Source organism: Pseudomonas sp. Irchel s3h17 (assembly GCF_900187505.1).
GTDB lineage: Bacteria > Pseudomonadota > Gammaproteobacteria > Pseudomonadales > Pseudomonadaceae > Aquipseudomonas.
The window spans coordinates 100,880-150,994 of the sequence record NZ_FYDL01000009.1; the positions used below are offsets into that span (position 1 = coordinate 100,880).

The window sequence follows — 50,115 nt, forward strand, 5'->3', positions numbered from 1 at the left end:
CAGCCCCGCCAACAGGCGATCGGCCAGTTTGGGTGGCAAGGCCAGGCGACGCTGGTTGAGCAGCGCCATGTCATTCGCATGGGCGCCCTCGCCCGCACCTTGCGGCGGGCTGACCGCGCGCGAAGCCCACAACGGACGCTGGCCGTTGAGCCGGGACAGTGGCCCGTTGGTCGCTGTGGTGCCGGCGGCGACCGGTGTCTGCACGGCCGCTTTCGCCGCTTCCTGCTTGGCGGCGGACAAGGCCGCCGCCTCACCGGGCGCCAGCGGTTTGTTTTTTGACATCTGCCGCATCAGCACATCGGCCAGGCCGATACCGCCGCCCTCGCGGGACATGGAAACCGCCAACTGCTGGTCGTACATTTCCTGGTACTGCTTGGCCGCCGCCGTATTCAGCGGATTGTCCTGGCCCAGGGCGTCGGTGGCCGAGCGCATGGACTTGAGCATTTCATTGAGGAACAGCGACTCGAACTCCTGCGCCACCTTGCGCATGTTGCTGTCGCTGTTCTTGTCGCCGACCTTGAGCTGGTTAAGCCGGTTGAGGTCCGAGTAGGAACCCGAATCGCTGCTGCTGACCAGGCCGCTCTTGTGAATATCCATGCCCGCCACCTCAAATCACGATCAGGTCGGCTTGCAAGGCGCCGGCCTGCTTCAAGGCTTCGAGGATCGCCATCAAGTCACCCGGCGCCGCCCCCACCTGGTTCACCGCCCGTACGATCTCGTCCAGCGTGGTGCCCGGGCCGAACTTGAACATCGGCTTGGCTTCCTGCTGGGCATTGACGTTCGAGCGTGGGACCACCGCTGTCTGGCCATTGGAAAAGGCACCTGGCTGGCTGACGATCGGGTCTTCGGTGATGGTCACGGTCAGGCTGCCGTGGGTCACGGCGGCCGGCGAAACCTTGACGTTCTGGCCGATCACGATGGTGCCGGTACGCGAATTGATGATGACCTTGGCCACTGCCTGCCCCGGATCGACTTCGAGGTTTTCCAGGATCGACAGATAGTCGACGCGCTGGCTCGGATCGAGCGGCGCGGTGACGCGAATCGAACCGCCATCGATGGCCTGGGCGACGCCAGGGCCCAGCATGTCGTTGATCTTGTCGACGATGCGCTTGGCGGTGGTGAAGTCCGAGCGGTTGAGGTTCAGGGTCAGGCTGTTGCCCTGGTTGAAGCCACTGGGCACTGCTCGCTCCACCGAGGCACCGCCGGGAATACGACCGGCCGACGGAACGTTGACGGTGATCTTCGAACCATCACGCCCCTCGGCATCAAAACCGCCCACCACCAGGTTGCCTTGGGCGACCGCATAGACGTTGCCGTCGATACCCTTGAGCGGCGTCAGTAACAAGGTGCCGCCACGCAGGCTCTTGGAGTTGCCGATCGACGAGACCGTGATGTCGACCTGCTGACCCGGCTTGGCGAAGGGTGGCAGGTCGGCACTGATCGACACCGCCGCGACGTTCTTCAACTGCACGTTCCCCGAACCCGGCGGTACCTTGATGCCGAACTGCGACAGCATGTTGTTGAAGGTCTGCAGGGTGAACGGGGTCTGCGTGGTCTGGTCGCCCGTGCCGTTGAGCCCGACCACCAGGCCATAGCCGATCAGCTGGTTGGAACGCACGCCCGAAATACTGGCGATGTCCTTCAACCGCTCGGCCTGGACGCCGAGGGAAGTGGACAGCAACAACGCGGCCGCCATCAGGTGCTTGAAGTTCAACATGGAAATAGTCATCACCTAGAAAGGGAACAGCGGGCTTAAGAAGAAACGGTCGAACCAGCCTGGCTGACTCGCATCGGCAAACGAACCGGTGCCCGAATAGGTGATGCGCGCATCGGCGATACGGGTCGAGGGCACGGTGTTGTCGGTGGCGATATCGTCTGCCCGCACCAGACCGGCAATGCGCACCAGCTCGTCGCCAGTGTTGAGGGTCATCCACTTCTCGCCGCGCACGGAGATGATGCCATTGGGCAGGACGTCCGCCACCGTCACGGTGATCGAACCGGTCAGGCTGTTGCCCTGCCCCGCCTTGCTGTCGCCCTTGGTCGCGCGCTCACCGCTGTAGCCGGCCTCCAGGCTCAGGTCGCCACTGCCAAACGGGTTGTTGGTGTTGGGCACACTGCCGAACAACGAGGTCAGGCCGATGTCGGCCTTGCTGGTCTTGCCCACCTGGGAGTTGGCGTTTTTGCTGGCCTGGGTTTTTTCGTTCAGGGTGATGGTGATGATGTCACCGACCCGGAACGCCTTGCGGTCGCTGTACAGGTTCTGCTCGAACCCGGCCTGATAGATCGAGCCGTTGTTGGCTGCCGCCGGCAGTGGCGTGCGTGGCAACACCGGTGCGTAGTAAGGGTCATTGGGTTTCGGCGTCGGCCCGACGCAGCCCGCCAGCACGGCGATCCCACTCAGTGCGAGAACAGATACAAAGCGATTCATGACCCTAACCTCACGGTGTTGCAGGCGGCCTCACGCCGCCCCATAGACTGGATTACAGATTCTGCGTTACGAACGAGAGCATCTGGTCGGCGGTGGAGATCACCTTGGAGTTCATCTCGTAGGCGCGCTGGGTGGTGATCATGTTGACCATCTCCTCGACCGTGCTGACGTTGGAGGTTTCCAGGGTGTTCTGCAGCGTGGAACCGAAACCGTTCAGGCCCGGGGTGCCGACCTGCGGCGCACCGCTGGCGGCGGTTTCCAGGAACAGGTTGTTGCCCGTTGCCTGCAAGCCGGCCGGGTTGATGAAGTCGGCGGTTTGCAGGTTGCCGATCACCTGGGCCGCCGGGTTGCCGGCGATGGTGATCGAAACGGTGCCGTCACGGCCCACGGTGAAGGTCTGGGCTTCGTTGGGGATAACGATGGCCGGTTCCAGGGTAAACCCGGCGGAGGTCACGATCTGGCCATTGGAGTCCAGGTGAAAGGTACCGTCGCGGGTGTAGGACGTGGTGCCATCCGGTTGCAGGATCTGGAAGAAACCACGGCCATCGATGGCCATGTCCAGCGGCTGCTCGGTGGTCTGCAGGCTACCGGCGCTGAAGTTCTTCTGGGTGCCGACGATGCGCACACCGGTACCCAGTTGCAGGCCCGACGGCAGTTCGCTGTCCTGGGTCGACTGGGCGCCAGGCTGACGCTTGATCTGGTACAGCAAGTCCTGGAACTCGGCACGGTCACGCTTGAAACCCGTGGTCGAGACGTTTGCCAGGTTGTTGGAAATAGTCGTCAGGTTGGTGTCCTGGGCGGACAGGCCTGTCTTGGCAACCCATAGAGCCGGAAGCATTCGATTCTCCTCGTGCGCCTGTTTTACGGCGCGACGTTCTGATAATTAGCTGATCTGCAAGACCCGAGCCATGGCCTGGTCGTCTTCTTTGGCGGTGTTCATCATCTTGATGTGCAGCTCGAACTGCTTGGCCAGCGCCAGCACCGACGTCATCTCTTCCACCGCGTTGACGTTGCTCGACTCAAGGAACCCCGACACCAGTTGCACGTTGGCATCGGCGGGCGCCGGCTGGCCGTCCTTGGTGTGGATCGAACCGTCCAGGCCCTTGGTCATGTTCTTCAGGTCCGGGTTGACCAACTTGATGCGGTCGACTTCAGCCATCACGCTCGGGCCTTCGCCCAGGGCACGGATGCTGATGGTGCCGTCCTGGCCGACTTCGATTTTCTGCTCGGGTGGCACGGCGATCGGCCCGCCATTGCCCATGACCGGCATGCCGTTGCCGGCGCGCAACACGCCCAGGGCATCGACATTCAGGCTGCCGGTGCGCACATAGCTTTCAGCGCCATCGGGGTTCTGCACGGCAATCCAGCCGTTGCCGCTGACCGCCACGTCGAGGTCACGACCGGTTTCCACCAGCGAGCCGGGGCTGAAGTCGGTGGCAGGACGTTCGCTCATGGCGAAGGCGCGCGCCGGAAAGCTGTCGCCAAACACCGGCATCGACCGCGCCTGCTCCAGGTCTTTCTGAAAACCGTTGGTGGAGATGTTCGCCAGGTTGTTGGCATGGGCCTTCTGCGCCAGTGCGTTCTGGCTGGCGCCGGTCATTGCCACATAAAGGTACTTGTCCACAATCGTTCCTCTGCATGCCGGACGTTTGCCGCCCACTGCTGTACTGCGCAGGTTGTAGCAATTTGCAGACCAACTTGCGCACAGAGGTTCGAAGTCCTTTAAACACAGGACATGAGGACAATCAGAGGGGAATGGTGGCGTGGGTCAAAGACGAAAAACCGGCGCACTTATGCCGTTTGACGGCAATGCGCCGAAGCGCACCTGCTCAATCGCTACCAGCCTTTGACCCCGCTCATGTCCGGTAGCTTGTGGGCGATGCCCTTGTGGCAGTCGATGCAGGTCGCCTGTCCTGTCGCCAGTGACGTGGAATGCATGCTGACCGCGCGCTTGCCCTGGCGGGTGAAATCCATGAACTCGAAGTTGTGGCAATTGCGGCATTCCCTGGAGTCGTTGGCCTTGAGCCTGGCCCACTCGTGCTCCGCCAGTTCGCGGCGCATACCGAGGAATTTCTCACGGGTACTGATGGTCCCGAACACCTTGCCCCAGACCTCTTTCGACGCCTGCATCTTGCGCGCAATCTTGTGGGTCCATTCGTGTGGCACGTGGCAGTCCGGGCAGGTCGCACGCACGCCCGAGCGATTGGTGTAGTGGATGGTCTCCTGCAGTTCGACGTAGACGTTGTCGCGCATCTCATGGCACGAGATGCAGAACTTCTCGGTATTGGTCGCTTCCAGCGCCGTGTTGAATCCGCCCCAGAAGATCACCCCGGCAATGAACCCCCCAAGTGTCAGAAAGCCCAGGCTGTAATGGACGCTGGGTCGACGCAGAATGGCCCAATAGTCTTTGAGCAGGACAAGCAATGACTTCATGACCGCTCCTCAAGGCTTCTGCGTGTTGTTGATTTCATCTTGCAGTACCTGGTCAATATTCTTGAAGCTGTTGTTCACCAGCGGCTTCACGTCTTTCTGCGGCACGTGACACTGGTTACAGAAATATCGACGGGGGGAAACCGCCGCCAGCGCCTGGCCATCCCGGTCCATGTAATGGGTGATGCTGATCATCGGTGCCTGGGTGCGCGCGCTGTTGGCCCGGCTATGACAGGACAGGCACTTGTTGCTGTTCTTATCGACGTGATAACCGCGAATGCTGTGGGGAATGGTCGGCGGTTGCTCGGGATAATTGCGCTCACGCTTGAGGTCCTTGTTCTCGTCTTCGGCAATCGGCGGGGCCGGCAACTCCTGGGTCAGGGTGCCACCCGCCCGCCGACCATCCGGCGCGGGTGCATCGAGCGGATAACCCGGCTGCGCGGCGAATGCCACCGGCAACCAGAGCAGCAGCGCGACAAGCAAGGACAGCGAACGACCATTCATCAAAGCTCTCCTTACGCTGTCTTGATCAGCTCAATCCTGACGGCGCACTTTTTGTAATCCGTCTGCTTGGAGATCGGGTCCGTCGCATCGAGCGTGACCTTGTTGATCAACCTGTTGGCATCGAAGAACGGCACGAACACCAAGCCCGGTGGCGGCTTGTTACGGCCTCGGGTTTCGATGCGCCCGCGCATTTCACCGCGACGACTGATCACTTTGACTTCACTGCCGCGACGGGCATTCAAGGCCTTGGCATCGTCCGGGTGCATGTACACCAACGCGTCGGGCACCGCCTTGTGGAGCTCTTCCACGCGCTGGGTCATGGACCCGGTATGCCAATGCTCCAGGACCCGCCCGGTGCTCAGCCAGAACGGGAAGTCCGCATCCGGGGCTTCCGCCGGCGGCTCGTAGGGCAGCGCAAAGATGATCGCTTTCTTGTCGGGGTAGCCATAGAACTGCACACCGCTGCCCTTTTCCACGTAAGGGTCATAGCCTTCACGAAAACGCCAGCGGGTTTCCTTGCCGTCGACAACCGGCCAGCGCAACCCCCGCTCGGTGTGATAGAGATCAAAGGGTGCAAGGTCATGGCCATGTCCCCGGCCGAACTGGGCGTACTCTTCGAACAGGCCTTTTTGCAGGTAGAAACCAAAGTCCTTGGCCTCTGCATTCTGATAGGCGGCGTCCAGTTGCTCGTTCGGAAACTGGTCGACCTGGCCGTTCTTGAACAGCACCTCAAACAGGGTCTTGCCCTTGTATTGTGGTGAGGTTGCCAGCAACTCCGCCGGCCAGACTTCGTCGGTGGTGAATCGCTTGGAAAACTCGACCAGTTGCCAGAGATCGGACCTGGCATCACCCGGCGCCGTCACCAACTGATGCCAGAACTGAGTGCGCCGTTCCGCATTGCCGTAAGCCCCCTCTTTTTCGACCCACATCGCTGTCGGCAGAATCAGATCGGCCGCTTGCGCGGAAACCGTCGGGTACACGTCGGACACAATCACGAAGTTCTGGGGATTGCGCCAGCCAGGCAGTACTTCCTGCATGATATTGGGACCGGCCTGCATGTTGTTGCTGGCCATGGTCCAGTAGACATTGATCACACCGTCCTTGAGCATGCGGCTCTGCTGCACCGCGTGGAACCCGATCTTTTCATTGACGGTGCCTGGCGGCACCTTCCAGATTTTTTCCGCCTTCGCACGGTGCGCCGGGTTGGTGACCACCAGGTCCGCGGGCAGGCGATGGGAGAACGTCCCCACTTCCCGCGCCGTGCCACAGGCCGATGGCTGGCCGGTCAGGGAGAAGGGACTGTTGCCCGGCTCGCTGATCTTGCCGGTCAGCAGATGGATGTTGTAGATCAGGTTATTGGCCCACACCCCACGCGTGTGCTGGTTGAAGCCCATGGTCCAGAATGAAACCACTTTGCGCTTCGGGTCCGCGTACAGTTGCGCCAGGGCCTCGAGGCGCTCGGCCGGCACCCCGGTTTCCCTGGCGGTGCGCTCCAGGGTGTAGGGTTTTACAAAGGCGGCGAACTGCTCGAAGTCGATATCGCTCCAGGTGTTCGCCTTGGCCGCATTCTTGGCCTTCATCTCCAGTGGATCATCGCTGCGCAGACCGTAGCCGATGTCATCGACTCCCTTGGCGAATTTGGTGTGCTTGCTGACAAACTCCGTGTTCACCGAGCCACTTTCAATGATGTAGTTGGCGATGTAATTGAGGATCAGCAGGTCGGTCTGTGGCTTGAACACCATCGGGATGTCGGCCAGCTCAAAACTGCGGTGCTCGAAGGTGGACAGTACCGCGACCTTGACGTCGGGCTGGCTCAACCGGCGATCCGTCACCCGACTCCAGAGAACCGGGTGCATCTCCGCCATGTTCGATCCCCACAAGACGAACGCATCGGTGACTTCGATATCGTCATAACAGCCCATGGGTTCGTCGATGCCGAACGTACGCATGAACCCCATGACCGCGGAGGCCATGCAATGACGTGCATTGGGATCGATGTTGTTGGTGCGAAATCCCGCCTTCATGAGTTTGTTGGCGGCATAACCTTCCCAGACGGTCCACTGCCCGGAGCCGAACATCGCGATCGACTCGGCGCCCTTGTTTTTCAGCGCCTCCTTGAACTTCAACTCCATCACATCGAAGGCCTGTTCCCAGGAAACCGGCTGGAACTCGCCTTGCTTGTCATAGCGCCCGTCCGTCATGCGCAGCAGGGGCTGGGTCAGACGATCCACCCCGTACATGATCTTGGACAGAAAGTAGCCCTTGACGCAGTTCAGGCCACGGTTGACCTCGGCTTTCACATCACCATGGGTCGCCACCACCCGGTTGTCCTTGGTCGCGACCATCACACTGCAACCGGTGCCGCAAAAGCGGCAAGGGGCCTTGTTCCAGTTCAAGGCGACCATGTCCTGTTCAGTAATCAGGTTGCTGGCCGAAGTGAACACCGGAAGCCCGGCAGCGGCCGCAGCGATCCCGGCAGCCTGGGCCTTGACGAATTCGCGCCGAGTCATAGGCATGCGTTTTCTCCCGTTACATCGAGTATCTCGTGATAGACGAGGGAGGCATTGAGCACACCCGGCAGGCGACCGATCTGCTCGATCCGCTGAAACATCTGGTGTTCGCCGTGCATTTCCAGCACGACCACCAGTTTTCCGTCAGGACTTTCCTGGTGCAGCTCGACGCCTTTGAGCAGGCGCAGATTAGCCTTCACCGCGTCAAACAAAGCAGGACGGGCGAGCACCACCAGACTGGCGATATGGAGGGTTTCTTTCATGGCCAGCACACTCCTTGCCTTAGTACTGAACAGGACAAGCAATCAGTGAGGTGGCCCTGGGGGACCGAGCAACATCTGCAGGAACCAGACGAAAAACCCGTAGCCACCGACGATGGCGACCGATAGCAGCGGAAACAGAAAAACAATCAGGAACAGGAACAGTCGAGTTTCTTTGCGTACTCGTTGAGCGGGCTCATCTGCCGAAGGCATGGTTAACGCTCCTGCCAAATAGTGCACTGAGCCTAGATGGCCTGCGGGGCAATTTCCATGATTTGGATCAGCGGCAGATCAATCAGGCCCAACCACCACCCGATAAGGATTGGCCGTGAGTCACCACGGCCCGGCTTTACAAGCACCGCCCCTGAGCACGGCATGGACCATCAACGCTCGAGCTTGCCTATTTCATACTCGCGCAACTTGTTGGCAATCGTGGTGTGGGAAACCCCCAGGCGCTTACCCAGCAACCGGCTGCTCGAATGCTCGGAATACAGTCGCTCCAGCACGGCTTTTTCAAAACGCCCGACGATCTCATCCAGCCCGCCCTCCAGCGAAAAATCCCCCAGCGGCTGGCGCACACCATAATCCGGCAGGCGTATGTGTTCGGCCTTGACCGTGCCACCGTCGCACAAGGACACCGCCTGAAACAGCACGTTCTCCAGTTGCCGGACATTGCCGGGCCAGTGGTAGTGGCTGAGCCGCTCCATGGCCGCCGGCGCCAGCTTCGGCAACGGGCAGCCGATCTGCCGGCTGGCCTGATCTAGGAAGTGTTCCACAAGCGGTGTCAGCCCATCCAGGCATTCGCGCAGCGGCGGGATGTGCAGCGACAGCACATTCAAGCGATGGTAAAGGTCCTGGCGGAACTCGCCCCGGGCGCACAGTTCCGACAAGTCGACCTGTGTAGCGCAGATCACACGCACGTCCAGGTACACCTCTTCATCGCTGCCGACTCTGCGGAAGCAACCGTCCTGCAAGAACCGCAGCAACTTGACCTGCAAGCGCGGACTCATTTCGCCGACGCCGTCGAGAAACAGCGTACCGCCCGCCGTCAGCTCCAGCAGCCCGAGCTTGCCTTCGGCCCGCGCCCCTGCGAACGCGCCGGGGCCATAACCAAACAGCTCGGTCTCGGCCATCGACTCCGGCAATCCGGCGCAGTTGAGCGCCATCAGTGGCGACTGCCCGCGCGGGCTGGCCAGGTGACAGGCGCGCGCCAGCAGCTCCTTGCCGGTACCGGTTTCACCTTCGATCAACAGCGGCGCATCCAGGGGCGCCATGCGCCGTGCCTCACGGACCACCGCTGCCATGACCCGGGAGCTTTGGAAAATGCTGTCGAAGCCACGCAGTTCCTGCTTGCGCACGTTGTAGATACGCTCGCCGACCCGGTCCGCCCGATGCAAGGTCAACACCGCGCCGGCCATGGCTTCGCTGTCGTCATGCTCCGACTGCAAGGGGGCGATATCGGCCAGGAACACGTCGCCCTTGACCTTGACCCGCAAGCCATTGATCCGCGACTTGTTGGCGCGCACAAGTTCCGGTAGATCGAAGTCCTCGGCGTAACGCGACAAGGGAATGCCCGGCACTTCGTCGACCCGCACACCGAGCAACTGCGCCGCCGCGCGGTTGGCCGCGACAATCGAACCGCCCATGTCGATCGACAACACCGGAAACTCCAGGGCGCCGAGCAAGGCATTGAGCTCCATGTGCCGACGCTCGCTGGGCATCAGCCCTACGCGCTTGACGCCGAACACCCCGGCGATCGCCTCGAATTTCGGACGCAAGGCCTGGAACTGCAGGTTGATCAGGTTCGGGCAATGCAGGTAGATCGCGTTGCCATGCTCACCGCCGACTTCGCCGCGAGCGACGTTGATCCCGTACTCCACCAGCAGGTTGAGGATGTCACGCAGAATGCCGATGCGGTTCTGGCAATGGACTTTGATACGCATATAAAGGCCCGAACGAGGAAAAATACGGCGTGCGGTGTGGATTTTTCTGCCGACGCACGAAGTTTGTCGTCAAGATTATGTGACAGGTGCACGGCTTTTCAAACCATGAAATCTCAGCAGTTACGTGACACAGGTCAATCCGTAACGAAAAGTTTACGAATTATCGGATTTTTTCCTACGCTCACCTCTCACACCCTGCTGCAAGGTCGCGTACTTCGGGTTATCACTAGATCCATCAGCACGTCATAACAAGAATGTATCCCTTTGCAGGAGAGCAGCATGAAGCAGACGCAATACGTGGCCCGTGAGCCCGATGCGCAAGGTTTTATCCACTACACCGCTGAAGAACACGCGGTGTGGAATACGCTGATCACTCGCCAGCTGAAAGTGCTCGAAGGTCGTGCGTGCCCGGAATACATGGAAGGCATCGAGAAGCTCGGCCTGCCCCATGACCGCATCCCGCAACTCGACGAAATCAACAAAGTCCTCGGCGAAACCACCGGCTGGCAAGTGGCCCGGGTACCGGCACTGATTCCATTCCAGACCTTTTTCGAATTGCTGGCCAGCAAGCAGTTTCCGGTCGCGACCTTTATTCGTACCCGCGAAGAACTGGATTACCTGCAAGAGCCGGACATTTTCCACGAGATCTTTGGCCACTGCCCGCTGCTGACCAACCCCTGGTTTGCGGAGTTCACCCACACCTACGGCAAGCTCGGCCTGCAGGCCACCAAGGAAGAGCGTGTCTACCTGGCGCGCCTGTACTGGATGACCATCGAGTTCGGCCTGGTCGAAACCCCCGAAGGCCAACGCATCTACGGCGGCGGCATTCTCTCTTCACCGAAAGAGACCGTGTACAGCCTGTCCGGCGAGCCCGAGCATCAAGCCTTCGATCCGCTGGAAGCCATGCGCACGCCGTACCGCATCGACATCCTGCAGCCGCTGTACTTTGTCCTGCCGAACCTCAAGCGCCTGTTCGACCTGGCCCACGAAGACATCATGGGCATGGTCCACCAAGGCATGAAGCTGGGTCTGCACGCACCGAAATTCCCGCCAAAACCCAAGGCGGCCTGAGGCTCGCCGCAGTCGCGGCGAGCCCGAAAAAATAGTAACGTCTAACAAGAACCACATTCAGGAACACACCATGACCGCTCTGAACCAAGCCCATTGCGAAGCCTGCCGTGCCGATGCCCCACAAGTCAGCGATGAAGAACTGCCGGTACTGATCAAGCAGATCCCTGACTGGAACATCGAAGTTCGCGACGGCGTGATGCAGTTGGAAAAAGTCTTCCTGTTCAAGAACTTCAAGTTCGCCCTGGCCTTTACCAACACCATGGGTGAAATCTCCGAGGCCGAAGGCCACCACCCTGGCCTGCTCACCGAGTGGGGCAAAGTGACCGTGACCTGGTGGAGCCACTCGATCAAAGGCCTGCACCGCAACGACTTCATCATGGCCGCGCGCACTGACGAAGTGGCCAAGGATGCCGAGGGCCGCAAGTAATGCATTTCGACGCCATCGGCCGAGTACCCGGCGACCCGATCCTCGGCCTGATGGAGGCCTATGCCCAGGACAGCAACCCGTGCAAGTTCGACCTGGGCGTGGGGGTCTACAAGGATGCCCAGGGCCTGACGCCGATTCCGCAGTCGGTGAAACAAGCCGAACTGCGCCTGGTGGATCGCCAGACCACCAAGACCTATATCGGTGGTCACGGTGACGCTGCGTTCGGCAAGGTGATCAACGAGCTGGTGCTGGGCGCCGACTCCGCGTTGATCGCCGAGCAGCGCGCCGGCGCCACCCAGACACCGGGCGGTACCGGCGCCTTGCGCTTGAGCGCTGATTTCATCGCTCAGTGCCTGCCGGGCCGCGGCATCTGGTTGAGCAACCCGACCTGGCCGATTCACGAAACCATCTACGCCACCGCCGGCCTCAAGGTCAGCCATTACCCGTACGTGGGCAGCGACAACCGCCTCGACGTCGAGGCGATGCTGGCCACCCTGAACCTGATTCCCAAGGGCGACGTGGTACTGCTGCACGCCTGCTGTCATAACCCGACCGGTTTCGACCTGTCGCACGACGACTGGCACCGGGTACTGGACGTGGTTCGTAGCCGCGAACTGCTGCCCTTGATCGACTTTGCCTACCAGGGCTTTGGCGATGGCCTGGAACAGGATGCCTGGGCTGTCCGGCTGTTTGCCGCCGAACTGCCTGAGTTGCTGATCACCAGTTCCTGCTCGAAGAACTTCGGCCTGTACCGCGACCGCACGGGGGCGCTGATCGTCTGCACCCGGGATGCCGAGAAGCTGGTGGATGTCCGCAGCCAATTGGCGCATATCGCCCGTAACCTGTGGTCGACACCACCGGATCACGGTGCGGCCGTGGTGGCAACCATCCTCGGCGACCCAGAGCTGAAACAACGCTGGGCCGACGAAGTGGAAGCCATGCGCCTGCGCATCGCGCAGCTGCGTTCGGGTCTGGTGGAGGCACTGGAGCCGCACGGTTTGCGCGAACGCTTTGCCCATATCGGTGTGCAACGCGGGATGTTCTCCTACACCGGCCTGTCGCCGGCACAGGTGAAAGACCTGCGGGACCACCACAGCGTGTACATGGTCAGCTCCGGCCGGGCCAACGTGGCGGGGATTGATGCAACGCGGCTGGACTTGCTCGCGCAAGCCATCGCCGACGTCTGCAAGTAACTCCCGGCAAGGCAGGTTCCCTGTGGCGAGGGAGCTTGCTCCCGCTGGGCTGTGCAGCAGCCCCAAAAGCCAGGCAATGAGTTCGTTCAGTTAGAACTCATTGCCTGGCTTTGCGACCACTGCGTGCTCGAACGGGAGCAAGCTCCCTCGCCACGACAGCCGTTCACAGCCTTGCCTCTGCGGCCATCTGTCGCAGAAAATCGAGATAAAAGTCTGATTGTCATCTCCCCTGCTGTATCCTGCCGAGGCTTTTTAAAAGCGTGGTTCTACACAGCGATTTAAAAACAGACTTTGCGAGGAGCAATCACCATGCACGAGATTCCCAATCTCCCCTTCCCAAGCCTGCACGAAACTGAGCAGACAACCCCGCAACAAGCCGGCGCCCAACAGCCCGAGCGCAAAGAAGCCACTGGCAGCCGCAAGGCCGACAGCGAAGACTGAGCGTTAGACCCAGACCGTGTGGAAAGCGCTCTCTCATGCGCTTTCCACACCGCCTGAAACCCGAGACCCGCTCCATGACCGACACCTTCGACGAACACCAGGCCAGCGCACTGATCAACGCGGCGGAAAAAATGATCGACGTCTGGAGTCGCCTGACACCCGAGAAACAAGCCCTGCTACTGGCCCGTTTTGGCAGCCAGGAGAAAGCCCTCGCGGCCCTGGTCACCACCCAGATGCTGGCCCCCGCCAAACCCTGATCACCCGGCAACACCTGACGCCCGACACCTAGCGTCAATTTCTCCCCCTTCGCGCATCCAACCACCGGTATCATAAGCAGCCTATCTATCCTGCTGTCCCGTGGACGTCCCCATGCCAGATACCCAGCGCCCCTTGGCGGTCACGCTGCAAGTCGTTTCTATCGTCCTGTTTACCTTCATCGGTTACCTGAACATCGGCATTCCATTGGCCGTACTGCCGGGTTATGTCCACAGCGACCTGGGCTTTGGTGCGGTGATCGCTGGCCTGGTGATCAGCGTGCAGTACCTGGCCACCCTGCTCAGCCGCCCGTACGCAGGACGGATCATCGACAACAAAGGCAGCAAACTGGCAGTGATGTATGGCCTGGCCGGGTGCGGACTGAGCGGTGTATTCATGCTGTTGTCCGCCTGGACGCAACACCTGCCGACGCTGAGCCTGACCTGCCTGCTGGTGGGTCGCCTGGTGCTCGGCAGCGCGGAAAGCCTGGTAGGTTCAGGTTCCATCGGCTGGGGTATTGGCCGGGTCGGCGCACCGAACACCGCCAAGGTCATTTCCTGGAACGGCATCGCCAGTTATGGCGCGTTGGCGGTCGGCGCCCCGCTGGGCGTGCTGCTGGTCCAGCGGTTCGGGCTGTGGAGCATGGGCGCGAGCATTGTGTTGCTGGCAATCATCGGCCTGCTGCTGGCCTGGCCGAAGACCGCCGCCCCCATCGTTGCCGGCGAGCGCCTGCCGTTCATGCATGTGCTGGGACGGGTCCTGCCCCATGGCTGTGGCCTGGCGCTGGGCTCGATCGGCTTCGGCACCATTGCCACCTTCATCACCCTGTATTACGCCACCCGACACTGGGACAACGCCGTGCTGTGCCTGAGCCTGTTCGGCGCCTGCTTCATCGGCGCGCGCCTGCTGTTCGGCAACCTGATCAATCGTCTGGGCGGCTTTCGGGTGGCCATTGCCTGCCTGTCGGTCGAAAGCCTCGGCCTGTTGCTGCTCTGGCTGGCACCGGACGCCCATTGGGCGTTGGCAGGCGCGGCGTTGAGCGGGTTCGGCTTCTCGCTGGTGTTCCCGGCATTGGGCGTGGAAGCGGTGAACCTGGTGCCGGCGTCCAGCCGGGGTGCGGCCGTTGGCGCTTACTCGCTGTTCATCGACCTGTCCCTGGGGATCACCGGACCGCTGGCCGGGGCAATAGCCGCCGGCTTCGGCTTCGCCTCGATCTTCCTGTTTGCGTCCCTCGCCGCCTGCTGCGGCCTGATGCTCAGCGTCTACCTGTACCGCCAGGCACCGAAACATCGGGAACTGCGCTAGGGTCTGTTGACGTTTGGTGGCGGCCGCGACGGATGCCACCAAACATCAACAGACCCTAGTAGTCGACTTTGCCGCGTCCGACCTTGATCGAGCCGCGCTTGGTCTTGGACTCCAGCCGACGTTTCTTCGAGCCCAGCGTCGGCTTGGTGGGACGGCGCTTCTTTTCTACCTTGGTGGCGGCCAGGATCAATTCGGTCAAACGCTCCAGGGCGTCGGCACGATTCTGTTCCTGGGTCCGGTATTGCTGGGCCTTGATGATGATCACCCCGTCACTGGTGATCCGACTGTCGCGCAACGCCAACAGCCGCTCCTTGTAGAATTCGGGCAACGACGATGCCGGAATGTCGAAGCGCAGGTGCACGGCACTGGAGACCTTGTTGACGTTCTGCCCACCCGCACCTTGCGCGCGAATCGCCGTCAGTTCGATCTCGGTATCGGGCAGGTGCACATTGTTGGAAATCACCAGCATGGAAAAGCGTCCGTGTTCAGAGCGCGCAGGATACCGCATATGCGGGAGCGGGCTTGCTCGCTCCCACAGGGAAATGTGTGAACCCTGAAAACAACACACCCGGCACAGGGCCGGGTGTGTTGTTGAAGCCAGAGGTGCTTACTTCACGGCAGGCGCCGCATTCAACACCGATTGCGCACTGCGCTTGTTCTTGAGTGTGTAGCAGACCCACATGAACACGAGCCATACCGGAATCGCGTACACCGAGACCTGGATCCCCGGGATCATCAGCATGACGCCGAGAATGAACACCACGAACGCCAGGCAGACGTAGTTGCCATACGGGTACCACAGCGCCTTGAACAGCGGTGTTTGCTTGGTGCGATTCATGTACTGGCGGAACTTGAAGTGCGAGTAGCTGATCATCGCCCAGTTGATCACCAGGGTCGCGACCACCAGCGACATCAACAGCTCCAGCGCGTGTTGCGGGATCAGGTAGTTCAACAGCACCGCCACCAGGGTCACCGCCGCCGAGGCCAGGATCGAACGCACCGGTACACCGCGCTTGTCGATCTTCGCCAGTGCTTTCGGCGCATCGCCCTGCTCGGCCATGCCCAGCAGCATGCGGCTGTTGCAGTAGGTGCCGCTGTTATACACCGACAACGCCGCGGTCAGGACCACAAAGTTGAGGATGTGTGCCGCGGTGTTGCTGCCCAGCATCGAGAACACCTGGACGAACGGGCTGCCGCTGTAGGCATCGCCGGACGCGTTAATGGTGTTCAGCAGGCTGTCCCACGGGGTCAGCGACAACAGAATGACCAGGGCGCCGATGTAGAAAATCAGGATCCGGTAGATCACCTGGTTGATGGCTTTCGGGATCACGGTTTTCGGCTTGTCGGCTTCTGCAGCGGTAAAACCGAGCATTTCCAGGCCGCCGAAGGAAAACATGATGATCGCCATGGCCATCACCAGGCCACTGACGCCGTTAGGGAAGAAACCACCGTGTTCCCACAGGTTGCTCACCGCGGCTTGCGGGCCACCGTTGCCGCTGACCAGCAGGTAGCTGCCCAGGCCAATCATGCCGACGATCGCCACGACCTTGATGATCGCAAACCAGAATTCGGCTTCACCAAAGACCTTGACGTTGGCCAGGTTGATCACGTTAATCAGCACGAAGAACGCTGCCGCCGAAGCCCAGGTCGGGATTTCCGGCCACCAGTAGTGCACGTACTTGCCAACGGCCGTCAGCTCCGACATGCCCACCAGGATGTACAGGATCCAGCAGTTCCAGCCCGACAGGAAGCCCGCGAAGCCGCCCCAGTACTTGTGGGCAAAGTGACTGAACGAACCGGCCACCGGCTCTTCAACGATCATTTCACCCAGTTGGCGCATGATCATGAAGGCGATGAAGCCACAGATGGCGTAGCCGAGGATCATCGACGGGCCGGCCGACTTCAATACGCCGGCAGAGCCCAGGAACAATCCGGTACCAATCGCGCCACCGAGGGCGATCAGTTGAATATGGCGATTTTTCAGGCCGCGTTTAAGCTCGCCTGAATGCGAGTTTTGTCCACTCATGAAAAGGGTCTCACGCAAGGTTTGATGATGTTCGTTAAGACGTTGCTGCTCGAATCGGGATTAAGCAGCGCCGATCAAACCCCAGCGCAGGCACCAGGAGTTCAGCGTATTTACAACGGTCATGCGTCACCTGTTTGTTCTTATCTGTGACGAAATCGAACCCGTCGCGCTCGTGACGCGGCGGAGTGAACAAGGCGGATAGCCTTGAGGTTTGCGTGGTTACGCAAGGAGGTCACAGGTAAAACGCGGCGCATTGTACACCTGTAACCCCCTGCCGCCAGACCTCGCAGGAATCAGCGTGTCGGTTGCCGGGATTGCCTGTGTCCGCCACGACAGGGTCGGGCGACTGCAAAAATGGGGTCAGACCTTTGCGGGTCAGTGACGGGGGTGACGGAAAAATCGCCCCACGAAGAGAGATGAAGATGACTCACGGCGTACATTGCGCCTCCTTCTTGTTATCCACCTGCACGACAGGCATGGGGCGCATGACACCCTGCATGGGCCAGTGAAACAAGCGGGCTAGAGCCCTGGTAAACGACCCGGAAGACAACCGGCGGCAGGATTTCCTTACAGCGTCCGAAAGATGACGATTCCACAGGCTTAAGCCGGGGTTTTCGTCAGGTTTTCGTTACAGGCCGTAACATCAATTTTCCAGATTGGAGATCACATGGCTTGCTCTCACCACGCAGTTGAACGCCGAACACATACCCGTGGCGAGCGAGCTTGCTCGCGCTGGGGCGCGAAGCGGCCCCGGCAAGACTATCGCAGTCTTGCAGACAGACCTCGGTGACCGGTCTTGGGGCTGCTGCGCAGCCCAGCGCGAGCAAGCTCGCTCGCCACGAGGACAGCGGACGGTGTTCTGCTTGCCCGCGAAATCAGCACAAAAAAAACGCCAACCCGAGGGTTGGCGTTTTCATCTGCAGCTTATCGCTTGAAGCTTATGGCTTGAAGCTTACAACTGCTTCACTCCGGCTTGCGACGGCCAAAGCCTGGGCGCTGACCGGAACCGGCCGGTGCGCCACGACGCTTGCCTGACGGCGCGTCACGGTCGACCAGCACGATGCCTGGGCGCTTCTTCGGCGCTGGCTTGGCCGGGCGCTTGGTGTCGGCCGGACGATCTGCCACTGGCGTGCCGCGACCGGCTGGAGCACCACGGCCTTCGCCACGCTCAGTGCGACCGTTGGCCGGACGCGGCGTGCGTGGACCGCGCTCGCCATCCTGGCGTGGCGCTGGCTTGCGGCCTGGACGCTCGCCTTCGATCTGCGGCTCACGCGCCGGACGCGGGACGGAAGCCGGCGCACCAGCGGCTGGACGCAACGTGCGCACGCGCTCGGTCTTGGCCATTGGACGCGACGATTTACGCTGCATGCGATCAAGCTTGTCTTTGCTCTTGGCGTTCATCTGCGGCATCGCGACCGGCGTCAGGCCAACCTCGGCACTCAGAATGTCGACTTCGTACTGACTCATTTCGCGCCAGCGGCCCATCGGCAGGTCGGAGTTGAGGAACACCGGACCGAAACGCACACGCTTCAGACGGCTGACCACCAGGCCCTGGGATTCCCACAGGCGACGCACTTCGCGGTTACGACCTTCCATCACCACGCAGTGATACCAGTGGTTGAAGCCTTCACCGCCTGGCGCTTGCTTGATGTCGGTGAACTTGGCCGGGCCGTCCTCGAGCACGACGCCCGCTTTCAGGCGCTCGATCATTTCGTCGTCGACTTCGCCACGCACACGTACCGCGTACTCGCGGTCCATTTCGTAGGAAGGGTGCATCAGGCGGTTGGCCAGTTCACCGTCGGTGGTGAACATCAGCAGACCGGTGGTGTTGATGTCCAGACGACCGATGTTGATCCAGCGACCTTCTTTCGGGCGCGGCATCTTGTCGAACACGGTCGGACGGCCTTCCGGGTCGACACGGGTGCAGATCTCGCCATCGGGCTTGTTGTACATGATCACGCGGCGAACCGACTCGGCGGCTTCTTCGCGCTTGATCACCTTGCCATCGATGGTGATGGCGTCGTGCATGTCGACACGCAGGCCAAGGGTGGCGTCTTTGCCGTTGACCTTGATCCGGCCGTGGCTGATCCAGGCTTCCACGTCACGGCGCGAGCCGACGCCGATACGGGCGAGGACTTTCTGCAGTTTTTCGCCTGCTGGGCCGATTTCCTGGTCGTCTTTCTGATCGTTGATACTCATCTGGGCACCTCCCGGTGTGGTCTGTTCAGGGCTGAGCCTGAAGCGTTGAAAACTGATCCTTTGACGAAGGGATCGCCAAAGGGGTGCGAATCATACGCGCATGGCGCCGCTTGCGCATCAGAGACTAGCTGATAAACGGTCGGTTACTGGTTTTTCCGCCGACCGGCTGCGTCAATCATCGAGCGCACGGCGTTCGGCCTCGATCGCTTCGGCCAGTGCCAGGGCTTCGGCCTCTTCGTCGCTCAGTCCGGGCTCGGGTGCAGGCTTTTCGAGGGCTGCCACGGCGGCGAGCAATTGCTCACGGGCCTGGGCGACGCCAAGGACGTCTTCTTCAGGCGCTTGCGGGGTTACGACTTGAGGCTCGGCTTCGGCGTCTGCTTCAACTTCGGTTTCCATTTCAACCGGCGTGTCGTCCGGCTTCGGCCAATCCCCCTCGCTCACCTCGCCATCACGCAGTAAATCATCGAAATCGGTCTTGATCCCCTCCTCCATCGAGTCCAGTTCCAGCAGCAAGGTATGGAAACTGGTTTCCTCCTTGGGCTCTTCCGGTTCGGCGCTGGCGTCGGCCAAGTCCTGCAGGCTCTGTGGAACGGGGGCATCGTCGAACTCGAGCATCGGCTCGGGTTCCAGTTCGCGCAACTCGGCCAAGGGTGGCAGGTCGTCGAGGTTCTTCAGGTTGAAATGATCGAGAAAGGCCTTGGTGGTGGCAAACATCGCCGGCCTGCCCGGTACCTCGCGGTAACCGACGACCCTGATCCACTCGCGCTCCAGCAGGGTCTTGACGATGTTGCTGTTGACCGCCACGCCCCGCACATCCTCGATCTCGCCACGGGTGATCGGCTGGCGATAGGCGATCAGGGCCATGGTTTCCAGCATCGCCCGCGAATAGCGCTGGGGGCGCTCTTCCCACAGACGTCCGACCCAGGGCGCGAACTTTTCGCGAATTTGCAGGCGATAACCCGAGGCCACTTCCTTCAGCTCAAAGGCCCGGCCGTCGCAGGACTTGGCAAGGATCGCCAGGGCCTTCTTGAAGACGGGCGGCTCCGGGCGCTCGCCCTCTTCAAACAGCTCGAACAGACGCTCCATCGATTGCGGCTTTCCCGAAGCCAACAGAAAGGCTTCAAGCAGTGGCGCCAGCTCGCGGGGTTCACTCAGGTTCATGGATTTTGCTCGTTATTCGGCTCGCGCCCGCACATGGATCGCCGCAAAGGGCTCATTCTGCACCAGCTCGACCAAGGATTCCTTGACCAGCTCGAGGATCGCCATAAAGGTCACGACCACACCCAGGCGTCCTTCTTCGGCGGTGAACAGCTCGACAAAGGGCACAAAACCGCCGCCCTTGAGCCGCTCCAGCACATCGCTCATACGTTCGCGGGTCGACAATGCCTCGCGGCTGACCTGGTGGCTCTCGAACATATCGCCACGGCGCAACACCTCGGCCATGGACATCAGCAACTCTTCCAGACTCACGTCCGGCAACAACTTGCGCGCCCGGGCTTGCGGGGCGTCCAGCCTGGGCACCACCACATCACGCCCGACCCGGCTCAGCCCGTCGATGCCCTCGGCAGCGGCCTTGAAACGTTCGTACTCCTGCAAGCGCCGAATCAGCTCGGCACGCGGGTCGTCTTCTTCCTGTTCGATTTCCACCGAACGCGGCAGCAGCATCCGCGACTTGATCTCGGCCAGCATCGCGGCCATCACCAGGTACTCGGCGGCCAGCTCCAGGCGCACCGACTGCATCAACTCGACATAACCCATGTACTGGCGGGTGATTTCCGCCACCGGGATGTCGAGGATGTTGATGTTCTGTTTGCGGATCAGGTACAGCAGCAGGTCGAGCGGACCTTCGAAGGCCTCGAGGAAGACTTCCAGGGCGTCCGGCGGAATGTAGAGGTCCAGCGGCATTTCCATGACCGCCTGGCCATAGACCATGGCAAACGGCAGTTCCTGCTGGGTGCCGGCCTGGCTGTCGACGGTTTCTGCCACCGACATTCAGGCTTCGACCATGAACGGCGTCGGGTCGCCGCAACCGACGCGGATCACTTCCGGCTCGCCGTCGGCCAGGCTGATCACGGTGGAGGCCTTGATACCGCCAAAACCGCCGTCGATGATCAGGTCGACCTGATGCTCGAGCAGTTGGCGCATTTCGTAAGGGTCGCTCAACGGGTCGCTGTCACCGGGCATGATCAGGGTCACGCTCATCAGCGGCTCGCCCAGTTCCTCGAGCAATGCCAGGGCAATCGGATGACTCGGCACCCGCAGGCCGATGGTGCGCTTTTTCGGATGCAGCAACAGGCGCGGCACTTCGCGGGTGGCATTGAGAATGAAGGTGTAGGGCCCCGGCAGGTGGGCCTTGAGAATCCGGAACGTACCGGTGTCGATTTTGGCGAACAGCCCAAGCTGCGACAGGTCGCTGCAGATCAGCGCAAAGTTGTGCTTGTCGTCCAGTTGTCGCAGGCGACGTACGCGTTCTATGGCATTTTTGTCGCCGATCTGGCAGCCAATGGCGTAGGACGAGTCGGTGGGATAGATCACCACACCGCCATTGCGGATGATTTCGACGGCCTGCTTGATCAGGCGCACTTGTGGGTTTTCCGGATGAATCTGGAAAAATTGACTCACATTTTCTACCTGTTCAGACGACGGCAATACCGATGGCGTGAAAACTACTGCAGACTCCGCGTGCAATTCTGCATCAAAAACCGGCTCGGAGTGCGTATTTACAGGATGTAAACTCCGCCTCCTCGCCTGTTTTTTCCTTGCCTTGCCTTCGCTCGTCACGTTTCACATCCATCAGACTAAGGATTTGAATCGACACCACAGTGGTGGCAGATCTTCCGGGACAGGACGGTACTCGCCAATCTCCGACCAGCCCCCCGGGCCATGGAAATCACTGCCGGCACTGACCAGCAGACCGAACTCACGGGCAAGTATGGCCAGGCTGCCGACCTGCTCGGCCGGCTGATGACCATTGACCACTTCAATCGCGTGGCCGCCTGCTTGAATATAGTCGGCAATCAGGCGACGGCGCTTGCTGCGGGTAAAATCGTAGTGCCACGGGTGGGCCAGGCTGACCCAGGCGCCAGCGGCACGCAGGGTTTCGACGGTTTCCTCCAGGGTCGGCCAGTGTTGCTTGACGTCGCCCAGCTTGCCGGCGCCCAGCCACTTGCGGAAGGCTTCAGCGCGATCCTTGACGTAGCCGGCGCGCACCAGATAGTCGGCGAAGTGCGGGCGGGCCGGCGCATTGCCGCTGTCGCCCAGTTCCTGCTGTATGGCCCGCGCCCCCTCCAGCGCCCCCGGCATGCCCTTGAGCTCGAGCTTGCGGCTGATTTCCTCGGAACGCAGCCAGCGCCCGTCACGCAGTTTGGCAATCGCCTCGACCAACGCCGGGGCATTGACGTCGAAACCGTAGCCCAGCACATGGATGGTCGCACCGCCCCAGGTACAGGACAGTTCGACACCATTGACCAGTTGCATCCCCAGCGCCTGCGCGGCGCCGCGGGCCTCATCGAGGCCTTCCAGGGTGTCGTGGTCGGTCAACGCCAGGACTCGCACGCCGTTTTCGAACGCACGCGCAACCAGTACCGCTGGCGCCAGGGCGCCATCGGAGGCCGTGCTATGGCAGTGCAAATCAACATTCACAGGATGTGTAACCTCAAATCAGCTGGCGCTTTCGCGACTCAATATGTTTGTTATTATGCCGACACATCCTGCTTCTGGCTGCCACTGTGAAACAATTCATCGACTTCATCCCGCTCCTGCTGTTTTTCATCGTCTTCAAAATCGACCCGCGGGTCGTCGACATCGCCGGCCATCAATTGACGGTAGGCGGTATCTACAGCGCCACGGCAATGCTGATCACCAGTTCCCTGGTGGTGTACGGCGCCCTGTACATCTCCCAGCGCAAGCTGGAAAAAAGCCAGTGGCTGACCCTCGTCGCCTGCCTGGTGTTCGGTAGCCTGACCCTGGCCTTCCACAGCGAGACCTTCCTCAAATGGAAGGCTCCGGTGGTCAACTGGCTGTTCGCACTGGCCTTTATCGGCAGCCATTTCGTGGGCGAACAACTGCTGATCAAACGCATCATGGGCCACGCGCTGACCCTACCCGATCAAGTCTGGACACGCCTGAACATCGCCTGGATCGGCTTTTTCCTGTTCTGCGGCGCAGCCAACCTGTTCGTTGCCTTCACCTTCCAGAGCATCTGGGTCGACTTCAAAGTCTTCGGCAGCCTGGGCATGACCCTGCTGTTCCTGGTCGGCCAGGGCATCTACCTGTCCCGCCACCTGCATGACGCCGACACCACTACGCCTAAAACCGAGGACTGACATGCTTTACGCAATCATTGCCACAGACGTCGCCAACTCCCTGGAAAGCCGCCTGGCTGCACGCCCCGCTCACCTTGAGCGGCTGCAACAACTCAAGGCCGAAGGTCGCGTGGTGCTGGCCGGCCCGCACCCGGCGGTGGACAGCAATGATCCGGGCGCCGCAGGCTTCACCGGCAGCCTGATCGTTGCCGAGTTCGCCTCCCTTGAAGCCGCCACGGCCTGGGCCGACGCCGATCCGTACATCGCCGCCGGCGTCTACGCCAATGTGCTGGTAAAGCCGTTCAAGCAAGTCCTGCCTTGACCCTGCCTGCGCGGTGAACCTTCGGTTCATCGCGCACTCAATTGCTCAGTATTCTCGTTCAACGGCCGACAACCTGCCCAACACTCGTTTGGAATCAGGAGTTGCAATGCGCCAAGGTCCGCTGTGCCTGCTGTTGGTCACGTTATCGATCGGGGGCTTTGCCCATGCCGAGGAAGACTCGGATGCAGGCTTTTCAACGCCTCTGTCCTTGAATGCCGGTAGTCAGATCACGCAATTGCAGCAACGCTTGAAGGAAAGCGAGCGGCAACGAGAAGAGCTGAACAAACACCTGCAAACCGCCGACAGCGAACGCGAAAGCGCCCTGCTGGGCCGACTGCGTCAAGAGAACCAGCGCCTCAAGCTGCAACTCAAGGAAGTCCAGGCCAGCAGCGTGCCGCGCCTGCTGACCGACCAGCAACAATGGTTCGTCACCGGGGCGGGAGTCGCGCTATTGGCGCTGCTCTGCGGTATCTTCGCCAGCGGTGGGCACAGGAGACGTCGACAATGGCTAAATTGAGTGAGTCATGAGCGAGCTGTTACTGATTGACGATGACCAGGAGCTGTGTGAGCTCCTCGGCAGCTGGTTGAGCCAGGAAGGCTTTGCGGTGCGCGCCTGCCACGACGGCTTGAGTGCGCGTCGCGCCCTGGCCGAATCGGCACCTGCCGCCGTGGTACTGGATGTGATGCTGCCCGACGGCAGCGGCCTGGAACTGCTCAAGCAACTGCGCAGCGATCACCCGGACCTGCCGGTGCTCATGCTCTCGGCCCGGGGCGAGCCACTGGACCGCATCCTGGGCCTGGAACTGGGGGCCGACGATTACCTGGCCAAACCGTGCGACCCGCGGGAGCTCACCGCCCGCCTGCGCGCCGTGCTGCGGCGCAGCCATCCGGCGGCAGTCTCCAGCCAGCTGGAACTGGGCGACCTGTGTTTCAGCCCGGCGCGTGGCGTGGTCAGTATCGACGAGCAGGAATACACCCTCACCGTGTCTGAAAGCCGCCTGCTTGAAGCCTTGCTCAAGCAGCCCGGCGAACCGCTGGACAAGCAGGAGCTGGCGCAGATCGCCCTTGGCCGCAAGCTCACCCTGTACGACCGCAGCCTGGACATGCACGTCAGCAACCTGCGCAAAAAGATCGGCCCGCACCCCGATGGCCGACCGCGCATCGTTGCCTTGCGCAGCCGCGGCTACTATTACAGCCTGTAAGTTTTGTCAGGGCGGTGCAAAACCATCTTTACCCAAGCTTTACGCTTCGCTGACCGCCGCTGACCTTGATCTCTGTAATCTGCACACATCCGGAACACACCGGGAACGAGACAAGGAGATACACCATGCGCAAGACCCTTATCGCTTTGATGTTCGCTGCTGCCCTGCCAACGGTTGCCATGGCGATGCCCGAAGGCGAAGGTCCAATGGGCTCGATGGACGGCTCGCGACACGGCGGTCAGATGCACGGTAAAGGCCCGTACAGCCAGTTGGACCTGACCCACGAACAACGTGAGCAGATCCGCAAAATCATGGGCAAGCAAATGCTTGAGCGTAAGCAACTGGTCGACAAGTACCTGGAAAAACTGCCGCCAGCCGATCAGAAAGCCCTGAAAGACGAAATGGCTGCGCGCCACCAGAAAACCGAAGCCGAGATTCGCGCCCTGCTCAAGCCTGACCAGCAGCAAAAATTCGACGCGATTCAAAAAAAGCAGGCTGAGCGCAAGGCCGAATGGGACCAGTTCAAAGCCTGGAAAGCCCAACAGCCACAAAAAGCACAGTAATGCTCTAGTGCCATTCCCCAGCCCGATGGTTAACCGCCATTGGGCTTAATGCCAGTCAGTTAAGAGAAATAAAGCCGAACACGAAACCCGTGGCGAGGGAGCTTGCTCCCGCTGGGGCGCAAAGCGGCCCTGTTTTTGGGCTGCTACGCAGCCCAGCGGGAGCAAGCTCCCTCGCCACGGGTTTCGTGTTCGGCTGGTTTTCGGCTTAACTGATCGGCATTAGCCATTGGGCTTTCCTTTTTTGAGGACTTACCGTGCGTTCATTGTTCTGGCGCATCCTGGCCAGCTTCTGGCTGGCCATCACGCTGGTTGCCGGCCTGTCGATTCTGCTCGGGCACATGTTGAACCAGGACGCCTGGATTCTCAGTCGCCACCCGGGCCTGAGTGACCTGGCGCAACAGTGGACGCAGCGCTACGAAGAAAGTGGTGAAGAGGCCGCCCAGTTGCTGCTGCAGCAACGCAAGCGGCTCTACCACATCAACGTCCAGGTATTGAACGAGAGCGGCGACCCGGTGGTGCGCGGTACATTCCCTCGTCGCGCCGCCGCGTTCGAGGCGCGACAGGGTGACGGCAATGACCGCCACCTGCCCTGGCGCCGCCTGACCGACGAGTACACCAGCCCCAAAACCGGTGAAACCTACCTGCTGATCTACCGCATCCCGCATCCGGAACTCGATGCCTGGCACCGCGAAAGCCTGCTCTGGCCACTGAGTGCGCTGGGCATCGCCCTGGTGGTGTTGACCCTGTTCAGCTTGCTGGTGACGCTGTCGATCACGCGCCCGTTGAGCCGACTGCGAGGTGCCGTGCATGACCTGGGCCAGACCACCTACCAGCAAAACAGCCTGGCGCGCCTGGCCAACCGGCGTGACGAGTTCGGGGTGCTGGCCAATGACTTCAACCGCATGGGCGCGCGCCTGCAAAGCCTGATCGGCAGCCAGAGACAATTGCTGCGTGACGTTTCTCACGAACTGCGCTCACCACTGGCCCGCTTGCGCATCGCCCTGGCTTTGGCGGAGCGCGCCAGCCCCGAGGAACGGGAAAAGCTCTGGCCACGCCTGACCCGCGAGTGCGATCGCCTGGAAGCCCTGATCAGTGAAATCCTCGTGCTGGCACGGGTCGATGCCGACAGCGCCAGCGCTGAGGACGTCGACCTCAACGCACTGCTGGGCAGCCTGCAAAAAGACGCGCAGCTCGCGTCGCCGGAGCAGTACATCCGCATAGAAGCCGAGCCGGCACTGCACCTCAAGGGGTGGCCGACCATGATCGAGCGGGCATTGGACAACCTGCTGCGTAACGCACAACGGTTCAATCCAGCGGGGCAACCGATTAACCTGTCAGCCCGACGCGAGGGCGAGCGCATGGTGATGAGCGTGCGTGACCACGGCCCCGGTGTGCAACCTGAGCATCTGGCGCAGTTAGGCGAGCCCTTCTACCGGGCACCTGGCCAGACCGCGGCCGGTCATGGCCTGGGGCTGGCCATCGCTCGCCGGGCAGCGGAGCGTCATGGCGGCAGCCTGATCCTGGCCAATCACCCGGAAGGCGGATTCATCGCCAGCCTGGACCTGCCGTTGGAGCCAGGAATCGTCAGCTGATTCCGATGAGAGCTCTCATGCAGCGCGCAACCAAATGTGGGAGCAACGCTCTTGATCACATGGTTGCGTGCCGAACGCCTGCCCCGTGGCGAGCGAGCTTGCTCGCGCTGGGCTGCAAAGCAGCCCCACACCGGTCACCGGGCTTTATCTGAAAGTCCGCAATCGCCTTGTCAGGGCCGCTGCGCGCTGGAGCGCCAGCCCGGCCCAACGGGAGCAAGCTCCCTCGCCACGAAGACGGCGCTCCGTCAAGGAGAGGTGCGTCGAACACAAGCCCCGCGCCAGCGAGCTTGCTTGCGCATTGACTTGATTGATCAATGATTCAGGCCCTGGCCGACCAGGCGCTGACAAATTCGCTGACATCGACCTTGGCCGCCACCCGCGGTTCGTTCAACGGGGTGCCGAGGTACAGGAACGCAATCACCTCTTCCCCTTCAGCCAACCCCAGGCCCTTGGCCACATGGGGCGAGTACGCCAGGTCGCCGGTGCGCCATACCGCGCCGATCCCCTGGGCGTAGGCCGCCAGCAAAATGCCGTGGGCCGCACAACCGGCGGCCAACAGTTGCTCGGACTTGGGCACCTTGACGTGATCCTGCAGGCGCGCCACCACGACCACCACCAACGGTGCGCGCAGCGGACCATTACGCGCCTTGTCCACCAACGCCTGTGGGGTTTCGGCGTCCTGCAGCACTGCAGCCTCGGCCAACAGTTCGCCCAGTTGCTCACGCGCCGCGCCTTCAACCGTCAAAAAGCGCCACGGCTGCAAATGCCCGTGATCCGGAGCACGCAGGGCGGCGGCAAACAGCACTTCGCGCTGCTCGGCAGTCGGTGCCGGGTCAATCAATCGCGGAACGGAAACACGGTTGAGCAAAGCGTCGAGAGCCTGCATCGGCCACCTCCAGAAAAAAATGTTTGGCTATTCTAGCGGTAACTACCGTTGGGATGCCGGTTTACATGCCCTGCCTCGTAGGTAGAATGGCGCCCTTCCTACACTACCCCGAGCGGACTTCATGGCGTTGCCGACCTTACGGATCATTGGTTTTATCATCGGCATCTTCCTGATCACGCTCGCCGTCAGCATGGCTGTGCCGATGGCGACCCTGGTGATTTACGAACGCACCAGCGACCTGCCATCGTTCCTCTGGTCCAGCATGATCACCTTTGTCGCGGGCCTGGCACTGGTCATCCCCGGGCGCCCGGAACATATACACCTGCGTCCGCGCGACATGTACCTGCTCACGGTATCGAGCTGGGTGGTGGTGTGTATCTTCGCCGCGCTGCCGTTCCTGCTGACCCAGCACATCAGCTACACCGACTCGTTTTTCGAGAGCATGTCCGGCATTACCGCCACTGGCGCCACCGTGTTGAGTGGCCTGGACACCATGTCGCCGGGCATCCTGATGTGGCGCTCGCTGCTGCACTGGCTGGGGGGCATCGGCTTTATCGGCATGGCGGTCGCCATTCTGCCGCTGCTGCGCATCGGCGGCATGCGGCTGTTCCAGACCGAGTCGTCGGACCGCTCGGAGAAAGTCATGCCGCGCTCGCACATGGTGGCGCGACTGATCGTTGCCGCCTATGTCGGCATCACCATCCTCGGCAGCCTGGCGTTCTGGTGGGCGGGCATGACCCCGTTCGATGCGATCAACCATGCGATGTCGGCGATTTCCACCGGCGGTTTCTCCACCTCCGACCAGTCCCTGGCCAAATGGACCGCACCGGCGGTGCACTGGGTCGCGGTGGTCGTGATGATTCTGGGCAGCCTGCCGTTTGCCTTGTATGTGGCAACCCTGCGTGGCAATCGCCGGGCACTGATCAAGGATCAACAGGTGCAGGGCTTGCTCGGTATGCTGCTGGTGACCTGGGTGGTCCTCGGGACCTGGTACTGGTGGACCACCGAATTGCATTGGCTGGACGCGCTGCGCCACGTTGCGCTGAACGTCACCTCGGTGGTCACGACCACCGGTTTTGCACTAGGGGACTACAGCCTGTGGGGCAACTTCTCGCTGATGCTGTTTTTCTACCTGGGTTTTGTCGGCGGCTGCTCGGGGTCGACCGCAGGCGGGATCAAGATTTTCCGCTTCCAGGTTGCCTATATCCTGCTCAAGGCCAACCTTAATCAGTTGATTCACCCGCGGGCGGTGATCAAGCAGAAGTACAACGGCCACCGCCTCGACGAAGAGATCGTGCGCTCGATCCTGACCTTTTCGTTCTTCTTTGCGATCACCATCTGCGCCATCGCCCTGGCCCTGTCACTGCTCGGTGTGGACTGGATGACCGCCCTCACTGGCGCGGCCAGCACCGTCTCCGGCGTAGGCCCGGGCCTGGGTGAGACCATTGGCCCGGCGGGTAACTTTGCCACCCTTCCCGACGCCGCCAAGTGGATTCTGTCCCTGGGCATGCTGCTCGGGCGACTGGAGATCATTACCGTGTTTGTGTTGTGTATTCCGGCGTTCTGGCGTCACTGATCACCTTGGGCGCCTCCAGAAAACGCACCCGGTACTCGCCGGGTGTGGAGTCGAACCAGCGCCTGAACGCGCGGAAAAAGTTGCTCGGATCGGCAAACCCAAGCAAGTAGGCAATTTCCAGCAAGGTCATGCTCGGCTGCGCCAGGTACTGTTCGGCCAGTTCGCGCCGGGTGTCATCGAGCAGCGTCTGAAAGCTCGTCCCCTCTTCCTGCAAGCGGCGTTGCAAGGTGCGCTGGGACAGATGCAGCGCTTGCGCGACCGTATCGCGCTTGGGCTCACCCTGGGGCAGCAGCCGACACAGGACCTGCCGCGCATTATGGGTCACCCGACTGCCAGAGAATCGCGCCAGGTACTCCCCGGCAAACCGGTCGTGCAACAGCGCCATGGCCTCATTGGCCGTGGGCAACGGCGCCTCCATGTCCGCCTGCTCGAAGATCAGCGCGTCGTAGGGGGCATTGAACGCCAGTGGCGCATGGAAGGTCCGTGTATAAGGCCCGAGGTCCAGGGGCCGGTCGCCTTGAAACAGGACCTTGCATGGCTGCAAGGTGCGCCCGGTCAGCCAGTTGCACAAGCCTAGCGCACAGGCAAGCGAGGCCTCGGCGCTTTGCCGGGTCGGCGGCAGGTGATCGCCATGCACCGTCAAAATCAGCGCATGGCCTTCGGGTAACAGGCGAAAACTCAGGTCGGCACTTTCGGCAATGATGCGTTGATAGCGCACCAGTCGTTGAAAGCCTTCGGCCAGGGTCCGGCTGGACATCAAGGCATAGCCGACCACATGAAAGGACGCCGGACGCACCACCTTGCCCATGTTCAAGCCAATGGCCGGGTTGCCGGACAACGCTACCGCCCGTTGCCACAGGCGCGTCATCGAGTCTTGAGGGAAACGCGCATCCGGATCATCCAGCGCCGCGTAGTCGAGCCCCAGCTGATTGAACAAGTCCCGGCAATCCAGGCCGTCCATTTCCAGCGCCTTGACAATTCCCATCGCCCAGCTTGAAGAAGTCGTTCGTTCGCTCATGGCGTTTTCTTACGTGACAGGCCGCATCTCGCGACCAATTTCATAAGGATAGTAAAGTGGCGCCTATTGTCACTGGCTGTGGCCAATGATGACTCTAGACTTAAATAAGATCCCCACGGAACATCCGATCAACAGCATCCAGGCCACAGAGATCGCAGTCGTGGAAAACATAAGACATTTCAACAGCTTCGCCGAGTTCTACCCGTACTACCTCGGCGAGCACAGCAACAGCACCTGCCGCCGGCTGCATTTTGTCGGCACCAGCCTGGTGATACTGATCTTCGCCTTGGCCATCGGCAAAGGCGCCTGGTTGTGGTTGCTGGCCTTGCCGCTGGCCGGCTACAGCTTCGCCTGGATTGGCCACTTTTTCTTTGAAAAGAACCGTCCCGCGACCTTCCGGCACCCGCTTTACAGCCTGCTCGGCGATTTCGTCATGTACCGCGACATGCTGGCGGGCAAAGTGCCGTTCTAGCGACCTGCACGGTCACGCTGCCTTGAACCCGGGTTCAATGAACACAATAAGAGGATAGCCGATGAACGCACATGCCCGTTTCACCCACATGCAGGATGGCACGCAGGAAGACTGGGCCATCATTGCAGCGGACTTCAGCGCCTACGCTAGGCAATTGCCGAAACGGATCGTGGCGCACCTGAAGTTGCTGGAGGGTGACTTTGGCGGCTTCCCGGTTGATCGCCTGACCCACTCATTACAGACCGCTACTCGCGCCTGGCGCGATGGTCGTGATGAGGAGTACGTCGTGTGCGCGCTCTTGCATGATATTGGTGACACCCTCGGCAGTTACAACCACCCGGACATTGCCGCGGCGATTCTCAAACCTTTCGTCAGCGCCGAAAACCTGTGGATGGTGGAAAAGCACGGGATTTTCCAGGGCTATTACTTCTTCCATTACCTGGGCATGGATCGGCACCTGCGTGAGCAGTTCAGCGAGCACCCGCAGTACCGGCAGACCATCGAGTTTTGCGCCAGGTACGATGCGGCGGCCTTTGACCCGGCGTACGAGACGCTCCCCTTGAGTTTCTTCGAACCGATGATGGAGCGCCTGTTTGCCCGGCCGAAAAGCTCGATCTATACCGCTGCGCTGGAAGAACACGCCCCGGCCTGAAGACCGGCCGGTTGCCGGCGGTGAGACGTTTACGCCGGCTCTGCCACCTTCACCGCGCTCAGTTGCGCCTCACGCGCCTGGGCGTCCGCCAGCCGGTACAGCTCGATCGTGCCATCCCAATGCTCGATCAGCGCGGTGCAGGACTCCACCCAATCCCCGCAATTGAGGTAGTCCACGCCGCCGACCTTGCGGATTTCCGCGTGGTGAATGTGCCCGCACACAACCCCGTGCAACCCGCGCTTGACGCACTCGTGGGCAATGGCCTCTTCGAAATCGCTGATGAAGCTGACGGCGGTCTTGACCTTGTGCTTGAGGTAGGCGGACAACGACCAGTAACCGTAGCCGTATCGAGCACGCCAGTGATTGAGCCAGCGGTTGAGGGTCAGCGTGATCTCGTAGGCCCAGTCCCCCAGAAACGCCAGCCAGCGGTGATAACGGGTGATCACATCGAACTGATCGCCGTGAATCACCAACAGATGCCGGCCATCGGCGGTGACATGCACAGCCTCGTCCACCAACTGGATATTGCCCAGAATCAGCTTCGAGTAACGCCGCAGGAACTCGTCATGGTTACCAGTGACGTAAACCACCTCGGTACCACGCTTGCTCATGGTCAGCAGGCGACGGATCACGTTGGTGTGCGCCTGGGGCCAATACATACCGCTGCGCAGCTTCCAGCCATCGATAATGTCACCGACCAGGTACACCTTGTCGGCGTGGTAGCCCTTGAGGAACTGCGACAAATGCCCGGCCTGGCAATCCCGGGTGCCCAGGTGCACATCAGAGATCCACAAGGTGCGCACGCGTTGTTTACGGCTGGGTTTGGCGAGTTCGGCACGGGTCATGGGCAACCTCTGCGAGATTTCTTGCCAGCTTGCCCCGCAGCGATTAACAGCCCATGACAAAAATACGGCAGTCCGATGACAGCCCGAAACAGGGGGCGAGCGGTGTAAACTGCCGGTCTGCCTAGGGTCTGTTGACGTTTGGTGGCGAGCCGCGTTGCTGGGCCAACGTGGGCGAGGCAAGGCGCGGGATGCCGCCAATGGTTGTTCCCTTGGCAAATCCCGCAACGCCGCCTCGCCCACGTTGGCACGCAACCCGAAGGGACGGAGCCCGCTTGGTGCAGGGCTGCGTTACTCGGAACTTATTTGGAACAACCAAACCGCGTTCCTCGCGCCTTGCCCTGCACCAAGCGGGCATCCGTCGCGGCCGCCACCAAACGTCAACAGACCCTAGGAGACCGCGATGAGACCGATCCTCACGCTACGCCACTACAGCCACGACTTGATCGTCCACAGCCACGACCACGCACAACTGGTGTTCGGCCTGTCGGGCGCGCTCGACTTCGAGGTCGGCGGCCGTGGCAGCCAGGTGGTGCAACAGAGCTTCGTGGTGGTGCCGTCCGGTGCCCACCACGCCTGTGGCAGTGCCAATGGCAGCCGTTGCCTGGTGCTGGATGTGCCGAGCGATCAATGGGTATCCCAGTCTCTGGGCGAGCACGCGGATGCCAGCCGTCGCCTGCTCGACACCCCCGGGCGCCTGCCGCTGGACGCTGGGCAAAGCCAGTTGGTGAGCTGGCTGGCGAGCAGCCCGGTGGGCGACCCGCTGATTGCCCAGCAGGGCGCCGTGTTGTTGCTTGCCAGCCTCAACAACGCCGCACCGAGCCCAATGGCCGGCAGGCGTCTGCCCTACGCCGCCCTCAATGCGCACATCGACCAATACGCCGCCTACCCGCTGCAAGTCGCCGACCTGGCGCGCGTTGCCGGACTGTCCAGTGCGCGGGTGCATGCACGCTTTGTCACCGAATGCGGGCAGACGCCCATGGACTACATCCGCAGCCGCCGCCTGCACATCGCCGTGAAGCTGTTGCGCGAAACCGCATTGCCCATCGGTGAAGTCGCCTTGCGGGTTGGCTATAGCTCGCAAAGCGCTTTCGCCGCCGTCACTCGCGAGTTCGGTGCCTCTCCCGGCAAACTGCGCCGAGCCGAGACAGAACGCTAGACTGACGCTAAAAATCGCGAGTCTGGCGACAGACACCCCTGTGGCCTGCGCTTTAAAGTGGCCCCATGCCCTAATGCCAGTCAGTTAAGAGAAATAAAGCCGAACACGAAACCCGTGGCGAGGGAGCTTGCTCCCGCTGGGCTGCGCAGCAGCCCCAAAACAGGGCCGCTTTGCGCCCCAGCGGGAGCAAGCTCCCTCGCCACGTGTTCTATGTTCGGCTGGTCTTTGGCTTAACTGATCGGCATTACCCCATGCCCGTGTCTTCGTATTAAGGATTGCAATGACTCCGCGTACCGCCCTTGGCGCCCTGCATATCGGCGCACTGATGTTTGGCCTGACCGGTGTGTTCGGCAAACTCGCCGCCGCCTCCCCCGCCATCATCGTCTTCGGTCGGGCGGCCTTCGCTGTGATTGCCCTGGCCTGCTTCGCCCGTTTCGCCAGCAACACCGGCTGGCAGAAAATGCGCGCCGTGGACACCCGCCGCCTGCTGCTCAGCGGTCTGCTGCTGGCCGCGCACTGGGTGAGTTTCTTCATTGCGGTGAAGGTTGCCGGCGTGGCGATTGCGACTCTGGGGTTTGCCAGCTTCCCGGCGTTCACCGTAATCCTGGAGGGCTTGATCTTCCGCGAGCGAATCCGCGCCAACGAAATACTGCTGGTGGTCCTGGTGAGCATTGGCCTGGTGCTGGTCACCCCGGCCTTCGACCTGGCCAGCGAAGCCACCACCGGCCTGCTCTGGGCCGTGGGCTCGGGCCTGCTGTTCGCCCTGCTGTCGTTGACCAACCGTGCCAGTTCCGGACGCATTCCGGCGGTACAGGCGGCGCTGTGCCAGAACGTGGTCGTTGCACTGTGCCTGCTGCCGGTGGCGGCGCCTGGCTTGAGTGAGGTTCGCGCTCTCGACTGGCTGTGGATTGGCCTGCTTGGGGTGTTCTGTACCGGCCTCGCCCACAGCCTGTTCGTCGCCAGCCTGGCAGTGATCAAGGCACGCACGGCGGCGGTGGTGTTCGCCCTGGAGCCGGTTTACGGGATCACCGTGGCGTGGCTGCTGTTCGGCGAGAACCCGACGCTGCGGATGCTGATCGGCGGTGCGCTGATCATCGTCGCCATCGTGGTTTCCAGCAGCCTGTCGGGGAGTTCAGGCAACAAGGCCGTGTCCGCAGAAACGGTCCCTCACTGAGTCCTGTCGCTGTGACCCAGATCGCGCCCGGGATCGATCTGGTCGCGTACCCGCTGCTTGAGGACCTTGGCCTCCGGGAAACCACCGTCGGCCTTGCGCTCCCAGATCTGCACGCCGTCGCAGCTGATCTGGAACACGCCGCCGGTTCCCGGCACCAGGGACACTTTGCCCAGGTCGTCAGCGAAAGTGCTGAGCAGCTCCTGGGCCAGCCAGGCGGCGCGCAACAGCCATTGGCATTGCGTGCAATAGGTGATGACTACTTCCGGTTTGCTGACGGTCATGACGCGCGAAACTCCTGAGGTCGGTGGCGTCGCTATAATAACCGCCTTTACCGTTCGCCCGAGATTGCCGATGCGCCGCCTGTTGTCCTGCCTGTTGCTGTGCCTGATGCCCTTGTTCGTGCTTGCCGAGCAAGCGCCACGGCCGAAAATCGGCCTGGTACTGTCGGGCGGTGCCGCGCGCGGCCTGGCCCATATCGGCGTGCTCAAGGCGCTGGAGGAGCAAGGCATCAAGATTGACGCGATCGCCGGCACCAGCATGGGGGCGGTCATTGGCGGCCTGTATGCCTCGGGTTACAAGATCGACGAACTGGAAAAACTGGCCCTGGGCATCGACTGGCAGCAGGCACTGTCCGACGCACCACCCCGCGCCGACATACCGTTTCGCCGTAAACAGGATGACCGCGATTTTCTGGTCAAGCAGCAGCTGAGCTTTCGCGATGACGGCAGCCTCGGCCTGCCGCTGGGGGTGATCCAGGGGCAGAACCTGACGCTGCTGCTCGAAAGCCTGCTGGCTCACACCAGCGATACCCGGGACTTCGACAAGCTACCGATTCCCTTCCGCGCGGTGGCGACCGATATCGCCAGCGGCGAGAAGGTGGTATTTCGCAAGGGCCACCTGCCCCAGGTGATTCGCGCCAGCATGTCGATACCGGCCGTGTTCGCCCCGGTCGAACTCGACGGTCGCCTGCTGGTGGACGGCGGCATGACCGACAATATTCCGTTGGACGTGGCCCGCGAGATGGGCGTCGACCTCGCCATCGTGGTCGACATCGGCACCCCGCTGCGCACCCGCAAGCAGATGACGTCGGTGGTCGACGTGCTGAACCAGTCGATCACCCTCATGACCCGCCGCAACTCCGAAGAACAACTGGCCACCCTGCACAAGGACGACATACTGGTCCAGCCACCACTGGCCAGTTTTGGCGTCACCGATTTCGGCAAGGCCCGGGAGATGATCGATGCCGGCTATCGCGCCACGCGCCTCCTCGACGCACGCCTCGCCGCCCTGGGCCCCGCCACACCGGAGGATGCCGAACTGACCGCGGCCCGGGCACCCGGTCAGCGCACGCCCGTCATCAATACCATCCGGGTTGAAAACGATTCGAAAGTCGGCGACGACGTGATCCGCTACTACATTCGGCAGAAGGTCGGCGAACCGCTGGACATCGGCCGATTGCAAACCGACATGGGCACGCTGTATGGCCTGGACTACTTCGACCTGGTGCAGTACCGCGTGGTCCACAAGGGACAGGATCACACGCTGGTGATCCGCGCACGCGGCAAACGCACGGGCACCGACTACCTGCGCCTGGGGCTGAACCTGTCCGACGACATGAAGGGCGACAGCGCCTTCAACATTGGCGCCAGCTACCGCGTGAACGGTATCAACAGCCTCGGCGCGGAATGGCTGACCCGTGCTCAGATCGGTGACCAGCAAGAGCTGTACACCGAGTTCTACCAGCCACTGGACGTGGGGTCGCGCTACTTCATTGCGCCCTATGCCGCCATCGAATCGCAAAACGTGGAAGCCATCCTGGAAAACGACCCGATTGCCGAGTATCGCCTTGAGCGCTATGGCTTTGGCCTGAACCTGGGGCGGCAGATCGGCAACAGTGGCGAGATTCGCCTGGGCGTCGGCGAAGCCTGGGGCAATGCGGATGTGCGCATTGGCGACCAGAGCCTGCCCAGCGAGAGCTTCAACGAAGGGTTCTATGAGCTCAAGTACTCGTTCGACTCACTGGACAACGTCTACTTCCCCCATGCCGGCGAAGACATTGGCCTGTCCTTCCGCGAGTTCGAACCCGGGCTGGGTTCCGACAGCCGTTACCGACAGTGGGATTTCAAACTGGACAAGGCCCTGAGCTTCGGCCCGGACACGTACGTCTTTGGCGGTCGCTACGGACGCACCCTGGATACCGCCGACGTGGTCACGTCCAGCTTCGTGCTGGGCGGTGCCCGGCAACTGTCGGGCTTTCGCCAGGATTCGATTTCCGGCCAGAACGTCAGCCTGACTCGCGCCATCTACTACCGTCGCCTGACGCCGCGCGCCTACCTGCCGCTGGACTTCCCGCTGTACCTGGGGGCATCGCTGGAGCGCGGTCGGGCCTGGAACAACGACAACGAATTCGACAGTGGGTACATCAACGCGGCCAGCGTGTTCTTCGGTTTCGATACGCCCCTGGGGCCGCTGAACTTCAGTTATGGCTTCAACGATGAAGACGAACAAGCGATCTACATGAACCTTGGGCAAACGTTCTGATCCGTGGCCAGGCATAGCGCCTGCCGCCCAGCGCCGGCTTGCCGCCTAGATCGCGGTGGGCCTTGCGGGAGCCGGCGCACTGTCGAACGGATGGATCAGCTCCCACTGCAGGTCCATCGACAGGTCGTCGTTTTTCAACGGCAACCGGTCCGCCGTATCCGGGACAATGGGCGCTACCGAGCGCTCGACCAATGGCCTGGGCTCGATCACTGGCAGCGGTTGATGAGGGACATCAGGCTCCGGCAGATCCACCGCCTGCCGTTGTCGACGACGTAAAATCAGCCCCAGTGACAACAGCCCGCCAAACCCCGCCAAGGCAGCCAGCCGCCACGGCGTCGAGTCGTTGCCGCTCTCGCTCAACGGGGCAACTGCGACGGGCAAGGGTGCGACCGACTCGGGCCGAGGTTGCCGGGCTGCAGCCAATTGCGCCTGCAGTTCGCTGAACTGCTGGTGCTGACGGTCGATTTGATCATCCCGGGTTTGCAAGCGGGCGCGCAACTCATCGATGGAGTGCTGCAACTGCTGGTTCTGCAGAACGCTGGCGGCCAGTTGTTCCTGTGTCGGATCAACCACCCCAGGCATGACTGGGGGCTGGGCCGGTACGACATCTTCGGCGGGCGAGCGCGCTACCGGGACAGGCTCGACGCCAGCCAACGGCACGATCCCCGGGGAACCCGGAGGATCGATCAGCACGGTGTACTCGCGCACCACTCGGCCTTGGGGCTGGTCGAGTTGCAGCAGAAAATTCAGGAAGGGTTCATTGACGGGTTTGTTGGAGGTCACCCGAATCACGCTGCGTTCGCCGCGCAACACCGGTGTGAAGCGAAGATCGTCGAGCAGGCCCGGCCGCTCGATACCCGCACGATTGAACTCATCGGCAGTGGCCAGGCTGACCGACAACTCGCCTTCGGCCAGTGCCTGCGCATCGAGCAGTGCAATCTCTGCCACGAGGGGCTGGTTCAACGCCGAGTGCAGGGAGATTTCGCCCAATCCCAACGCTGGCGTCGCCGTCGAGTAACACAGCACGCCACTGGTCAGAACCCCATGCAGGTAATGCCGCCACGCGGCCGGAAAACACTTGAACATGAACATCCCCTGGAAAACCGGAACCACCCGTGCGTATTCGCACAGGCTGTACGAACACGTTATTGCCAGGTAGTTCTTATAGTTTGCCCAAGGGGGGTGTCTCAAACATCTGCCGGGGGGATATACCTCAGGATTTTTCGAGATTGGCCAGGATATGCCCGTGAACCCGCATGCACACCTTCAAATCCGCCTCGTCGACGCCGGCGAACAGTTCGTGGCGCAAGGCGGTGGCAATGGTTTCAATTTGTTCGATCAACGGACGGGCCGAGGGGCAGAGGACGATTTTTTTCGCCCGGCGGTCTTCTACCACCGCCTGGCGCTGCACCAGCCCCTGGGTTTCCAGACTGTCGAGCAACCGCGCCAGGGTCGGGCCTTCAACCCCCACGCTTTGCGCCAATTCCCGTTGGGTGGGGGCCTGCTCGAAACGCGCCAGGTGCAACAGCACCAGCCAACGTGCCTGGGACAGGCCCAGGCCGGCGAGACGACGATCCAGTTCGGCGCGCCAGCCGCGAGACATCTGCGCCAACTGCATGCCAAAACGGTGCTGATCGGTTAACGGCATAAAAAACTCATGATTAGACTGAAATAGAAAACTAATTATTAGTCAGCTAAGCATGACCCTCGACACGAAGCAAGGGCGCCTATGTACTGAATCGTTACATCATCGAACGTGTTTGTTCACATTTCGAACTCTGACTGCAGGGCCGCCCTCACGCAGTACAACACGCCTTCAGGAACCCGCCCGGCGAACACGCCAGCGACCTCGGCCACGGGCGGCAACTCGCCCTCGCCGTCCAGGAACGCATCCTGGACTTCACCCAGCAGGTCCTCCGGCAGATCCAGCGCCTGTTCCAGCGACAGTTGCTGCTTGCCAATGGCCTCGGCGAGCATCGTGTAGACGTTCTTTTCCGAACACTGCAGTTGACCGGCAATCTGCACGGGTGTCATGCCGGCACGGGCCAGGGTAATCAGTTCGTGGCGCAGGTCGGCCACCACTTTCGGTGCCTCGGCCTGACCGCCCAGGACCTCGAGGAACGCGTCGCCATAGCGCTCCAGCTTGCGCGCGCCGACACCGCTGACCCTGGCCATTTCCGCCAGGGTGCCGGGTTGACTGCGGAGCATTTCCAGCAAGGTGGAATCGGGGAAGATGACGTAAGGCGGCACACCGTGTTCTTCGGCGAGCTTGCGACGCAGGGCGCGCAGGGCTTCCCACTGCTCGCGCTCTTCCAGGCGCACCAGTTGGCTGGCCTGGCTGGTACTGCTCTTGGCGGTGGTTTGCGGCTTGAGGTCGCGACGCAGTTCAAGGGTCACTTCGCCCTTGAGTAGCGGCCGGCAACTGTCGCTCAATCGCAGGCCGCCGTAGCCTTCCAGGTCGATGTCGGCCAGGCCGCGCGCCACCAGTTGCCGGAACAGCGAGCGCCACTCACTTTCTGCCCGCGCCTTGCCGACGCCGAACACCGACAAGTGCTGATGACCGGCGCTACGCACCTTTTCGTTGTCCTTGCCCAGCAGCACTTCCACCAGATGCCCGACGCCATAGCGCTGACCGGTACGGTAGATCGTCGACAAGGCCTGACGGGCCGGTTCGGTCGCATCCCAGGTCTGCACACCGTCGACACAGTTGTCGCAGTGGCCGCAGGGCTGGGGCATGTCTTCATCGAAATAGGCCAGCAAGGTCTGGCGGCGGCAACGGGTTTCTTCACACAGCGAGAGCATGGCGTCGAGCTTGTGCTGCTCCAGGCGCTTGTGACGCTCGTCACCTTCGGAATTTTGCAGCATCTGCTTGAGCATCAGCACGTCCTGCAGGCCGTAGGCCATCCAGGCGTCCGCCGGCAGGCCGTCACGCCCCGCCCGGCCGGTTTCCTGGTAGTACGCCTCAAGGGACTTGGGCAAGTCCAGGTGCGCGACAAATCGCACGTTGGGCTTGTCGATGCCCATGCCGAACGCCACGGTGGCCACCATGATCAGGCCTTCCTCGTTGAGGAAGCGCTTCTGGTGATGGGCCCGCACGTCATTGGCCAAGCCGGCGTGGTACGGCAATGCCGGGTAGCCCTGCTCGCAGAGGAACGCCGCCACTTCGTCGACTTTCTTGCGCGACAGGCAATAGACGATGCCCGCATCGCTGCGGCGCTCGGAAAGGAACGCGAGCAATTGCTTGCGCGGCTGCTCCTTGGGCACGATGCGATAGAAGATGTTCGGCCGGTCGAAACTCGACAGGAAGCGCTCGGCGTCCTGCAGGTGCAGGCGCGTGACGATCTCTTCGCGGGTCCGCTTGTCGGCGGTGGCGGTCAGGGCGATGCGCGGTACATGGGGAAACAGCTCGGCCAACTGGCCCAGTTGCAGGTATTCGGGGCGGAAGTCGTGGCCCCATTGCGAAACGCAGTGGGCTTCGTCGATGGCGAACAGCGCAATATCAAGGCTTTGCAGGAACGCCAGCATGCGTGGCTGGACCAGGCGTTCTGGCGCCAGGTAGAGCATTTTCACTTCGCCACGCTTGATCCGTACGGCCAGGTGACGTTGCTGCTCGGGGCTCAGGGTCGAATTCAGGGCCGCGGCGGCAACACCCAGCTCGTCCAGGGTCGCGACCTGATCGTCCATCAGGGCAATCAACGGCGAAACCACGACAGCCAGGCCTTCGCGCAGCAGTGCCGGCACCTGGAAACACAAGGATTTGCCGCCACCGGTAGGCATCAGCACCAGGGCGTCGCCGCCGCTGGCCACGCGCTCAATAATGGCACCCTGGCGGCCACGAAAACTGTCGTAGCCGAAGATGTCCTTGAGGACGCGCTGAGCCTGATCGAGCATGAAAAACTCCAAATGGTGCTGAATATCCCTGGGTACAGGCTGGATCAAAAAACCGCGTTGTTCACGGACAGATCCGTAAGCGGATTTGTCCCGGGTGATAGCGGTGCCTGCAGGGCTTTGCAAAACGCGCGAGTATACCCGACCGGCCCCGGAGGCTGTTGAGGTTTGCCCCTCGTGCGACGAATGCCCGTGCAATGCAGGCAAATCCGCCACGCGGCTGGCCTGAGCGCTCAAGAACGCCTAGAATTGGTCATCGTATATTCCCAAGGTAGCCCTCCCAATGTCCTTCGCTGAGCAACTAACCCGCCTGCAAGTCTTCCTCGACGCCGACGAGCTGCATGACGAGGCGCTGGACTACGTGGCCGCCCACGGCTATCTGACCGCCCTGTCGATCTGTTCCGAAAGCGTGCCGGAGCGTGAGTGGATCGACGCCCTGTTCGCTGAAGAGCCGCACTACAGCAGCGAAGCCCAGCGCGTGGAAATCGAGTCGACCCTGGTGGCGCTCAAGGCTCACATCGCCCGTCAACTGGCCGCCGATGAAGAATTCGAGCTGCCGTGCGACCTGGATCTGGGCGACGAGCCGGATGACTCCGAACTGCGCGGCTGGTGCATAGGCTTCATGGAAGGCGTGTTCCTGCGTGAAGAAGCCTGGTTCGAAACCGCCGAAGATGAAGTCAGCGAAATGCTGCTGCCGATCATGGTCGGCTCCGGCCTGTTCGATGAACAGCCGGAGTTCTCCGACATCGCGGCCGATGCCAACCTGATGGACGACATGATCGTGCAGATCCCGGAAGCGCTGACCGCGCTGTACCTGCTGTGCAACGCCCCGGACGAAAAACCGGCGATCCTCAAGCCTCGCCACCACTGAGTCCCCGCCTGTGGCTGATCCCATAGGCAACCGCTCCCTGATGCAGCGCTACGTGTTGCTGGCCATAGGCTGGCTAAGCGTAGCGCTGGGAGTGATCGGCATCTTCCTGCCCGTACTGCCCACCACGCCCTTCCTGTTGCTGGCGGCCGCCTGCTTCGCCCGCAGTTCACCGCGTTTCTACCAATGGCTGGTCGAACACCCTCGCCTGGGCCCCTGGATTCGCGACTACCTGGATGGCAACGGCATCCCGCTCAAGGGCAAGGTCTACGCCATTGGCCTGATGTGGCTGAGCATCGGCCTGTCGTGTGTGCTCGTTCCGCTGCCCTGGGCACGCGCGTTCATGCTGACCAGCGCCGTGCTGGTGACGGTGTACATCCTGCGCCAGAAGACCCTGAGCAAACCTTGAGCGCGAGCCCCTGCTGACGACCGCAGCCCGCCCACTCGCGTCTCAACCGACAATCTACCCTGTCCTTGGCCAAACAGCGCCTAAACTCCAGGCATCTGCTTGCGAGCATGCCTGACATGGCCCGTAGTCCGCGTAGTCCAGGAAGGTCAACGCTCCGACTTCGGCTCGGCGGCTGGCTGTTGCTGACCGTTTTCTTGCTGCCGGGGCTGGGCAGCGTCCGGGCGAACTGGAACTTCGGGCAAATCCTGCAAACGGCGGAAAAACGCTACGGCACGCTGGGCCCCGCAAAAGGACGGATCGAGGCATGGAACCAGATGCTGCTAAGTGAATCAGCGGATCCCGAGCGCGAACAACTGAACGCGGTCAATCGCTTCTTCAACCAGCAATTGAGTTTTCAGGACGACACCCGTGTGTGGCGTCAGACCGATTACTGGGCAACCCCTGTCGAATCGCTGGTCAAGGGCGCCGGTGACTGTGAAGACTACGCCCTGGCCAAGTATTTCAGCCTGCGCCAACTCGGTGTTCCCAGCGAAAAACTGCGCATTACCTACGTCAAGGCATTGACCCAGAATCAGGCACACATGGTGCTGACCTACTACGCCAGCCCCACGGCCGATCCACTGGTGCTGGACAACCTGATCGGTGAAATCCGTCCCGCCTCCCAACGCAAAGACCTGCTGCCGGTGTACGCCTTCAACGCCGAAGGCTTGTACATGCCGGGTGCCAACGGCGGCAAACGCAGCGGCGACTCAAAAAGACTGTCGCGCTGGCAGGATGTGCTGCAAAAGATGCAAGTCGAAGGGTTCGCCGTAGGTGATGGCTGATACCGCAGATCAACAAGGAGCGCCGCATGTCGCTACTCAAACAGTTGTTCCTGGCCATCTGCCTGTTTTTGCTGGTGGCCTTCAGTGGCAGCTTTTTTGTCGGCCTGGAAAGCTCGCGCGAGCAGATGCTCGGCCAGTTGCGCTCCCACGCCCAGGATGCCGCCACCGCGCTGGGGTTGTCGCTGACCACACAGATCGACGACCCGGCGATGGTTGAACTGATGGTCAGCTCAATCTTCGACAGCGGCTATTTCTCCAGCATCCGCGTGGTCGACATCGAAGATGAAAAGATCATGGTGGAGCGCACCGCCACTGCCGCGTCCGGAGGCATACCGGGCTGGTTCGTCAAGCTGGTCGACCTGCGCCCCCAGGGCGGCGATGCGCTGATCATGCGCGGCTGGGAGCAGGCCGCACGGGTCGAAGTGCTGAGCAATCCGCAGTTTGCCCTGGCCAAACTGTGGGACAGCACCCTGGGCAGCCTGATCTGGTTACTGCTGTGCGGCTTGCTCAGTGCCGTGTTTGGTGGCTGGCTGCTGCGCCGACAATTGCGTCCGCTGGACACCATGGTCAAGCAGGCCGAAGCCATCAGCCACCGGGAGTTTCTCAGCTCCCCCAAACTGCCGAACACCCCGGAACTCAAGCGGGTCATGCTGGCGATGAACCAGATGGTCGAAAAGCTCAAGGGACTGTTCGCCGAAGAGGCCGCCCGCAGCGAAAAACTGCGCGCCGAATCCTATCAGGACAGCCTGACGGGGCTGGCCAACCGGCGCCTGCTCGACGAGCAACTGGCCGATCAACTGCTGGTCTCCGAACAGAGCCGTACCGGGCATTTACTCATGCTGCGGGTCAACGACCTGACCGGCCTGAACCAGCGACTGGGTGGCCAGCGCACCGATGCGCTGATCGGCGCCATTGGCCAGTTGCTCAAGCGCCTGGCTCAACAACCCGAGCGTCACGCCTGGCTGGCCGCGCGCAATCGTGGTGGAGAGTTCAGCCTGCTGACACCGGGCCTGGACACCCAGGAGGCGGCGCGCCTGGCCAGCGAGATCAGCGCCACGCTGGAAAACCTGCGCCTGACGGGAGCCAGCGACTGCACCCCCGTCGCCCACCTGGGGATCGTTGCCTATGCGCCGGGCGAGACATCCGGCGATGTATGGCTGCGTCTCGATCAAGCCTTGACCCAGGCACAGCGACAACCGGAACGGCCATGGGTGTACCTGGCCCGGTCCGACAATGCGCCGAACCAGACCCAGCATGACTGGCGCACCTGGATCGACGACGCCCTGACCCATGGCAAGATGCAGCTGTACTTCCAGCCGGTGGTGCAATGCGCCGACACCCGGCAACTGTTGCATCACAAGGTATTGGCACGCCTGCTCGACCCGCAGGGCGAAGCCATCGCCGCCGGGCACTTCCTGCCCTGGATCGAACGCCTCGGCTGGACCGCGCGGTTTGACCTGGCCATGCTCGAAAACACCCTGGAGTACCTCGCCGAACACCGCCAGCCGCTGGCCCTGAGCCTGTCCGGCAGTACCCTGAGCGATGCCACGCAACTGCGTATCCTGCTCGACACGCTCGAGGCCCTGCCAGACCTTGCGCCGTTGCTGACCCTGGAAATCGACGAGCGCCAGTTACCACCGCCTGAAGCACTGCGCCAGTTGAGCCAAAGCCTGCGCGAAACCGGCTACCACATAGGCCTGCAACACTTCGGCGGCAGCTTCAACCAGATCGGCAACCTCACCCAGCTGGGCCTGGCCTACCTGAAAATCGATGGCAGCTACATCCGCGCCATCGATCAGCAAAGCGATAAACGCCTGTTCATCGAAGCGATTTTCCGCGCCACCAACAGCATCGACTTGCCACTGATCGCGGAAATGGTCGAGACCCACGGCGAGCTGGAAGCGCTCAGGGGATTAGGGCTGTTCGGGGCGATGGGCCGGTTGATCGGACCGCCGCAGCCGATGTGATATCCCGCACCGCGACGATGGGAGCACGCGATTGTCGCCAGCCCCGCATCGCCAAAGACCCTCCCCTTGGCCCGGACGACAAAAAACCCGCGATTCCTTTACACAAGGAATCGCGGGGTTTGTCGTTTCAGGTCAGACGGTATCCACCTTCAGCGAATGGTCGTTGAGCATGCCGTTGATAATGGTGGCGGTGTCGTGCCCACCGGCAACCACCCCGCCCGCCCCTGGCGTGACACCGTAGTGGTCGGCCAGGTTGACGCCTGCAAGATCGATGGTCTGGGTCGGCGCGGCACCGGCCTTGGCACTGACGTCGATGCTGGTGACCAGTGAGGCGCCGCTGCCAGTGACGGTGAAGTGCAGGTAGTCATCCAGCGAGGCCGTGGTGGCGTTTTCGCCTTGCAGCAACTGCGACAGGTCGAGCTTGTCGATACCCGGCGTGAAGTCGGTGACCAGGTCATGCCCACTGTTCGCGTTCGACCACTGGAAGGTATCGGCGCCCTGACCGCCGCTCAGGGTGTTGTTGCCCAACCCGCCGATCAGCAAGTCGTCGCCGTCACCGCCATTGAGCACGTCGTGACCCAAGCCCCCGGTGATGACGTTGGCGTTGCCATTGCCGGTCAGGGTGTCGTTGAAATTGGAGCCGGTCAGATTCTCGATAGCGCTCAGGGTATCGGAGCCCGCGCCACCGGTGCCCTGTGCGCCCAACAGCCCCAGGTTGACGGTCACCGCCGATGTGGCATGGGCGTAGCTGGCGGTGTCGGTGCCGGTGCCACCGTCGAGCAGGTCGGTGCCGGTACCGCTGAACAACCGGTCATTGCCCGCGCCGCCGTGCAACTCGTTGTTGCCGTTGCCCGCCGTGAGCACGTCATTGCCGTCGCCAGCATTGAGCATGTTGTTGCCCGCACCGGCCACCAGCACGTCGTCCCCCGAGGTCCCGGTGAGGGTATTGCCTTCCTGGTAACTGATGGTGACGTTGGCCGTGTCACTGCCGCCATGGTTATCGTGGGTGGTGTAGGTGCCGTGGTAGTCCGCTGTCACGTCATGGGCGCCGGCATAGTTGACCGTCATGGTCAGTTGGTAATCTTCCGAGTTGTTCGCACCGCCACCGCTAGGGTTCGTGACGTTGATCACGCGGATCTGGTAGGTACCATCCGCCGCTGCGGCGAGGGTATCGCCATCGGCAATCGCCACGAACGGGGCGCCGTTGAGCGAGTACGCCATGGTGATGCGCCCGTCCGCCAGGTCGTGGTTCAGGTTGAGGGTTTCACCCTGCTTCAGACTGACGGTGATCACGTCTTCATCGTTGGCATTGTTACCGGAAACGCCCCCCAGATAACCGCTGATCACCAGCAGCGCGGTCATGGTGGCAGCGTCTCCGACAAAGGAGGTACGCACGTTCGCCAGGCTCTGGTTGGCGGCATTATTGTTGTTGGTGCCGGTGAAGTTGATGGCCCCGGTGCCGGTGAAGTCAGCGCCCTTGGCTATCCAGCCAGTGTTGAAGGTGGTCGGTGTAACCGTCAGCAGATCGCCATTGGCATCGCTGTCGTTCGCCAGCAGCAACTCGCCCGGCACCACGACGCTGCTCGACGACACGTTGGTAATGACGTGGTCATCCCCCGCCACCGGCGCCGAGTTCGGCACGACATTGATCGTCAGCGTGGCACTGGCCTGGTCGCCATCGTTGTCGCTGACCGTGAAGCCGATACTCTCGGTGAGCTGCACCGACGTGGTTTTCTGCGAGGTGTAGGTGTAATCACCCGTGTCGAGGTTGATCACCAGGGTACCGCCCTTGGTCGTGGCGATGCTGATGCTGTTGTCGACCGTGTTGAAGGTTCCGCGGTTGGTACCGCTGAAGGTCAGCGAACCGGCGTTGGTATTGCCTTGCGGGTCATAGGTGTAGGTGGTCCCGTCGATCACGATGGATTTGATAAAGCCGCCATCGGCGCCGAAGTTACCGCCCTCGCCCAGCAATGTGCCGGTGACCGGCGCACCGACCACCGTGCCCGAAAGCACCGAATTGAGCTGCACCAGGTCAGTCACGACCACTGCACTGGTGTCGGTGTGGACAGCACCGTTGTACGACAACGGATTGAGGTTGGCGTTGCTCACCCCGGCGCCCAGACCGATGGCGTAGTTGTTGATGTCATTGGCGTCGAGGAACGCCTTGAGCGCCGTCTCGTCGGCCGTGCCGATTTCCTGTCCCAATGTCGGAGCACCGTCGGAGAAGAAATAGCCGACATTCTGCGCACCGGTGAGTTTGCCGGCTTTGTTGAACGCGGTTTGCATCATTGCCACCGCCGCATCGTAGTTGGTCCCCCCGCCGGCTGAAAGGCCGGCAACGATGAGTTTGGCCGTGGCGACATCGACCCAGACCGTCGACGTGTTGTTGGTGGCGCTGCTGCTGAAGGTGACAATCTGCACTTTGACATCGCCCAAGTCGTCGTACTTGTCGAGCAAGGCACTGATGGCCGCTTTAGCCAGGTCCAACCGGGTTCCACCTCCCGGGACACCGGATGACTGATCCATACTGCCGGATACGTCGATCACCAGCAGCAGATTGGAGTCGATCTCCACCGCTGGCACCGAACGCTCGGCAGCCATGGCTTTGGGCACGTCATCGACGATGTTCACCAGGATGGTACTGGTGGTGGAGTTGCCCAAGGCATCGGTTGCCTTGTAGGTGAAGCTGTCTGTCAGGGTGTTTGGCCCATCATTGGCGTTGGGTGAAGTTTTCGGTGCCGAGGTCAGGGTGTAGGTGTAGGTGCCGTTCGGGTTGAGCACGATTTGCCCATAGCTGCCGGTGGCGCTGCTCACCAGCGTATAGGTGATCGCGCCACTGCCACCGCTGACCGAGCCCACCAGTGTGCCGGTGGAAGTTTCCCCCGTATTGCCCGGATCACTGCCGGTGACTGTACCGGCGGCCAGGTCCTGGCCGTCCTGGGTCAGGTCCAGGGCTTTTTCGTAGACCGTGACATCCGTGTCAACGACCGCCGCCAGACCGTTGTCGGTGACGTGGATGGTGATGGTGGTGGTGCTTTCATCGCCGTCGGCATCACGAACGGTGTAGACGAACGTGTCGGTGGCGCCCGGTGGAGTCACCGAGTCCGGATGACTGTGGTACACCGCGTTGCCCGCGGCATCCAGGGTCAGGTAACCGTAGGTGCCGGCGATGTTGTTGCCCAGGCCTCCGCTGGCCGGAGTCGCGGTATTGCTGCCAGCCCTCACACCCACCACGGTCGCACCGTCGGCGCCAATGATGTCGTTACCCAGTACCGCGAGATTGAGCGCTGTACCTTCGATCACGGAGCCGCTGTCGGGTTTGGCAACGGGCACGTCGTCGACGATGTTCACGTCCAGCGAGTCGGTCGCGGTGGTGCCGGTGCTGTCGGTGACCGTGACGTTGAAGGACTCGCTGAGGCTGTTGGTGCCGCCGGCGGTCGGGTGATTTTCGTTGTCGTTGAGGGTGTAGCTGTAGCTCACCAGCCCGCTCGCCGAGTCGTAGCCGGTGATAGTCAGGGTGTTGCCCAGGACGGTGGTGAAGGTTTGCGGGAAGCCGGCGGTCGCGCCATGGGTGACCACGTTGATCCCGCCGACACTCAGGGTCTGCACGCCGTCCAGCGCGGTGACGGTGAAGGTACCGCTTTGGGTCAGTGAAGGCGCGCCGGGGGTGGAGCCGTCGCTGAGGGCTTTTTCGTAGACCGTCAGCTCGCCGCCTTCGACCTTGAGCCCGGTGATGGTCACTGGATCGTCGTTGTTGTGGACATTGAGCACCAGGGTAGCGGTGCTGGTATCGCCGTCGGCGTCGGTATGGGTGTAGGTGAAGGTTTCAGTGCCGTTGGTTTTCAGCGCCAGGAACGCCGGGTTGCCGGTGTCAACGGTGTAGGTGTAGGTGCCGTTGGCCGCCAGGACCAACTGGCCGTAGGTGCCGCTGACCGTCTGCGCGGTGATCGGCCCGGTCGGTACCCGATCCGCGCCCTGGGTGTCGTTGCTCAGCACGTTGCCACTGAGGATGGTCTGTATTTCGCTGGCGGTCCCCGCGTTGCTGTCGTTCACCGCCGTCGGCACATCGTCGACGATGTTCACGTCCAGCGAGTCGTTGGCGGTGGTGCCGTTGCTGTCGGTGACCGTGACGCTGAAGGATTCGCTGAGGCTGTTGGTGCCGCTGGCGGTCGGGTGGTTTTCGTTGTCGTTGAGGGTGTAGCTGTAGCTCACCAACCCGCTCGCCGAATCGTAGCCGGTGATGGTCAGGGTGTTGCCCAGGCCGGAGGTGAAGGTTTGCGGGAAGCCGGTGGTCACACCGTTAGTCACCACGTTGATCCCGCCGACACTCAGGGTCTGCACGCCGTCCAGCGCCGTCACCGTGAAGGTACCGCTTTGGGTCAGTGAAGGAGTGCCGGGGGTGGAGCCGTCGCCGAGGGATTTTTCGTAGACCGTCAGCTCGCCGCCTTCGACCTTGAGCCCGGTGATGGTCACTGGATCGTCGTTGTTGTGGACATTGAGCACCAGGGTAGCGGTGCTGGTATCGCCGTCCGCGTCGGTATGGGTGTAGGTGAAGGTTTCAGTGCCGTTGGTTTTCAACGCCAGGAACGCCGGATTGCCGGTGTCGACGGTGTAGGTGTAGGTGCCGTTGGCGGCCAGGACCAACTGGCCGTAGGTGCCGTTGACCGTCTGCGCGGTGATCGGCCCGGTCGGTACCCGATCCGCGCCCTGGGTGTCGTTGCTCAGCACGTTGCCACTGAGGATGGTCTGTATTTCGCTGGCGGTCCCCGCGTTGCTGTCGTTCACCGCCGTCGGCACATCGTCGACGATGTTCACGTCCAGCGAGTCGTTGGCGGTGGTGCCGTTGCTGTCGGTGACCGTGACG

48 protein-coding genes (1 of these 48 running past the window's edge) are annotated in these 50,115 nt (G+C 61.8%); 22 read left to right on the top strand and 26 right to left on the bottom strand.

Annotated features, from left to right (window positions below; all coding sequences use genetic code 11):
• The 11 genes from flgJ to CKW25_RS14680 form a co-directional block, all read right to left on the bottom strand.
• Positions 1 to 597 carry the 5' portion of a flagellar assembly peptidoglycan hydrolase FlgJ gene (gene flgJ, locus CKW25_RS14630; protein WP_095080163.1) on the bottom strand. The gene continues 684 nt to the left of window position 1, outside the view, so 597 of the gene's 1,281 nt are visible here — the first part of the coding sequence; the start codon lies at positions 595 to 597; the stop codon falls past the left edge of the window.
• 10 nt (positions 598 to 607) lie between these two features.
• Positions 608 to 1,717, bottom strand: a complete 1,110-nt coding sequence (locus CKW25_RS14635) for a flagellar basal body P-ring protein FlgI (RefSeq protein ID WP_095080164.1) — start codon at positions 1,715 to 1,717, stop codon at positions 608 to 610.
• 15 nt (positions 1,718 to 1,732) lie between these two features.
• A complete protein-coding gene (flgH, locus tag CKW25_RS14640; RefSeq protein WP_095080165.1) occupies positions 1,733 to 2,428 on the bottom strand; it encodes a flagellar basal body L-ring protein FlgH in 696 nt (231 codons plus the stop codon).
• Between the two features lie 52 nt (positions 2,429 to 2,480).
• Positions 2,481 to 3,266, bottom strand: coding sequence for a flagellar basal-body rod protein FlgG (gene flgG, locus CKW25_RS14645; protein WP_095080166.1), 786 nt, complete (start codon positions 3,264 to 3,266; stop codon positions 2,481 to 2,483).
• Positions 3,267 to 3,311: 45 nt separating this feature from the next.
• Positions 3,312 to 4,052: a flagellar basal body rod protein FlgF gene (locus tag CKW25_RS14650; RefSeq protein ID WP_095080167.1), complete on the bottom strand. Its 741-nt coding sequence runs from the start codon at positions 4,050 to 4,052 to the stop codon at positions 3,312 to 3,314.
• Between the two features lie 212 nt (positions 4,053 to 4,264).
• Positions 4,265 to 4,861 carry a cytochrome c3 family protein gene (locus tag CKW25_RS14655; RefSeq protein ID WP_095080168.1) on the bottom strand — a complete coding sequence of 199 codons (597 nt, stop codon included), beginning with the start codon at positions 4,859 to 4,861 and terminating at the stop codon, positions 4,265 to 4,267.
• Positions 4,862 to 4,870: 9 nt separating this feature from the next.
• Entirely contained in the window at positions 4,871 to 5,362 is a 492-nt protein-coding gene (locus tag CKW25_RS14660; protein WP_095080169.1) for a nitrate reductase cytochrome c-type subunit, read from the bottom strand.
• 11 nt (positions 5,363 to 5,373) lie between these two features.
• Complete coding sequence (gene napA, locus CKW25_RS14665) at positions 5,374 to 7,878, bottom strand: nitrate reductase catalytic subunit NapA (protein WP_095080170.1); 2,505 nt, start codon at positions 7,876 to 7,878, stop codon at positions 5,374 to 5,376.
• Positions 7,869 to 8,135 (bottom strand): chaperone NapD, encoded by a 267-nt coding sequence (locus CKW25_RS14670; RefSeq protein WP_095080171.1) that lies wholly within the window; start codon positions 8,133 to 8,135, stop codon positions 7,869 to 7,871. The genes napA and CKW25_RS14670 overlap by 10 nt, the downstream gene beginning before the upstream one ends.
• A 42-nt stretch (positions 8,136 to 8,177) precedes the next feature.
• Positions 8,178 to 8,345, bottom strand: a complete 168-nt coding sequence (locus CKW25_RS14675; protein ID WP_095080172.1) for a periplasmic nitrate reductase, NapE protein — start codon at positions 8,343 to 8,345, stop codon at positions 8,178 to 8,180.
• A gap of 170 nt (positions 8,346 to 8,515) precedes the next feature.
• Positions 8,516 to 10,075, bottom strand: coding sequence for a sigma-54-dependent transcriptional regulator (locus tag CKW25_RS14680; protein WP_095080173.1), 1,560 nt, complete (start codon positions 10,073 to 10,075; stop codon positions 8,516 to 8,518).
• 279 nt (positions 10,076 to 10,354) lie between these two features.
• Between CKW25_RS14680 and phhA the strand changes: the two genes are divergently transcribed.
• The 6 genes from phhA to CKW25_RS14705 all read left to right on the top strand — a co-directional run bounded on the left by phhA (position 10,355) and on the right by CKW25_RS14705 (position 14,767).
• Positions 10,355 to 11,146 (top strand): phenylalanine 4-monooxygenase, encoded by a 792-nt coding sequence (phhA, locus tag CKW25_RS14685; RefSeq protein WP_095080174.1) that lies wholly within the window; start codon positions 10,355 to 10,357, stop codon positions 11,144 to 11,146.
• Between the two features lie 70 nt (positions 11,147 to 11,216).
• On the top strand, positions 11,217 to 11,573 hold the full coding sequence (locus CKW25_RS14690) for a 4a-hydroxytetrahydrobiopterin dehydratase (RefSeq protein WP_095080175.1): 357 nt from the start codon (positions 11,217 to 11,219) through the stop codon (positions 11,571 to 11,573).
• Positions 11,573 to 12,766, top strand: a complete 1,194-nt coding sequence (locus CKW25_RS14695) for an amino acid aminotransferase (RefSeq protein WP_095080176.1) — start codon at positions 11,573 to 11,575, stop codon at positions 12,764 to 12,766. Before CKW25_RS14690 ends, CKW25_RS14695 begins: the two co-directional genes overlap by 1 nt.
• A gap of 309 nt (positions 12,767 to 13,075) precedes the next feature.
• Positions 13,076 to 13,207, top strand: a complete 132-nt coding sequence (locus CKW25_RS27055) for a hypothetical protein (RefSeq protein ID WP_256577056.1) — start codon at positions 13,076 to 13,078, stop codon at positions 13,205 to 13,207.
• A 74-nt stretch (positions 13,208 to 13,281) separates the two neighbouring features.
• The gene (locus CKW25_RS14700) at positions 13,282 to 13,464 is read left to right on the top strand and encodes a hypothetical protein (protein WP_095080398.1); all 183 of its coding nucleotides are present in this window, start codon (positions 13,282 to 13,284) and stop codon (positions 13,462 to 13,464) included.
• Positions 13,465 to 13,576: 112 nt separating this feature from the next.
• Entirely contained in the window at positions 13,577 to 14,767 is a 1,191-nt protein-coding gene (locus tag CKW25_RS14705; protein ID WP_095080177.1) for an MFS transporter, read from the top strand.
• Between the two features lie 55 nt (positions 14,768 to 14,822).
• Here the strand turns inward: CKW25_RS14705 and arfB are convergent, their stop codons facing one another.
• The 7 genes from arfB to CKW25_RS14740 all read right to left on the bottom strand — a co-directional run bounded on the left by arfB (position 14,823) and on the right by CKW25_RS14740 (position 22,634).
• On the bottom strand, positions 14,823 to 15,236 hold the full coding sequence (gene arfB / locus CKW25_RS14710) for an alternative ribosome rescue aminoacyl-tRNA hydrolase ArfB (RefSeq protein ID WP_095080178.1): 414 nt from the start codon (positions 15,234 to 15,236) through the stop codon (positions 14,823 to 14,825).
• 138 nt (positions 15,237 to 15,374) lie between these two features.
• On the bottom strand, positions 15,375 to 16,793 hold the full coding sequence (locus CKW25_RS14715; RefSeq protein ID WP_095080179.1) for an amino acid permease: 1,419 nt from the start codon (positions 16,791 to 16,793) through the stop codon (positions 15,375 to 15,377).
• A 963-nt stretch (positions 16,794 to 17,756) separates the two neighbouring features.
• Positions 17,757 to 18,992 carry a 23S rRNA pseudouridine(2605) synthase RluB gene (rluB, locus tag CKW25_RS14720; protein WP_095080180.1) on the bottom strand — a complete coding sequence of 412 codons (1,236 nt, stop codon included), beginning with the start codon at positions 18,990 to 18,992 and terminating at the stop codon, positions 17,757 to 17,759.
• Between the two features lie 171 nt (positions 18,993 to 19,163).
• On the bottom strand, positions 19,164 to 20,153 hold the full coding sequence (gene scpB / locus CKW25_RS14725; RefSeq protein WP_095080181.1) for an SMC-Scp complex subunit ScpB: 990 nt from the start codon (positions 20,151 to 20,153) through the stop codon (positions 19,164 to 19,166).
• 12 nt (positions 20,154 to 20,165) lie between these two features.
• Positions 20,166 to 20,864, bottom strand: a complete 699-nt coding sequence (locus CKW25_RS14730; protein ID WP_172736528.1) for a ScpA family protein — start codon at positions 20,862 to 20,864, stop codon at positions 20,166 to 20,168.
• 120 nt (positions 20,865 to 20,984) lie between these two features.
• Entirely contained in the window at positions 20,985 to 21,614 is a 630-nt protein-coding gene (locus tag CKW25_RS14735; protein WP_095080183.1) for an L-threonylcarbamoyladenylate synthase, read from the bottom strand.
• Positions 21,615 to 21,785: 171 nt separating this feature from the next.
• Positions 21,786 to 22,634, bottom strand: coding sequence for a PHP domain-containing protein (locus CKW25_RS14740; protein ID WP_095080184.1), 849 nt, complete (start codon positions 22,632 to 22,634; stop codon positions 21,786 to 21,788).
• A gap of 86 nt (positions 22,635 to 22,720) precedes the next feature.
• Between CKW25_RS14740 and CKW25_RS14745 the strand changes: the two genes are divergently transcribed.
• The 6 genes from CKW25_RS14745 (at position 22,721) to CKW25_RS14770 (ending at position 26,975) form a co-directional block, all read left to right on the top strand.
• Positions 22,721 to 23,317 (top strand): septation protein A, encoded by a 597-nt coding sequence (locus tag CKW25_RS14745; protein ID WP_095080185.1) that lies wholly within the window; start codon positions 22,721 to 22,723, stop codon positions 23,315 to 23,317.
• A gap of 1 nt (position 23,318) precedes the next feature.
• Positions 23,319 to 23,618 carry a YciI family protein gene (locus tag CKW25_RS14750; RefSeq protein WP_095080186.1) on the top strand — a complete coding sequence of 100 codons (300 nt, stop codon included), beginning with the start codon at positions 23,319 to 23,321 and terminating at the stop codon, positions 23,616 to 23,618.
• Positions 23,619 to 23,724: 106 nt separating this feature from the next.
• A complete protein-coding gene (locus CKW25_RS14755; protein WP_095080187.1) occupies positions 23,725 to 24,135 on the top strand; it encodes a translation initiation factor 2 in 411 nt (136 codons plus the stop codon).
• A gap of 7 nt (positions 24,136 to 24,142) precedes the next feature.
• Positions 24,143 to 24,820, top strand: coding sequence for a response regulator transcription factor (locus CKW25_RS14760; RefSeq protein ID WP_095080188.1), 678 nt, complete (start codon positions 24,143 to 24,145; stop codon positions 24,818 to 24,820).
• Positions 24,821 to 24,945: 125 nt separating this feature from the next.
• Entirely contained in the window at positions 24,946 to 25,383 is a 438-nt protein-coding gene (locus CKW25_RS14765; RefSeq protein ID WP_095080189.1) for an LTXXQ domain protein, read from the top strand.
• Between the two features lie 254 nt (positions 25,384 to 25,637).
• Positions 25,638 to 26,975 (top strand): HAMP domain-containing sensor histidine kinase, encoded by a 1,338-nt coding sequence (locus CKW25_RS14770; RefSeq protein WP_095080190.1) that lies wholly within the window; start codon positions 25,638 to 25,640, stop codon positions 26,973 to 26,975.
• 319 nt (positions 26,976 to 27,294) lie between these two features.
• Here the strand turns inward: CKW25_RS14770 and CKW25_RS14775 are convergent, their stop codons facing one another.
• Positions 27,295 to 27,861, bottom strand: a complete 567-nt coding sequence (locus CKW25_RS14775) for an NAD(P)H nitroreductase (protein ID WP_095080191.1) — start codon at positions 27,859 to 27,861, stop codon at positions 27,295 to 27,297.
• Positions 27,862 to 27,982: 121 nt separating this feature from the next.
• Between CKW25_RS14775 and CKW25_RS14780 the strand changes: the two genes are divergently transcribed.
• Entirely contained in the window at positions 27,983 to 29,437 is a 1,455-nt protein-coding gene (locus CKW25_RS14780) for a TrkH family potassium uptake protein (RefSeq protein WP_095080192.1), read from the top strand.
• Here the strand turns inward: CKW25_RS14780 and CKW25_RS14785 are convergent.
• Positions 29,394 to 30,455, bottom strand: a complete 1,062-nt coding sequence (locus tag CKW25_RS14785) for an AraC family transcriptional regulator (RefSeq protein WP_095080193.1) — start codon at positions 30,453 to 30,455, stop codon at positions 29,394 to 29,396. The genes CKW25_RS14780 and CKW25_RS14785 overlap by 44 nt on opposite strands.
• Positions 30,456 to 30,615: 160 nt before the next feature.
• Between CKW25_RS14785 and CKW25_RS14790 the strand changes: the two genes are divergently transcribed.
• Together CKW25_RS14790 and CKW25_RS14795 are read left to right on the top strand one after the other, a co-directional pair.
• Positions 30,616 to 30,927: a DUF962 domain-containing protein gene (locus tag CKW25_RS14790; RefSeq protein ID WP_095080194.1), complete on the top strand. Its 312-nt coding sequence runs from the start codon at positions 30,616 to 30,618 to the stop codon at positions 30,925 to 30,927.
• Between the two features lie 61 nt (positions 30,928 to 30,988).
• A complete protein-coding gene (locus tag CKW25_RS14795; RefSeq protein ID WP_095080195.1) occupies positions 30,989 to 31,579 on the top strand; it encodes an HD domain-containing protein in 591 nt (196 codons plus the stop codon).
• A gap of 29 nt (positions 31,580 to 31,608) precedes the next feature.
• Here the strand turns inward: CKW25_RS14795 and CKW25_RS14800 are convergent, their stop codons facing one another.
• A complete protein-coding gene (locus CKW25_RS14800; RefSeq protein WP_095080196.1) occupies positions 31,609 to 32,424 on the bottom strand; it encodes a UDP-2,3-diacylglucosamine diphosphatase in 816 nt (271 codons plus the stop codon).
• Positions 32,425 to 32,824: 400 nt separating this feature from the next.
• On the opposite strand from CKW25_RS14800, the gene CKW25_RS14805 reads away from it, so the two are divergent.
• Both CKW25_RS14805 and CKW25_RS14810 read left to right on the top strand, forming a co-directional pair.
• Positions 32,825 to 33,580: an AraC family transcriptional regulator gene (locus CKW25_RS14805; protein ID WP_095080197.1), complete on the top strand. Its 756-nt coding sequence runs from the start codon at positions 32,825 to 32,827 to the stop codon at positions 33,578 to 33,580.
• 280 nt (positions 33,581 to 33,860) lie between these two features.
• Positions 33,861 to 34,754 carry a DMT family transporter gene (locus CKW25_RS14810; RefSeq protein WP_095080198.1) on the top strand — a complete coding sequence of 298 codons (894 nt, stop codon included), beginning with the start codon at positions 33,861 to 33,863 and terminating at the stop codon, positions 34,752 to 34,754.
• On the opposite strand, the gene CKW25_RS14815 is transcribed toward CKW25_RS14810, so the two are convergent.
• Positions 34,748 to 35,035, bottom strand: a complete 288-nt coding sequence (locus CKW25_RS14815; protein WP_095080199.1) for a SelT/SelW/SelH family protein — start codon at positions 35,033 to 35,035, stop codon at positions 34,748 to 34,750. The two genes, CKW25_RS14810 and CKW25_RS14815, sit on opposite strands and share 7 nt — an antisense overlap.
• A 70-nt stretch (positions 35,036 to 35,105) precedes the next feature.
• Between CKW25_RS14815 and CKW25_RS14820 the strand changes: the two genes are divergently transcribed.
• Positions 35,106 to 37,295, top strand: a complete 2,190-nt coding sequence (locus tag CKW25_RS14820; protein ID WP_095080200.1) for a patatin-like phospholipase family protein — start codon at positions 35,106 to 35,108, stop codon at positions 37,293 to 37,295.
• A 45-nt stretch (positions 37,296 to 37,340) separates the two neighbouring features.
• Here CKW25_RS14820 and CKW25_RS27265 read toward each other — a convergent pair whose 3' ends face one another.
• The 3 genes from CKW25_RS27265 to recQ all read right to left on the bottom strand — a co-directional run bounded on the left by CKW25_RS27265 (position 37,341) and on the right by recQ (position 41,186).
• Positions 37,341 to 38,381, bottom strand: a complete 1,041-nt coding sequence (locus CKW25_RS27265) for a hypothetical protein (protein WP_095080201.1) — start codon at positions 38,379 to 38,381, stop codon at positions 37,341 to 37,343.
• Positions 38,382 to 38,508: 127 nt separating this feature from the next.
• On the bottom strand, positions 38,509 to 38,943 hold the full coding sequence (locus CKW25_RS14830; protein ID WP_095080202.1) for a MarR family transcriptional regulator: 435 nt from the start codon (positions 38,941 to 38,943) through the stop codon (positions 38,509 to 38,511).
• Between the two features lie 116 nt (positions 38,944 to 39,059).
• The gene (gene recQ, locus CKW25_RS14835) at positions 39,060 to 41,186 is read right to left on the bottom strand and encodes a DNA helicase RecQ (RefSeq protein ID WP_095080203.1); all 2,127 of its coding nucleotides are present in this window, start codon (positions 41,184 to 41,186) and stop codon (positions 39,060 to 39,062) included.
• 280 nt (positions 41,187 to 41,466) lie between these two features.
• Here recQ and CKW25_RS14840 point away from each other — a divergent pair, with 280 nt between their 5' ends.
• The 4 genes from CKW25_RS14840 to lapD all read left to right on the top strand — a co-directional run bounded on the left by CKW25_RS14840 (position 41,467) and on the right by lapD (position 45,251).
• On the top strand, positions 41,467 to 42,054 hold the full coding sequence (locus CKW25_RS14840) for a YecA family protein (RefSeq protein ID WP_095080204.1): 588 nt from the start codon (positions 41,467 to 41,469) through the stop codon (positions 42,052 to 42,054).
• A 40-nt stretch (positions 42,055 to 42,094) separates the two neighbouring features.
• Positions 42,095 to 42,460 carry a YbaN family protein gene (locus tag CKW25_RS14845; RefSeq protein WP_172736530.1) on the top strand — a complete coding sequence of 122 codons (366 nt, stop codon included), beginning with the start codon at positions 42,095 to 42,097 and terminating at the stop codon, positions 42,458 to 42,460.
• A gap of 116 nt (positions 42,461 to 42,576) precedes the next feature.
• Positions 42,577 to 43,284, top strand: a complete 708-nt coding sequence (gene lapG, locus CKW25_RS14850; protein WP_095080206.1) for a cysteine protease LapG — start codon at positions 42,577 to 42,579, stop codon at positions 43,282 to 43,284.
• Positions 43,285 to 43,310: 26 nt separating this feature from the next.
• Positions 43,311 to 45,251, top strand: a complete 1,941-nt coding sequence (lapD, locus tag CKW25_RS14855; RefSeq protein ID WP_095080207.1) for a cyclic di-GMP receptor LapD — start codon at positions 43,311 to 43,313, stop codon at positions 45,249 to 45,251.
• Positions 45,252 to 45,383: 132 nt separating this feature from the next.
• Here lapD and CKW25_RS27065 read toward each other — a convergent pair.
• Positions 45,384 to 50,115: Ig-like domain-containing protein (locus tag CKW25_RS27065; protein WP_256577975.1), on the bottom strand; the 4,732-nt coding region annotated here is incomplete at its 5' end.

What these genes read in the sequence shown, in the direction of transcription:
- CKW25_RS14635 (WP_095080164.1), bottom strand. Translation starts at nt 1,717, where the DNA reads ATGTTGAACTTCAAGCACCTGATGGCGGCCGCGTTGTTGCTGTCCACT.
- flgH (WP_095080165.1), bottom strand. Translation starts at nt 2,428, where the DNA reads ATGAATCGCTTTGTATCTGTTCTCGCACTGAGTGGGATCGCCGTGCTG.
- flgG (WP_095080166.1), bottom strand. Translation starts at nt 3,266, where the DNA reads ATGCTTCCGGCTCTATGGGTTGCCAAGACAGGCCTGTCCGCCCAGGAC.
- CKW25_RS14655 (WP_095080168.1), bottom strand. Translation starts at nt 4,861, where the DNA reads ATGAAGTCATTGCTTGTCCTGCTCAAAGACTATTGGGCCATTCTGCGT.
- CKW25_RS14660 (WP_095080169.1), bottom strand. Translation starts at nt 5,362, where the DNA reads ATGAATGGTCGTTCGCTGTCCTTGCTTGTCGCGCTGCTGCTCTGGTTG.
- napA (WP_095080170.1), bottom strand. Translation starts at nt 7,878, where the DNA reads ATGCCTATGACTCGGCGCGAATTCGTCAAGGCCCAGGCTGCCGGGATC.
- CKW25_RS14670 (WP_095080171.1), bottom strand. Translation starts at nt 8,135, where the DNA reads ATGAAAGAAACCCTCCATATCGCCAGTCTGGTGGTGCTCGCCCGTCCT.
- CKW25_RS14675 (WP_095080172.1), bottom strand. Translation starts at nt 8,345, where the DNA reads ATGCCTTCGGCAGATGAGCCCGCTCAACGAGTACGCAAAGAAACTCGA.
- CKW25_RS14680 (WP_095080173.1), bottom strand. Translation starts at nt 10,075, where the DNA reads ATGCGTATCAAAGTCCATTGCCAGAACCGCATCGGCATTCTGCGTGAC.
- phhA (WP_095080174.1), top strand. Translation starts at nt 10,355, where the DNA reads ATGAAGCAGACGCAATACGTGGCCCGTGAGCCCGATGCGCAAGGTTTT.
- CKW25_RS14690 (WP_095080175.1), top strand. Translation starts at nt 11,217, where the DNA reads ATGACCGCTCTGAACCAAGCCCATTGCGAAGCCTGCCGTGCCGATGCC.
- CKW25_RS14695 (WP_095080176.1), top strand. Translation starts at nt 11,573, where the DNA reads ATGCATTTCGACGCCATCGGCCGAGTACCCGGCGACCCGATCCTCGGC.
- CKW25_RS27055 (WP_256577056.1), top strand. Translation starts at nt 13,076, where the DNA reads ATGCACGAGATTCCCAATCTCCCCTTCCCAAGCCTGCACGAAACTGAG.
- CKW25_RS14700 (WP_095080398.1), top strand. Translation starts at nt 13,282, where the DNA reads ATGACCGACACCTTCGACGAACACCAGGCCAGCGCACTGATCAACGCG.
- CKW25_RS14705 (WP_095080177.1), top strand. Translation starts at nt 13,577, where the DNA reads ATGCCAGATACCCAGCGCCCCTTGGCGGTCACGCTGCAAGTCGTTTCT.
- arfB (WP_095080178.1), bottom strand. Translation starts at nt 15,236, where the DNA reads ATGCTGGTGATTTCCAACAATGTGCACCTGCCCGATACCGAGATCGAA.
- CKW25_RS14715 (WP_095080179.1), bottom strand. Translation starts at nt 16,793, where the DNA reads ATGAGTGGACAAAACTCGCATTCAGGCGAGCTTAAACGCGGCCTGAAA.
- rluB (WP_095080180.1), bottom strand. Translation starts at nt 18,992, where the DNA reads ATGAGTATCAACGATCAGAAAGACGACCAGGAAATCGGCCCAGCAGGC.
- scpB (WP_095080181.1), bottom strand. Translation starts at nt 20,153, where the DNA reads ATGAACCTGAGTGAACCCCGCGAGCTGGCGCCACTGCTTGAAGCCTTT.
- CKW25_RS14750 (WP_095080186.1), top strand. Translation starts at nt 23,319, where the DNA reads ATGCTTTACGCAATCATTGCCACAGACGTCGCCAACTCCCTGGAAAGC.
- CKW25_RS14755 (WP_095080187.1), top strand. Translation starts at nt 23,725, where the DNA reads ATGCGCCAAGGTCCGCTGTGCCTGCTGTTGGTCACGTTATCGATCGGG.
- CKW25_RS14760 (WP_095080188.1), top strand. Translation starts at nt 24,143, where the DNA reads ATGAGCGAGCTGTTACTGATTGACGATGACCAGGAGCTGTGTGAGCTC.
- CKW25_RS14765 (WP_095080189.1), top strand. Translation starts at nt 24,946, where the DNA reads ATGCGCAAGACCCTTATCGCTTTGATGTTCGCTGCTGCCCTGCCAACG.
- CKW25_RS14775 (WP_095080191.1), bottom strand. Translation starts at nt 27,861, where the DNA reads ATGCAGGCTCTCGACGCTTTGCTCAACCGTGTTTCCGTTCCGCGATTG.
- CKW25_RS14780 (WP_095080192.1), top strand. Translation starts at nt 27,983, where the DNA reads ATGGCGTTGCCGACCTTACGGATCATTGGTTTTATCATCGGCATCTTC.
- CKW25_RS14785 (WP_095080193.1), bottom strand. Translation starts at nt 30,455, where the DNA reads ATGAGCGAACGAACGACTTCTTCAAGCTGGGCGATGGGAATTGTCAAG.
- CKW25_RS14795 (WP_095080195.1), top strand. Translation starts at nt 30,989, where the DNA reads ATGAACGCACATGCCCGTTTCACCCACATGCAGGATGGCACGCAGGAA.
- CKW25_RS14800 (WP_095080196.1), bottom strand. Translation starts at nt 32,424, where the DNA reads ATGACCCGTGCCGAACTCGCCAAACCCAGCCGTAAACAACGCGTGCGC.
- CKW25_RS14805 (WP_095080197.1), top strand. Translation starts at nt 32,825, where the DNA reads ATGAGACCGATCCTCACGCTACGCCACTACAGCCACGACTTGATCGTC.
- CKW25_RS14810 (WP_095080198.1), top strand. Translation starts at nt 33,861, where the DNA reads ATGACTCCGCGTACCGCCCTTGGCGCCCTGCATATCGGCGCACTGATG.
- CKW25_RS14815 (WP_095080199.1), bottom strand. Translation starts at nt 35,035, where the DNA reads ATGACCGTCAGCAAACCGGAAGTAGTCATCACCTATTGCACGCAATGC.
- CKW25_RS14820 (WP_095080200.1), top strand. Translation starts at nt 35,106, where the DNA reads ATGCGCCGCCTGTTGTCCTGCCTGTTGCTGTGCCTGATGCCCTTGTTC.
- CKW25_RS27265 (WP_095080201.1), bottom strand. Translation starts at nt 38,381, where the DNA reads ATGTTCAAGTGTTTTCCGGCCGCGTGGCGGCATTACCTGCATGGGGTT.
- CKW25_RS14830 (WP_095080202.1), bottom strand. Translation starts at nt 38,943, where the DNA reads ATGCCGTTAACCGATCAGCACCGTTTTGGCATGCAGTTGGCGCAGATG.
- recQ (WP_095080203.1), bottom strand. Translation starts at nt 41,186, where the DNA reads ATGCTCGATCAGGCTCAGCGCGTCCTCAAGGACATCTTCGGCTACGAC.
- CKW25_RS14840 (WP_095080204.1), top strand. Translation starts at nt 41,467, where the DNA reads ATGTCCTTCGCTGAGCAACTAACCCGCCTGCAAGTCTTCCTCGACGCC.
- CKW25_RS14845 (WP_172736530.1), top strand. Translation starts at nt 42,095, where the DNA reads ATGCAGCGCTACGTGTTGCTGGCCATAGGCTGGCTAAGCGTAGCGCTG.
- lapG (WP_095080206.1), top strand. Translation starts at nt 42,577, where the DNA reads ATGGCCCGTAGTCCGCGTAGTCCAGGAAGGTCAACGCTCCGACTTCGG.
- lapD (WP_095080207.1), top strand. Translation starts at nt 43,311, where the DNA reads ATGTCGCTACTCAAACAGTTGTTCCTGGCCATCTGCCTGTTTTTGCTG.